This window comes from Corallococcus sp. EGB (assembly GCF_019968905.1).
Taxonomy (GTDB): Bacteria; Myxococcota; Myxococcia; order Myxococcales; family Myxococcaceae; genus Corallococcus.
Genome location: NZ_CP079946.1, coordinates 7667098 through 7724119, shown reverse-complemented (window position 1 = coordinate 7724119; position 57022 = coordinate 7667098). Strand labels below are relative to the sequence as shown.

Below are 57022 nucleotides of genomic sequence, written 5' to 3'. Positions count from 1 at the left end.
AGCAGTGGGACAAGAAGCTCGCGGAGGAGATTCCAGACGAGGGCGTGAAGCTCTTCCGGCTGGAGCAGACGCCGGAGGCGCAGAGCGCGCTGGTCTCCATCGACCCGCATCGTCAGTACCTCACCGCGATGGTGGGCGGTTACGACTTCGACGACAACGAGTTCAACCGCGCGTTCCAGGCGTGCCGTCAGCCGGGCTCGTCCTTCAAGCCGTTCGTGTACTCGGCGGCGCTGGAGCAGCTGGACTGGACGGAGGCCACCGTCATCGTGGACTCGCCCATCGTGGAGCACGACCCGGACAACAAGGTGTCGTGGAAGCCGGCCAACTACAGCGAGGAGTTCGTGGGTGACGTGCTCCTGCGCACGGCGCTGGTGAACTCCATGAACATCCCCGCGGTGAAGACGTTCGGCGCGGTGGGCGTCCACAACATGGCCGAGTGGGCGAAGAAGCTGGGCATGACCACGCCCATGAACATGGACTTCTCCGCGGCGCTGGGGTCGTCCTGCGTGTACCCGTACGACCTGGCCAGCGTGTACGCGACCTTCAACCGCTACGGCCGCAAGAAGCCCACGTACTTCATCCGCAAGGTGGAGGACCGCTTCGGCCGCACGCTGGAGGACCATACGGCATTCGACGACGCGTGGGCGCCGCTCCAGGACCGCGTGGCCGCGGGCTACGCGCGCCTCTTCGAGCCGGGCGAGCAGGTGATGAGCCCGGAGACGGGCTTCATCCTCACGCACCTGTTGCGCGGCGTGGTGCTCCAGGGCACCGGCGGCCCCGCGCAGAAGCTGGGCAAGCCGGCGGCGGGCAAGACGGGCACGACGAACGACTCCTTCGACGCGTGGTTCGCCGGCTACACCAAGGACCTGGTGACGGTGGCGTGGGTGGGCTACGACCTGAACCCGCACCCGCTGGGCCGCTACGAGACGGGCGGCCGCGCGGCGCTGCCCATCTGGCTCAACTACATGAAGCGCGCGCTGGAGGGCCGGCCGCAGCCGGAGTTCTACCCCTGGCAGTCCATGCAGCTGGCGCGGCTCTACATCGACAAGAAGACGGGCAAGGTGTCCAGCCCCGGAGCCAAGGGCGCGGAGCTGATGTTCTTCAAGAAGGGCACCGAGCCGAAGGAGGCCGTGCCCGACAAGAACCAGGTCGGCGTGGATCAGTTCATGATGGGCGCGCAGTAGCCCGCGCGCCGCATCTCAAGCAGCGCCCTTCAGGCGCCTTCGCGGAAACGACGCGAGGGCGCCTGATGTGCTTCCAGGGCCTTCTTCAGCGCGGCCACGTCCGGGCCCGCCTCCAGCACGGAGCGCGCGGCGGTGGGAATCACCTGCCGCTCGCGGCCGGAGAAGAGCTTGGGCAGGTCGCTGAAGCCCGCGCCCTGCGAGCCGATGCCCGGCGTGAGCAGGAGCGCGCCGCCCAGCCGCTCCACCACGTCGCGGTCCGCCGGGGGCAGCGTGGCGCCCATCACCGCACCCGCGGGCAGCACGCCGGGGCCGGCCTTCTCGTTGAGCTTGCGCAGGCCGTCCGCCACCGCCTGCGCCACGGTGCGGCCGTCGCCGCCCACCGCGTTCTGCACGGGCACGCCCTCCGGGTTGGACGAGCGCACCACGACGAAGGCGCAGGCGCCGTGCGAGCGCGCGCGCTCCACCGTCTTCGCGAGCGCGTCCAGGCCCAGGTACGCGGTGAAGGTGGCGGCGTCCACGTCGTATGCGCTGTCCCTGCCGAAGAGCGACTCGGCGTAGGCGTCCATGGTGGAGCCGATGTCGCCGCGCTTCACGTCCAGCAGCGTGAGGGTGCCCGCGGCGCGGAAGCGCTTCAGCACGCGCTGGAGGACGACGAGCCCTTCGGGGCCGTGGCGCTCGAAGAAGGCGCTCTGGGGCTTCACCACCGCGAGCGTCTCCGAGGCCGCGTCGGCCAGCCGCTCGCAGAAGTCGGACAGACCCTGCGGGGTGTCCGGCAGGTTCCAGCGGGCCAGCACGTCGCGCGAGGGGTCCAGGCCCAGGCAGAAGGGGGAGCGCTCGTCGGCGAGCTTCTGGAAGCGCTGTGCGAAGGACGGGGTCGTCATGGGCGGCGTCCTCTCACTTCAACCGGCGCGCGGTGGCGTCGAAGAGCGGGTTGGGCATGACCTTCAAGAGGCGCATGGGCGCGGACAGTTGCCAGGGGAAGCTCACCTCGTTGGCGCCGGCGAAGATGCCGCGGCCCATGCGCTCCACCGCGTCCTCGGTCTCCATGAGGAAGGGCATGGGGAAGTGGTTCTTCGCGGTGAGCTCGCTCTTCACGAAGCCCGGGTAGACGCACGTCACCTGGACGCCAGTGCCCTTCAGGTCCACGCGCAGGCTCTCCAGGAAGGTGGCGAGGAAGGCCTTGGACGCGGAGTAGGCCGCGTGGCCTGCGAGCCCCCGCATCCCCGCGAGGCTGGACACGCCGACGAGGTGGCCCCGGCGGCGCTCCACCATCTGGGGCAGCACCGCGCACAGCGTGGCGGCGGCGCCGGTGACGTTGGTGTCGATGATGGCGCGCGTGAGCTCCCAGTTCATGCGCTTGCCGTGCGTGGGCCCGCCGATGCCGGCGTTGGCCACCACCAGGTCCAGCCCGCCGCACTCCGCGTCGATGGCGCGGATGCGCTCCTGGGAGGCGTCCGCGTGGTTCACGTCCATCACGACGGGCTCCACGTTGGCGTTCGCGGCCTGGGCCTCCGCGGAGAGGGCCTGTAGCTGTGACAGCCGCCGTCCCGTCGCGAAGACGCGCATGCCGTGCTTCGCCAGCCACAGGGCCAGTCCACGTCCCAGGCCGCTCGAGGCGCCAGTCACCAGCGCCGTCCGGTAGGTCATCTCCGCCATGCCGTCCTCCGAAAGATGTCGCAGTGGCCCGCCTTGTCGCACGGTTGCGCGCCCGAGGGCACGCAAAACCCCTTCCCCCCGACGTCAGGACGAGGCGCCAACGCGGACGCGTTGACACCTGGAAGGAAGAAGGAGGGGCCGGCGCGTGCGCGGTGGCGGCGTACGCGGGGCCTACCGGAACGGCGGCGCCGGCTGGCCCTTGAACCAGTCCGTCGCGTTCAGCAGGTGCAGGTCGTGCTTGCCGGGCCGCAGCTCGATGCCGCCCGTCACCGCGCCCAGCGACGCCAGCAGGGCCCCCGTGATGTTGCCCTGCACGAGGTCCAGGTGGCCTTGCAGTGAGAAGCCATCGCCCTTCGCCCTCAGCTCGCGCAGCTGGAGCCCGCGCTCGTCGATCTGCACCTCTCCCGTCACCTCCACCTTGGGGATGTTGAGCAGCGACGTGAGGAAGCCGGGCAGCTTCTTGGATGACGTGATGAGTGCGACCAGGGGCTGCGTGTCGGTGAGCTGGCTCGTGAAGCGCGCCTTCAGCACGGTGGGGGACAGGGCGAGGCTGGCGCGCGGCAGGCTGAAGTTCCCGCTCCAGGCGCGGATGGGCACGTTGCCGTTGGAGGACACCTGGCTCAGCCGCAGCGTCGTTCCGCTCAGGCCCAGCTCCGTCATGCCCCACGACAGGTGCCGCGCATCCACCTCCACCTCCGCGCGCAGCAGGACCTTGTTCGGCCCCATGCGTCCGGACACGAGGTCCGTGTCCAAGCGCAGCTCCAGGGTGTTGCCCGACATCGCGCCCCGGGCCGGCTCCTCGCTGCGCACCGTCACGTGACCGGAGTCGATTTCCAGCGTCTGGCCCAGCCACGGGTTGAGCACGCGCAGGTCCAGAGGCTTGCTCCTCGCCACGCTCAGCTCGGGCTCCAGGTCCAGGCCCGGCCGACCTTCACGCCGCCGCCCCAGCACCTTGAGGACGACCTCGGGAATCTCCAGCGCGTGTCCCTCGGAGGCCGTCACTCGCACGGGCGCGAAGGCCAGCCGCAGCGAACCCGAGGGGCGTTCCCGGGGCTCATCGTCCATGGCGACCTGGAGGCTCCACGGGGCGCGGGCGCGCATGGGGCCCGCTCTCAAATCGAGTGTGTCACCGGTGGCCTTCAACTGGCTGCCGGGTTGCGGGGTGTTGCGCTCCAGGCGCACGTCCAGCTCCACCTGGCCGGCGCCGCCACGCAGGGACACGGGGGCGCTCGCGCCCAACTGGTCGTTGATCCAGTCCAACGGCAGCACGCCGATGCGCGCCTTCACCTGGCCGCTGATGGCCTGGGAGAGGTCGTAGCCCTGGCCTGTCTGGAAGGGCGCGTCGAGCCGGGCGTCCGAGTCGAGGGACTCGAGCTTCGCGACGCGCTTGTCGTCCACCTCGATGAAGCCCTCCGCCACGTGCACCGATGGCAGGTCCACCTGGAGCCGCTCCCGGGACTGGAGGTTCAGCGTGCCGGTGACGTCCAGCGCTCCCGCGAAGCGCACGCGGCTGAAGTCCAGCTCGCGCACGTCATGCAGCGTGACGTCCTTCAGGTGGATGACCCAGGGCTTGCTGTCCGGGTTGAAAGGCAGTTCGGGCGCGCCGGACGGCTCCAGGTGGAAGCTGGCGCCGTGCCCGTCGATGCCGTCCACGTCCACGCGCTTTCGCAAGAGGCCCGTGAGCGACATGCCCGCCTCCAGCGCGTCCACCTCCACCTTCCACCAGACGTTCGAGTCCTGCTGGGTGAGGGTGAAGCCCTTCAGGTGGAGCCTGCCCACGGGCCACAGCCACCACGCGCGCTGCCAGGTCAGCTGCGTGCGGTCCGTCGAGCGGCCGATGAGGGCCTGGGTGACGCCCGTGTTGAGCGCGACGTTGATGGCGACCTCCAGCACCGCCACCGCCACCACGGCCCCGATGGCGACGCGGCGCCACCGCTTCCTGCGAGGCGCTGCATCCGGGGCGGCGGGGGACGGAGTGTCGGTCATGTCGCGAGGTTCCAGTCGAAGGGCTCCCGGATGCCCTGGATTCTCCCCGGGCACAAGCCGCCTGTGCCCGCGGAGATGGATTCGAGACACCCTCAATGGACGGGTGCGGCGCCGTTCTCCATCTTCTCGATGACCTGGTCGATGGTGAAGCTGACGGGGGCGTCTGGGGGCAGGCCCCTGGCCGCGTCAGCGGACATCCCCGTGCGACCCACGTTCCGTGGCGACCCCCTCCACTTCCTCACCAGCTTCATCCCGGGCGCAGCGCAGGCAGGGAGGTCGCGATGGCGGGAGCCCGGACACGTTGCTGCCTGTCCGGACTCATAGGGGGCCTGTGCTGCGCCGCTTGCCCTCACGCCGTCATCGACCGGCGGCCGGGCACAGCCGGCCCTCCTCCCGCGCCTTCCTCTTCGCGTTGTGGCGGGGCCTCCGCGTTCCCAACCTCATGTCTGGGATTGCACCGGGACAGGAGGCGGCCGTGGCGCGACGCACGACGCAGCAACCAGCCTGGGGAGTCTGGGCGCTCGCGCTGCTGCTCGCCGTTCCCCTCCAGGCGCTGGCGGCGGACCCCCTGCCGTCCTGGAACGACGGCCCGGTGAAGCAATCCATCCTCGACTTCGTCACCCGCGCCACCACCGAGGGCAACAGCGGCTACATCCCTCCGGAAGAGCGCATCGCCACCTTCGACAACGACGGCACGCTCTGGCAGGAGAAGCCCGTCGTGCAGGGCGCCTTCTTGCTGGAGCAGATCAAGGCCCGCGTGAAGGAGGACCCGTCGCTCGCGAAGCGGCAGCCCTTCAAGGCCGTGCTGGAGGGCGACCTGGCCCTCCTGTCCTCCATGGACGAGCGGCAGTTGATGGAGTGGCTCATGTCCACCTACGCGGGCAGGACGCAGGAGGAGCTCGCCCGCGAGTCCCGCGCCTTCTTCCGGACCGCACGCCACCCCACGCTGGGCGTGCCGTACACGCAGCTCGCCTACCAGCCCATGCTGGAGCTGCTCCAGTACCTGCGCGCCCATGGCTTCCAGACGTGGATCTCCTCGGGCGGCGGCGTGGACTTCATGCGGGTCATCTCCGAGGACACCTACGGCATCCCGCCCCAGCAGGTCATCGGCAGCAGCCTGAAGGAGACGTTCGACGAGGACCACGGCCACCCGGTGCTGCGGCGCGAGGCGTGCGTGGACCACGTCAACGACAAGGCCGGCAAGCCGGTGGGCATCGAGCAGCACATCGGGCGGCGGCCGGTGTTCGCCGCGGGCAACGTCCGCTCGGGCGGCGACATCCAGATGCTGCGATACACGCACGAACAGCCGCGCCCGGGCTTCGCGCTGCTCATCCACCACGACGACGCCGCGCGCGAGTTCGCCTACGAAGAGAAGGACGACGCGTCGCTGAAGGCCGCGCGCGAGGGCGGCTGGACGGTGGTCAGCATGCGGAATGACTGGAAGCGCGTCTTCCCGGAGGGCCCGTGATGCATGTCCTTCAATCCCTCATCACCCTCATGGTCTCCACCTTCATCGTCGCGCTGGGCCTGTCTCAGGGCCTGTCGTGGCACCTGGGGAACCTGGGCCAGGGCGTGCGGCAGTTGGCGTTCGCGCGGGGGCTGGGCGTGTGCCTCGTCGGCGTGCCGCTTTTGGCCCTCATCGTGGTGAAGGTGCTGCCGGTCGGTCCCGTCGCGGCGGGCGTCATCGCGCTGATGGCGTTCTGCCCGGGACTGCCCATGGCGCTCAACGTCGTGTCCCAGCAGAAGGGCAACCTGCCGCTGACCCTGGCGCTGTCCATCACCCTGTCACTCGTCGCCATCGTGCTGATGCCGCTGTCGCTGAAGCTGCTGGAGCGGCTGTTCCCCATGGCCATCCACTCGCCACCGTACGGCGTTCTCCTGAAGAGGGTCATCCTCCCGTTCCTCGTGCCCTTCGCCCTGGGGCTCGGGCTCCAGAAGGTGGCGCCCGGCTGGGCGCACCGGCTGCACGGGCCGGTGAAGGTCTACTTCAACATCGCCCTGGCCGTGGCCGCGGCGGCGATGATCATCGCGGCCTTCCCGCTGCTGAAGGACCTCCACGTCTGGGCGTTCGTCGCGATGGGGGTGGTGACGCTGGGGTCCGCGGCCCTGGGGCACGTGGCGGGCCGGCCTCGGCCCGGGGACCGCACGGCGCTGGCCATCTCCGCCGTCTTCGGCAACCCCGCGTTCGCCTTCTGCCTGGGCAGCAGCACCTATCGCATGAGGACCCTGGTGGGCGTCATGGGCTTGTACCTGCTGCTGCGCACCCTGGCGCTGGTGCCGTACCTGGTCTGGAACCAGCGGCACCAGGCGTCCGAGCGCGGCGGCGGGCCTTCACAGCCGTCAGGCAGGCGGGCCTCGGCGGGCACGTGAGCCCCGTCCTGTCGTGAAGCCGATGCGCGCAACGCACCCGGGTGGGTGATGCCATGGCGCCCGGGCGCCTCCACCCTTCCTCCTCGCGTCCGCGGAGGCCGTGCACACGAGGGGAGGGCCATGAAGCGCACCGAGGCCACGGCCGCCCAGGTCCTGGGCCGCTTCCTTCCCGGCATCGAGCAGGCGCGGACCTATGAGCGGCGATGGCTGGGTTCGGACATCCTGGCCGCGCTCACCGTGGGCGCGATGCTCATCCCCCAGGGACTGGCCTACGCCCAGATCGTCGGCGTGCGCCCCGTGGCGGGGCTGTACGCGGGCACCTTCGCGATGCTGGCGTACGCGCTGGTCGGTCCGTCGCGTCACCTGCTGCTGGGGCCGGAGGCGGGATCGGCCATCCTCACCGCGACGGCGCTGGTCCCGATGGTGGGGGACGGAGGGCCCGCGCGGCTGGCCTCGCTCGCGGCCCTGCTGGCGGGGATGGTGGGGGTCGTGAGCCTGGTGGGAGGGCTGTGCAAGGCGGGGGCGCTGGCGGACTTCCTGTCGCGGCCCATCCTCGTCGGCTACGTCAACGGCGCGGCGCTCATCATCATTGGCAGCCAGCTGGCGCGGATGTTCGGGCTGGAGCGCAGGTCGAACAGATTCACGGGCCAGCTGCACGAGGTGGCCGCGAACCTGGGCCGCACGCATGTGCCCACGCTGCTGCTGGGGCTGGGCATCGTCGTGGCCCTGGTGGCCATGCGCCGCTTCCTGCCGCGCTGGCCCGCGCCGCTGGTGATGGTGGCGCTCACCACGCTGGTGACGTGGGCGTTCCAACTGGAGCATGGCGGCGTGAAGGTGGTGGGGCCCATCTCCGCCTCGGCGCCCACCTTCGGCCTGCCCTCGGTGGACTTCGAGGACGTGCGCACGCTCTTGCCAGCGGCCTTCAGCCTCGCGCTGGTGAACTACGCCAGCTCCGTGCTCACGGGCCGCGTCTACGCGGACCGCTTCGGCTACCGGCTGGACGCCCATCAGGAGTTCTTCGGCCAGGCCGCGGCCAACCTGCTCACCGGCCTCACGCAGGGCTTCCCGGTGACGGGCAGTGACTCGCGCACGGCGGTCAACGCCTCCATGCGGGGCCGCACGCAGCTGGTCGGCGTGGGCGCGGCGGTGGGGGTGCTGCTGTTCGCGCTGTTCCTCACGCCGCTCTTGTCGAAGCTGCCCCTGGTGACGCTGGGGGCCATCGTCATCGTCGCGGCGGTGTACCTGCTGGAGGTGCGGCCCGTCGTCTATCTGTGGCGCGTGCGCCCGGTGGAGGCGGTGCTGGCGGTGGTCACGACGCTGGGCGTGCTCTTCCTGGGCATCCTCCAGGGCATCCTCATCGCGGTGGTGCTGGCGCTGGTGGACCTCATCCGCCGCGCGGCGCACCCGCACGACGCCGTCCTGGGCGAGCGCGAGGGCGTGCCCGGCTGGCATGACGTGGAGGGCCACGCGGACGCGGAGACGGTGCCCGGCCTCATCGTCTACCGCTTCGACGCGCCCCTCTTCTTCGCCAACGCCCGCTTCCTGCGCGAACAGGTGCGCCGGCTGGTGGCGGAGCCGCGCCACCCGGTGCGCTGGTTCGTGCTGGATGCGTCCTCCGTGTTCGACCTGGACATCACCGCAGCGGAGAGCCTGGTGAAGGTGTGGCACGAGCTCGCGGAGGAGGGCATCGTCTTCGCCGTGGCCCAGGCCCGCGCGCCGATGCGCCGGATGCTGCGGCGCTCGGGGTTGCAGGCCCTGATCGGCGCGCGGCATCTCTTCCCCACGGTGGGCGCGGCCGTGCGCGCCTACCTCGACACGCGGGAGGGCGCGTGGGCCTCCCGGGGAGGCGAGCCCGTCCACTCGCCCCAGGTGCACTGACGCCATGCCGCCCATCGCATCCCGGGTCCCGTGGGGCGTGGTGCTGGGCCTGCTCGTGTCCGCGACGGCGCTGGCGCAGGACGCGCACTACACCACGCGCCAGTTCGGCAACCGGGCCTGGCTGCTGGGGGGCTCCTTCGTGGGCAACCCGAAGGACATCAGCGCCGTCTATTACAACCCCGGCGCGCTCGCGCTCCTGGGCGCGCCGGAGCTGGAGCTCACCGGCACCGTGTTCGAGTACGTGCGCCTGAACGTGAAGAACGGGCTGGGCGAGGGGAGGGGCCTGGCCGACTCGAACTTCGACGTGCTGCCGTCGTTGCTCGCGGGCTCGCTGCGCTTCGGGTTCCTGGGGAGGTCCCGGCTGGCCTATTCGCTGCTCACGCGCCAGGGCTTCTCCTACAACCTTCAGGCGCGCGGCACGCGGACGGGCACGGACCTGGCCGGCGTGCAGGGCCTGGACCTGCTGTCCACGGACGTGCGCCTGAATCAGTCCGTGACCGAGGTCTGGACGGGGCTCTCGTGGGCCCTGCCCGTCACCGAGCACCTGGGCCTGGGCGTGAGCCCGTTCGTCGCGATCCGGCACCACCAGCTGAACTTCCAGACGCTCGCCGAGGGCTCCGGTGTGGCCGGTCAGCGGCTGCTGGCGACGCTGGGCCGCGACCTGGAGCTCAACCACGTCCGCCTGTTGTTGAAGGTGGGCGCCAGCTACCAGCACGGCCCCTGGGCCCTGGGGGGCACCGTGACGACGCCGAGTCTGGCGGTCTGGGGCCGGGGCTCGGTGGGGTTCGAGCGCGCCGTGCAGTCCCAGGGCCTGGACACGAACGCGCCCGCGCCCGTGTTCAACTTCCAGGAGGGCCTGCCGGTGCACTTCCGCAACTCCTGGTCCGCGGCGCTCGGGGCCAGCCGGAGCTTCGGTCCGTCGACCACGGTGTACGCGTCCGCGGAGGGCTACGCGCGCGTCGCATCCCTCACCCTGGTGGCCACGGCGCCCATCGTGCCGCGCGGCTCCACGGAGTCCATCAACGGGGACTACGCCTTCGCGCTCAAGGCGGTGTTGAACGGAGCGCTGGGCGTCGAGCAGAAGCTGGGGGACCGGGTGCGGGTGTATCTGAGCGGGCACACGGACTTCAGCGCGTTGGCGGGGACGCCGGAGACGAACGCGCTGCTCGGGGGCTGGGACCTGTTCCACGTGGCCTCGGGCATCCACTTCCTCGTGGGCCGCTCGCGCTTCACGCTGGGCGGCAACGTGGCGTGGGGGAGCAAGCAGACCGAGCAGCTGTCGGACTCGCTCCAGCAGCTGGGCCTGTCCGCGCCCGCGCGCACCTATGACGTCCACTACCTGCAGGCCACCCTGCTCCTGGGCGCCAGCTTCTCCTTCGCGGACACGCGGACCTCCAGCGGCTCCTGCGAGGAACCCGCTGCCACCACGGAGTCTCCATGACGCGCGCTGAAGACACCGCGATGGACGAGGGGGAGGCCTCCGCCTTCCTGCTGGAGCTGGCGAAGGCGCTGCACCTGGCCTACCAGCCGTCGCTCCTGGTGGAGGAGCGCGTGCGGCGTGCGGCGAAGGCGTGGGGCCTGGACGTGGAGGTCTTCACGCTCCAGAGCCTGGCGATGACGGAGGTGGTGCTCCCGAAGCGCTCCCACGTGGTCTTCGCGCGGCTGCCGTTCAATCCCCACTGGAACCTGGGCCGGGCCTCGGCGCTGCTGCGGCTGGCGGACGCCATCCCGGAGGGCCGCCTGCGCCTGCCCGAAGCCCGCGCGGAGTTGGACCGCATCGAGGCCTCGCGCGCGCCCTACCCGGAGTGGCTCGTGTATGCGGCCTATGGGGTGTACGGCGCGGCGGTGACGGCGCGGGTGGGCGGGGCGTGGCTGGAGATGCTCGTGGCGTTCTTCGTGGGCGTCGTCGCGGGCGCCATCCACTTCGGCACGATGCACTCGCAGCGGGTGGACCTGCAGAAGAGCTTCCTCGCCGCGTTCCTCGGGTCGCTGGTGGCGTTCGGGTTCACGCTCTTCCTTCCGCCGTTCAACGCGGTGCGGGCGCTTTTCGGGGGGGCGACGTTGTTGGTGCCCGCGATGGTGGTGACGCTGGGCTCGCTGGAGCTGGCCCTGGAGTCGGTGGAGGCGGGCGTGCCCCGGCTGATGTACGGCCTCTTGCGCTTCGTGATGCTGGGCGTGGGCATCGCGGCGGCGGGGACGCTGTGGAGCCTCTTCTGGCCGCTGCCGCCGCATGCGGCGCCGCATGCGTTGCCGCCGCTCGTGACGTTCCTCCTGGTGGCGGTGGGGGGCGTGGCGCTGTCGGTGTGCATGGCGGGGCGGACGCGCGACGTGGGGTGGATCGTCGGCGGGGTGCTGCTCGCCTACGAGACGCAGGCGGTGACCAAGGCGCTCCTGGGGGAGCGGGGCAGCCCGATGGTGGCGGCGTTCGTGCTGGGAGTGGCGGGGCTGCTCTACGGGCGCGGGAAGGGCCGGATGCCGATGACGGTCATCATGCCCGGGATGTTGCAGCTGGCGCCGGGCTTCATCGGCACGGAGGCCATCGTCGCGCTGCTGGGCGTGGGGGGCGCGAACAACGCCCGGCTGTTCAACGTGCTGCTGGTGGCGCTCCAGCTGATGCTGGGGGTGGTGTTCGCCACGGTGGTGGTGCCGCCGCGCGTCCCCGTGGAGCGCGGTGCGTCCGCTCCTCCCGGATGAGCGTCAGCCTCGTCTCTTCGGGGCGCGGCCCGGCTCCTCCAGGACCATGACCCGTCTGCGGCGGAAGACCCGGCGCTCGAGCAGCCCCACCAGATGGCTGGTGAGGGCGATGGTCGGCGCGACCCAGGCGGCGCGCAGGGGGGCGCCCAGCGCGGCCTCGCATCCCACCGCCGCGGCGGTCCAGATGGATGCGGCCGTGGTGATGCCGAAGATGGCGCTCCCCTTCTTGAGGACGCTCGCGGCCCCGACGAAGCCGATGCCGGACGCGACCCCCTGGATGATGCGCAGCATCTCCGCGGGGGCGGCCAGCAGGTTCGCGGCGGAGGTGCAGAAGAGCGCGGCGCCCAGCGTCACCAGGTAGTGCGTCCGCACGCCACCTGGCCGCTTGCGATAGGGGAGGCCCAGGACCATGCCGGAGACCCCTGCCACCAGCAGCCGAACGAGCACGTCCCCCTCTCCGAGCGCCGCTGCCATCTCAGGCTCCTCGCCCGTACCCACGCCTCGAAGGTGTTCCTCCGTCCCTGCGGCCGCAATGCACCTTCAGGCAGGGACGCGAGAAGGTCAGAAGCCAATCGCCGGGAGCGGCGGCCAGGGCCCGCCGTCGAGCGCCTGCTCCAGTGCCTCCGCGTGGCGGCGAAGCAGGGAGTCCCCGGCAGCCTCCGGCCGCGCTGGCTCCGCCACGGCCAGGATGCGGCGGAGCCACCCGCGCGCCGCGTGCCGGTCCTCCGCCTCCCTCGCGCGCAGCGCCACGGCGGCGGCCAGGCGCAGGAGGCGGAGCACCACGGCGGGTTCGGCGGCGCCATAGCGGAGGATCTGGTCCGTGGCCAACGTCAGGAGGTCCCGCGGCGCGGGACCGCGCAGGAACACGCGCGGGGTCCCGGCGTCATCCGCGAGCACGCGAGGGCCCAGCTGCATCCGGCTCAGCTCGCACAGCAGGAAGGTCAGCTGGTCCACCGCCTCCACCGCGGTGTACGGGTCATTGATTCCCGGAGAGAGCGCCTTGATGGCCACGTCCACCAGCTGGCGCACCCCCAGGGCGATGTCCCGGTCCGCGTCCCGCCAGTGGTCCAGGTGGATGGTCTGCCACACGGGCCCGTCATGCGCTTCGCGCGTCTCCGCCTCCACCCAGCCCACGTCCTCTCCTTGAACGACCGGTTCACCCACGGCCCGCTCCAGGTGGACGACGAACCGGTTCGCTGTCGCCACCTCCAGCAGGGCCTTCGCGTCGACGCAGACGATGAAGCCGCTCCCTGGGGCACGCAGCGGGCGGGCCTGTCCCGCGTCGCGAGCATGGGAGGGAGGAGGGCCCCTGCTGTCTTCCGACCGGAGTCGCTCGAGCGTCCGCGCGGTGTCCAGCGTGTCCTGACGCACCTTCCGGATCAGGTTCTCCACCCGCATCAACTGGAGGGTCTGGAGCACCTGGAAGATGAGCGCGCCTTCACAGAGGACGAGCAGCAGCATGGCCAGCCCCAGCGCCGGGCGCGGTGCGCGCTCGACATCCGGGACGAAGCCGAAGGCCTGGGTCGCCACCAGGCAGAAGACGCTGGTGGCGACGAACACCGGGAGGACGATGCGGATGCCCGCGCTGTGGAGATACAGACGCAGCAGGCGCGGCGAATACTGCCCCGCCGCGCTCTGCACCACGAGCATGGACAGCGACAGCACGATGCTCAGCGACGTCAGCGCGACGCCCAGCACCGCCGACAGCATCGTCCGGGCCTCGGCGGCCGTGGCGTTCCAGCCCACCCCTCTCAGCACCCGGACCTCGAGCGGGGAGGGCATCACGAAGAGGAGGCCGAGGGCTGCTCCCAGGACGGCCCCCATGACGGGCGGAATCCACAGCCGGTGCCGCAGCCACCAACGGAGCGAGGGGCGATCCCGAGCTCTCATCCGCGTCACCCCCTCCCGCCTCCGTTCCCTCGCGCGTGCGGCTGCTCTCCAACGGCGCTACGGGCGCACGATGCAGCGGAAGCCGATGTGGCTGGCGCCGCTGTCCACGGCCTGGGGTGAGCGCGCCGCGGGCCGGTAGCGGCGGCAGTAGTTGGGCGCGCACAGGTGGCTGCCGCCCTTGAGGACGCGGCGCGGGATGGAGACGGCGGGAGTGGCGGGGTCCTGGCTGCCCTGCGCGGTGGCGGGGCCGCGCGGGTTGACGGGGATGCAGCAGGTCTTGCCGTGATGGCCCGGGTGGCGGTCCTGATACCAGTCGGTGGTCCATTCCCAGACGTTGCCGGCCATCTCGTGGAGGCCGTAGCCATTGGGAGGGAAGGTGCCGACAGGGCAGGTGCCCTCGTGGCCGTCCTCGCGCAGGTTCTGCCAGGGAAAGTAGCCCTGCCAGGTATTGGCCTGGTGTTCGCCGTTCGGCGTGAAGTCATTGCCCCAGCAGAACTCGTTGCGGTCCAGGCCTCCGCGCGCGGCGCGCTCCCATTCAGCCTCGGTGGGGAGCGTCTTCCCGGACCAGGTGGCGTAGGCCTCCGCGTCCTCGAAGGCGACGTGGACGACGGGGTGGTCCAGCCGGTGCTTCACGGAGGAGCGGCGGCCCTCCGGGTGCTTCCAGCAGGCGTCGGGGACATAGCCCCACCAGTGGGCCACGTTGCCCAGGTCCACGGGCCCCTGGGGCTTCTGGAAGACGAGCGAGCCGGGAACGAGCGACTCCGGCGTGGCGCCGGGGTAGTCCGAGGGATTGAGGGGACGCTGGGCGACGGTGACGTAGCCGGTGGCCTCGACGAAGCGGGCGAACTGTTCGTTCGTCACGGTGAAGCGGTCCATCCAGAAGCCGGAGACGGTGACCTGATGCGCGGGCGCCTCTTCGGGATAGTGATGGTCGGAGCCCATCCAGTACGTGCCACCGGGGATCCACACCATGTCTGGAAAGGGAGCGCGTCCGGGACGCGCGGCGGTTTCGGTGGGCCCCGCGTCAGGAGTGGCGTCGTGGCTGTCGTTCCGGTGCATGGCGTGATGCCTCCGGTGGAGAACATCCGGCCCGGCGCGGGGAATGACACTCGCACCTGGGACCGGGGTGGGTGTCGGGCAGTGGAGAGATGGCGGCTCCACCGCCCGGCGGAGCCGGCAGCTACTGATGGGACTGCTGGAAGCGGTGGATGAACTGCTCCACCTCGTTGGCCAGGGACATGACCTGGTCGCCGACGCTGGGCTCCTGCTTCTGCTTTCGCGCCTCCGCCATCTTCTGTTTCACGCGCTCCTTCAGCGGCCCGATGCTCAGGCTGCCCGGGGCCTGGCTGGGCGGGTAGTCGATGAGGCTCTCCGCGAACTGCTTCACCAGCATCTGCGCCGGGACGAACGTGAACATGCGCTCGCCGTACCAGGACGTGTACAGGCCGGAGTGGGGCCCATACTCGAACGGGTCCGAGCGCAGGTTGATGAGGTACGGCCACGCCGGGTTGAAGCGCTTGCCGCTGAACCACATGTCCGGGCCCTCGCCGTCCTGGTAGCTGAAGATGATCTTCCAGTTGTTGTAGCGGACCGCCGCGAGGTCGCCGCTGTCGAGCACGTAGACGAACTCGTGCCGGCGGCCCTCCTCCCTGCCCGACAGCAGCCCCCGTTGGTCATACCCGTCCAGGTAGACCCGGAAGGTCTTGCTCCCGACCTTGTAGCCGCGCTTGCACTTGTCCACCAGGTCCGTGGGGCCGCCCGCCGCCGCCACCAGCGTGGGCATCCAGTCCTCGTGCGCGAAGATGTCGTTGATGACGCGTCCAGGCTCCACCACGCCTGGCCAGCGCACCACGCACGGCACCCGCACGCCGCCCTCCCACGTGGAGCCCTTCTCCCCGCGGAACGGGCTGTTGCCGCCGTCCGGCCACCCCATCTTCTCCACGCCGTTGTCGGTGGAGAACACCACCACCGTGTTCTCCGCGATGCCCAGTTCATCCAGCTTCGCGAGCAGCACGCCGACGATGTCGTCCAGCTCCCGCATCGCGTCCGCATAGAGGCCGTAGCCCGTGGCGTTCTGGTACTTCTTCTGGAGGAACGTCCAGACGTGCGTGCGCGTGGTGTTGTGCCAGAGGAAGAACGGCTTGCCCTCGTTCACCGCGCGCTCCATGAAGTCCAGTGAGCCCTGGAGGAACTCGCCGTCCACCGTCTCCATGCGCTTCGTGGTGAGGGGGCCGGTGTCCTCGATGCGCTGCTTGCCCACCACGCCCCAGCGCTCGTCCTCGGTGGGGTCGTTGCGCGCGGTGGCCCAGCTGTGCAGCACGCCGCGCGGACCGAAGCGTTCCTTGAAGGCCGGGTCCTTGGGGTAGTCCGGGCACTCCGGCTCGTTCTCCGCGTTCAGGTGATAGAGGTTGCCGAAGAACTCGTCGAAGCCGTGCACGGTGGGCAGATAGGGATTCGAGTCGCCCAGGTGGTTCTTGCCGAACTGGCCACAGGTGTAGCCCAGCGGCTTGAGCATCTCCGCGATGGTGGGGTCGGAGTCCTGCAGGCCGTACTTCGCCCCGGGCATTCCGATGGTGGTGAGCCCCGTGCGAAGCGGGTTCATGCCGGTGATGAACGCCGCGCGGCCCGCGGTGCAGCTCTGCTGGCCGTAGCAGTCCGTCATCATCGCGCCTTCCTTCGCGATGCGGTCGATGTTGGGCGTGCGGTAGCCCATCATCCCCTGGTTGTAGGCGCTGATGTTCCAGAAGCCGATGTCATCTCCCCAGATGACCAGGATGTTGGGCTGCTGCTTCGCCTGCTTGCCGTGACCGTTGCCCGAGGGCTTCGCCTTGCTTGCCATTCGCAACCTCCTGGACACGAGGTGCGTCCAGGAGGAGGTACGGGCATCGTCCCGGAGGCGGGGAGGGACGGGCACTCATGGGGAAGCGCGTCCCCCAATCACGGGGAAGCGCTCGTAGGCCCGCCGGAGCGCTTCGATGTGCTCGGGGTTGTCGTAGTCGAGCGGGGCCTCCGTGAGCGGGACCACCCATCCGCCAGACGGGGTGCGCCGCGAGCGCGACAGCAGCGCCGCGTCGCGAGCCGGATCCGGGAACCCGATGACCCGTGCGGCGGCGTCCGACCAGTAGTTCAGCCACCCGAGGTGCTGGGGAATCTCTGGAGAAAGGAGGTGCTCCGTGAGCTTGAGTGCTGGCAGTCCACGCGGGGGGGAACCCGGCTTGCGTACCGGGTCCCGGACCTGCCGGGAGATTTCGACGGCCGCGTCGAATGGCGTCGCATGCCCCCAGTATCCGTTGGCCGCTTCCGCGATGTTCTCCATCAGGTCCAGAGCCACACCGGATGCCACCAGCGGAAGTTCAGCGTGGACTTCGAGCAACGCATGCCCCCCGGGCCCCAGGCTTCCAGGTGCGGCTACTCCGAAGAGCGTCACGGGGCGGCTCTCATCGTTGTTGCAGACAAGCTGAAAGCCACCCCCGCTCCGGGCCATGCCGAGCCATGTGTCTCGTTGGGCAATCCGAACGAGCTGCTGGGCATCGGAAACCGTCCACTCCAGGCGTGTGCCGGAAAGCGCACGTTCCACGCCAAGAACCATCTTCAGGGGGCGGCTGTCGGCACCTGTCATGGCAGGCGCATGGATGCGCACGGTCAGTGGGGTGTGCATGAAGGCCATTTCAGCACCACGTCATGAGAACGATGTTGAAGTCAGGCAGCAGTATCTCGAGGAGCTTCTTGTGGGCCTCGGTGCGGACACCTATCGCAAACTGGTAGCCGCAAGCTTCCGCGAGAGCGCGCTCACGTTTCGCCTCTTCGACCTGCTTCTGAAGCTCGGCTCGGCGAACGAACGGGCTGTAGCTCTCGATGTCGTTGGTCTTGACCTCCCACAGCGTGCGCGTCGCGCCTTGAAGCCCATCGAAGTTCTTGCCATCGACGAGTGCATCCCACCCGGAAAAGGTGTTCCGAGGAATCCGGTCGGCACATTGGTTATGCAGGGTGTTACCACCAAGATGTGGGACCCGGCGGGCCTTGCACTCCGGCCTCCGCCCACTCTCGGCGGGCTCGCCAGGCACGGGGGGAAACAAGTCCAGGCCTGACGGTTCCGGCTGGGGCTTTCGTTTCGCCATCGTCTCCCGAGGCGCTGTCCGCGTCCCAACCGTCGACGTCACCTCCCCTGGATACAGCTGGCGGAACTCATATGCGTCCAGCGCCTCCTTGATGGCAAAGCCGACCACCACCACGCCGACGACGATCACCGCGCCCACGGCGATTTCGGGCGCCGCCAGGATGCAGACGCCCAGCCCCAGGGCCGCCGCGTCCGCGGAGGCCACCGTGCACCGTCCCGAGGTGTCGTGAAACCGGACCCGGTCGGTATCCAGCGCCGGAAAGCAGCGCTCCACCACCACGGCCCAGGGTTCGGAAGCCTCCCGGACGACACACCGCCCTTCATCCGTCCAGGGCAGCTTCGCGGCCCGCTGGAGGTTGGCGATGCGTTGGGCCCTGCCCGACGAACTCGGCACCTGCGTCGAACCGGCACAAGCGGAGAGAAGGAGCAGAAGCGCGAGGGCGACTCGACGCTGCATGGCCACGGTCTTTCGAGGAAGGAAACCCTCGGACCATATCCGCCGTGGCACTCAATTCACGGGCCCCCGCGGGTCGTCCCCGGTCACTGGATGTGGCAGGTGCCGCGGCAGTTCACGCATCCGTGCGTCCGGGGCATCAGTCGGGGACGAACACGAACGTCTGCCCGCTCCATCCCTCCAGGCGAAGCCCGGCGCTCCGAGGTCGACATGCGTCATGGATGACGCTGGTCATGCGTGCTGCCGGCGCGGGAGGCTGCCGCGCATGATCACCATCAGTGCTTTCAAGTGGGTACCGCCGTTCGCGCAGGGCGTGGTCCGAGACCTCCGGGTGCGGTGGGCGCTGGAGGAGGCAGGCCTGCCCTACGAGGTGCGGCTCATCGGCCCGCAGGTTCAGAAGTCCGCGGAGTACCGCGCGCAGCAGCCCTTCGGGCAGGTGCCGGTGTACCAGGAGGAGGGCCTGACGCTCTTCGAGTCGGGCGCCATCGTGTTCCACATCGCATCGAAGAGCGAAGCGCTGCTGCCCCCGGACGATGCGGGCCGTGCGCGTGCGCTCACGTGGACGTTCGCGGCGCTGAACTCCATTGAAATCTACCTCCAGCAGCTCGCGGAAATCGACCTGTTCGTCCCGGAGGCCGAGTGGGCGAAGCTCCACCGGCCGGACGTGGTGGCGCGCATCCACCACCGCCTGGGGGAGCTGGCCACCTGGCTGGGCAACCGCGAGTTCCTGGAGGACCGCTTCACCGTGGGCGACCTGATGATGACCACGGTGCTGCGCCTCCTGCGGCACACGGATGTGCTCGACGCGCACCCCGCGCTCAAGGCCTACAAGGAACGCTGTGAGGCGCGGCCCGCGTTCCAGCGCGCACTGGCCGCGCAGATGGCTGCGTTCCAGCAGCACGAGCGGCGCGAGGCCTGAAACTCAACATTGCTTTAGCTGTATTCCATGTCAGACCGGCATTCTAGGGTGAGTGTGCAGCGGAGGCCTGGCGCCTCCGTCGCGCAGGTTTCCTTCCACACCGAGAGAACCGGATGACCTCTTCGCACTTCGCCTCCCGCCTGACGGGCGCGCTCGCCGGGCTGACCTTGTGCACCACCGCCTTCGCCGCGTCTCAGGCGCCGCTGCCCCGGGTCGCCGCCGACAAGCGGCTCCAGAGGGCGCTGCCGTCGGGCACGCCCGTGGAGCGCCTGGTGGTGAAGTTCCAGGAAGGCAGCCGCGTGCGCCTGCGCGGCGACACGCTGCGCCCGCTCGCGGCGGAGCGCTCCGAGTCCGAGCGCTCGCGGCTCGCCGGACAGGGCCTCTCCGAGGCCCGCCTCGCCAGTGACGTGAAGGCCGCGCAGGCCCTGCTGGAGCGCGCGCCCCGCGCCGCCGCGCTCCGCCGTCTCTTCACGGAGGACGAGTCCGCGCTGGCGCTCCGCAAGACCCTGGGCGAATCCGGGAGTGGCCGCCAGTTGGCGGACCTCGACCTCTACTACGAAGTCCCGCTCGTGCCCGGGACCACCGCGGAGCGCGTGGCGGAGGTCATCGCCTCGCTCAACGCGCTGGACAGCGTGGAGATCGCCTACGCGGAGCCTCCCGCCGAACCGGCGATGGTGAACTTCGGCATGGATGCCGCGCTGCGGAGCCTGCTCGCCGCCGCGGACATCGCGCCCACGACGCCGCTGTACGAAGGCAACCAGGGCTACCTCAACGCGGCTCCCAGCGGCGTGGACGCGCGCTATGCGTGGGGCGTGGCCGGCGGCAACGGCGCGGGCATCCGCTTCGTCGACATCGAGGGTGGCTGGCGCACCACCCACGAGGACATGCCGGACCTCTTCACGCAGCTGGGCGCGCAGTACAACGACTTGAGCTGGCGCAACCACGGCACCGCGGTGCTGGGCGAAATCGTGGGCACGGCCAACGGCTACGGCGTGACGGGCATCGCGCACGGCGCGACGGTGGGCGTGTCCGCGGCCTCGCAGGGCACCGCCGCGGCCATCGCCAACGCGGCGGCGGCCGTGGGGCGGGGCGGCGTCATCCTCATCGAGCTGCACGCCCAGGGCCCCGCGGACAGCACGCCCTGTACCTGCAACCAGAGCCAGTGCAACTACATCGCGATGGAGTACTGGCAGGCCAACTACGACGCCATCGCCACGGCCACCGCCAACGGCGTCACCGTGGTGGAGGCGGCGGGCAACGGCAGCGCCAACCTGGACGAGGCCGCGTACGGCGGCGCCTTCAACCGCAACGTGCGCGACTCGGGCGCCATCGTGGTGGGCGCCAGCACCGCCACCACGCGCGTGCCCATGTGCTGGACGAACTTCGGCTCGCGCGTGGACGTGCACGGCTGGGGTGAGAGCGTGGCGTCCATGGGCTACGGCGACCTCTTCGGCTTCGCGTACGGCGAGGACCAGTACTACACGGGCACCTTCAGCGGCACCTCTAGCGCGTCGCCCATCGTCACCGGCTCGGCGCTGAGCCTCCAGGGCGTGGCGCGTGCTCGCGGCTCGGGCGCGCTCGACCCCCGCTACGTGCGCGGCCTGCTGGCGTCCACGGGCACCGCGCAGGCGGCGGATGCGCGCAACATCGGCCGGTTGCCCAACCTGCGCCAGGCCATCCAGATGATGCCGGACATCGCCTGGTCCTCGTCCGGCCCCATGGCCGGCCGGTACTGCACCCAGGTGCACGAGGCGGCGGACCCCGACACCTGGAACGACAACTTCCTGTGCTCCACGGTGAACTACGGCTTCCAGTGGAGCAGCGCGGGCCCCATCGCGGGCATGAACTGCACGCGGATCTACGAAGACGCCGAGCCCGCCGAGCACACGTGGAATGACAACTACCTCTGCGTGCCCACCAACAGCCCGCTGCAGCTGTCGTGGTCGCAGTCCGGCCCCATCGCCGGAAAGCTCTGCACGCTCATCCACGAGGCCGCGGATCCCCACGCCTGGAACGACAACTACCTCTGCTACTGATGGAGGGGTGAAACCCGGACACGCCGTGGATGGCGCGGCGTGTCCGGTGGGGCTGCTGCCGCGCCCTCCTGGGAGTCCCTCCCAGGAGGGATGGAGCGCGCTGAGTACAACGGCATCCAGAACAAGGGCGGGTCCAAGGAGATGGACCGGTTCGGCAAGTGGCTGGAGGGCAAGGACCCGAAGACGCGCAAGAGCCACTCGGACGTCTACCGCGCGCAGTTCGACAACATCCATGCCACCGCATAGAAGGCCGCGGCTGAGATGAAGGCGAAGCAGGGCATCAAGTAGGCCCCTGGCCCCGCGCGCTGCTTCGCGCTAGGGAGGGTGGCTATGTCCACCGCCCTCCAGACCCGTCCCCGGAGTGAGCTGGCCTCCGGTCGCTTTGGCCAGACCCGCTACATGATCCGCCGCAAGTTCTTCAAGCTGTTCGGCGGCGCGTTCCACATCTACGACGAGGCAGGCAACGTCGCCTTCTACTCGAAGATGAAGGCCTTCAAGTTGAAGGAGGACCTGCGCATCTACAGCGGCGAGGACATGCAGGAGGAGCTGATCACCATCCAGGCGCGCAACATCCTGGACTTCGGCGCCACCTACGACGTCACCGACGCGGCCACGGGGGAGCGGGTGGGCGCGCTGCGCCGCAAGGCCCTGAGCTCCATCCTGCGCGACACCTGGCTCATCCTGGACGTGGACGGGCAGGAGGTGGGGAAGGTGGAGGAGGACAGCATGCTGCTGGCGCTCGTGCGGCGCTTCCTCACCAACCTCCTCCCGCAGACCTTCACCGGCACGCTGGGCAGCGAGCAGGTCTTCAGCTTCCGGCAGCACTTCAACCCGTTCATCCAGAAGATCGACCTGGACTTCTCCGTGGACACGCAGCGCCGGCTGGACCGGCGTCTGGGCATCGCCGCCGCGGTGCTCCTGTGCGCCATCGAGGGCCGCCAGTCCGGCGGGTAGGGTCGCGCACGTCACCCGGAGTGGCGCGCGCGGTACTCGCGGGGGACGCAGCCGAAGCGTGCGCGGAAGGCCCGGGCGAAGCGGCCCGGGTCCGTGAAGCCGCACTCGAGCGCGGTCTCCAGCACGGACGCGGCCTTGCCTCCGCGCAACTGCTCCGCCGCGCGCTCCAGCCGGTAGCCCTGGAGATACTGATAGGGGCTCTCGCCCATGCTGGCGCGGAAGGCGCGCAGGAAGGAGTAGCGGCACATGCCCGCGGCCTTCGCCAGGTCCTCGACGCGCAAGGCGTCCGCGTAGTCCACCGCGATGCGCTCCAGGGCCCGCTGGATCCGTGCATCCCTCTGCCGGTGCACAACCTCCGGCGAGTTCCCGCGCACGAGCCCGTAGAGCAGTGAGTCCACCAGCGCGCCCATGCCCGGGTCGCTGGCGGGCACTCCGCTTTCAAGCTCCTCCATCACCAGCCGGAGGTGCGCGGTGATGCGTGAAGCCGTGGGATGGACGGCGGAGCGCGCGGGTACGCTCGCTCGGGGCCCGAGTGCTCCGGCTGCTTCCTCCAACCACATCCCGGGCAACCAGAGTTGATGGAGGACCGCCGCTCGGGCCACCTGTTACGCCGAGACCGTGCCGCGGCCTGGCTCTATGTTCCAGGGCATGCAAGCCCCTTCCTCGCAGGCGCTCCAGGTTCCCGTGCTCATCATCGGCGGCGGCCTCGTCGGGTTGTCGACCGCGCTGTTCCTCGCCCACCAGGGCGTGCGGGCGCTGGTCATCGAGAAGCATCCGGGCACGTCACTCCATCCCCGCGCCCGGGGCTTTCATGTGCGCACCGTGGAGCTGTTGCGGTCCACCTGCGCGAGGGAGGAGGTGGAGCGGGCCGGGGCCGTTCCCGAGGGCACGGTCATCGGGCACCTGGTGGCCGTCACGCTCGCGGGGCCGGTGCACTCGTGGAGGACGCAGGCGGTGTCCTCGCAGCGGACGGACCTCAGCCCGTGCCCGTTCGTCTTCCTGGGGCAGGACCGGCTGGAGCCCATCCTCCTGGAGGCCGTGAGGCGCCAGGGCGTGGAGGTGCGCTTCCGGCATGAGCTCCAGGACTTCACCCAGGACGCGGAGGGCGTGCGGGCCACGGTGCTCGACCGCGAGACGGGGGCGGTGTCCACCGTGCAGGCGGCGTATCTCATTGGCGCGGACGGCGTGCGCAGCCCGGTGCGCGAGGCGCTGGGCATCGCCCGGCGCGGACGGGGCTCCTTCGGCCACAACATCTCCACGCTCTTCGAGGCCGACCTCTCACCGGTGCAGCGGGAGGTGCCGCTGGGCTTCGCGGTGATCACGCATCCGGAGGTGGGCGGCGTCATCGTGGCGTCGGACGTGAAGGACCGGTGGATCCACGCGACGCGGCTCGATGTATCCCGGGAGACGGCCGCGGACTTCACGGAGGCGCGCTGGACGCAGCGGCTGCGCACCGTCACGGGCATCCCCGACCTGAGGCCTACGCTCCATGGAACGTTCGTCTGGGAGGCGGCGGAGCGCGTCGCGGAGCGTTTCGGTGCAGGGCGTGTCTTCCTCGTGGGAGACGCCGCGCACCAGATGCCGCCCACGGGAGGTTTTGGCGCCAACACCGGCATCCACGACGCGGCGAACCTGGCCTGGAAGCTGGCCGCGGTGTTGAACGGCCACGCGGGCCCCGGCCTGCTCGAGACATACGATGCGGAGAGGAGGCCCGTGGCCGCCGCCACCGCGAACCAGGCCGCGTTGCTCGCTTTGAAGATGGAGGGGAAGGAACTTCCACCGGACGCGGAGTTCGTCGAGGACGACGCCATCACCCTCGGATATCGCTACGGGGACGGGCCGCCGTTGCCGAAGACCTTCGTGCCCACGGGCGAACCCGGCACGCGCGCGCCCCATGTGTGGTTGGAGAATCGCACGTCGACGCTGGACCTCTTCGGCAACGGTTTCGTCCTGCTCGCGGGAAGTGACGCGTGGAGCGCTGCGGGCCGGAGACTCACGGGGCGCATGCCGCTGCGGGTCCACGAGGTCCACGGCTGGCAGCACGCGTATGGAGTCGGGGACGTGGGCGCCTGTCTCGTGCGCCCGGACGGCATGGTGGCGGCGCGGTGGAGTGAACCTGTCGTGAACGCGGAGAGCGCCCTCAATGCCGAGCTGGAGAGCCTGCTGTCTCGGCTCCCCTGAGCCGCCATCAGCGCACGCTGGCCCAGTACGGCTTGAGCGCCTCGCGGCTCGTGGCCAGCGCCGCCCTCGCGTCCGCGTTCACGGTACCGGGCGCGAAGCTGTCGTCGCGTCCCGCGAGCACCTCGATGCACGCGTGCACGGAGTTCGACAGCCCCTCCAGCGAGTAGCCACCCTCCAGCACCAGCGCCAGCTTCCCGCCGGAGACCTCCTCCGCCAGCTTGCGCACCGCCGTGCACATCGCCGCGAAGCCGCGCTCGGTGACGTCCATGCCGCCAATCGGATCCGCGCGGTGCGGGTCGAACCCCGCGGACACCAGCACCAGGTCCGGCCGGTACGCCTGCGCCACCGGGAGCAGCAGCTCCTCGAAGATCATCCCGTAGTCCGCGTCCGTGTTGCCGCCGGGCAGGCCGCAGTTCACCGTGTAGCCCTGGCCCTCTCCGCGCCCCACCTCCGGCGCCGCGCCGCTGCCCGGGTAGTAGGGGAACTGGTGCACGGACTGGTAGAGCACGTCCCTGCGCCCCCAGAACGCCGCCTGCGTGCCGTTGCCGTGATGCACGTCCCAGTCGAGCACCAGCACGCGCTCGGCCCCCAGCCGCCGGCCGGCCTCCGCCGCGATGGCGACGTTGTTGTAGAGGCAGAAGCCCATGGCCCGGCCCGGCTCCGCGTGATGGCCCGGCGGACGCACCAGCGCGAACGCGTTCTTCGCCTGCCCCGCCATCACCGCCTCCACGGCCTGGACCGCCGCCCCCGCCGCCAGCCGTGCCGCGTCGATGCTGTCCGGCGACACCGCCGTGTCTTCGTCGATGCGCTCGAAGCGGCCGCCCAGTTGCTCCATCGCGTCCAGGTGCTCCCGGGTGTGCACCGCCAGGAGCTCCGCGTCCGTGGCCGAGCGCGGGTGGGTCATCACCGTGCCCGCGACGGGGTTTCGCGCCAGCACCTGGAGGATGCGCCGCAGCCGGGCGGGCGACTCCGGGTGGCCCTCACCGGCGTCATGCTGGAGGAAGAGCGGGTCGGTGAGCAGCAGCGTCGCGGTCATCCCCTGGACCTTACGCATCCAGCCCGCGGGAACCCAGCGTCCGTCCCTGGCGGGCGGAGAGGTCCGTTCCTTGCCCTGGACGGGCCACCCTCCCTACAGTGCGCGGGCCTTGCCATATCGCCTCAAGAAACCCGGTCTCCGGGGCATCCTCCTGGGTTCGTTCGGACTCGCGCTGGCCGTCATCCTGGGGACGCTCTACTTCGTCGTCCCCCGCCAGGTGGGCAACCACCTGAGGGAGCGCATGGCCCTGCACGCCCACGGCAAGGCCCAGGAGGTGAAGGCCCTGGTCGAAAAGCAGGCGAACACCCAGCCGGTCCCCAACCTGGACGGGCTCTACCTGCAGGATGACGACTTCAGCGTCGTGGCGGTGCTGGACGCCCAGGGGGTGCCCCGCGCCACCTTCCCCGCCCCCCCGCCCGCCTGGTTCCGCAAGGGCCTGGAGGAGCGCCTCCAGCAGCGGCCCCTCCCGCAGCTGGAAGAAATGGTTTTCGAGGATCGCGGCTGGGCGGTCTCCGAACCGGTTTCGCTCGCGGGCGGTGTGCCCGGCGAGGTCGTGGTGGTGGTGGACGGAGCCAGGCTGGAGGGCGTGCTCCAGGCGCTGCGCCAGACGGTGCTGCTGGCGTTCCTCGTGGGCCTGGTGCTCTTCCTCCTGGTGGCGTTCCTCATCTCGCGCGCGTTCATCCTCCATCCGCTGGACGCGATGATGTCCATGGCGCGCAAGCTGGCGGAGGCCGACCTCACCGGCCGCGTGGAGGTGCGCAACAACAAGGACGAGCTGGGGCAGCTGGCGGAGGCCCTGAACCGCATGGGGCAGTCCTGGCGCGACACGCTGGGCCGCGTGCGCGGCGTGTCCGACGTGGTGGCCGGCGTCATCGAGCAGATCCACCGCACCGGCACCACCGTGTCCTCCGGCGCGGGCACCGTGCAGGCCCGCGTGGAGGAGACGTCCTCCTCCATGGTGCAGATGATGGCCAGCCTGCGCGGCATCGCGGAGAACGTGGAGGTCCTCTACCAGAGCGCGGAGGAGAGCAGCTCCTCCATCATGGAGATGGCCGCCACCAACGACGAGGTGGCGGAGAACGTCCAGGCCATGGCCGCCAGCGTGGAGGAGACCACCAGCGCCATCGAGGAGATGACGTACTCCATCAAGGAGGTGGCCAAGAACATCGAGGACCTCTCCGCGTCCACGGAGGACACGTCCTCGGCCATCAGCCAGATGGACGCCGCCATCGGCCAGGTCGACGCCAACGCCAACGAGACGGCCCGCCTGTCCGAGCAGGTCTTCGAGGACGCGCAGACCGGCGTGGAGGCCCTGCGCAAGACGCTCTCCGGCATCGACCGCATCAAGGAGACCAGCCGCACCGCCGCGGGCGTCATCGACAGCCTGGGCCGGCGCATCAGCGAGATTGGCAACATCCTCAACGTCATCGACGACGTGGCGGAGCAGACGAACCTCCTGGCCCTCAACGCCGCCATCATCGCGGCGCAGGCGGGCGAGCACGGCAAGGGCTTCGCGGTGGTGGCGGAGGAGATCAAGGACCTGGCCGAGCGCACCGGCGCGTCCACCAAGGAGATCGCCGAGCTCATCCGCGGCGTGCAGGAGGAGAGCCGCAACGCCGTGGTGGTGATGAACCAGGGCGTCAAGAGCGTGGAGGAGGGCGTGCAGCTGGGCCGCGAGGCGGAAGGCGCCCTGCGGAAGATCAACGACAGCACCCAGAAGTCCACGCAGATGGTGAAGGCCATTGCCCGCGCCACCGTGGAGCAGGCGCGCGGCAGCAAGCAGGTGACGGCCGCCATCCACCGCATCTCCGCCACCGTGTCGATGATCTCCCAGGCCTCCAATGAACAGGCCCGGGGCGGCGAGCAGATCATGAAGAGCGCGGAGCGGATGAAGACGCTCACCCAGCACGTGCAGCGCTCCAGCCAGGAGCAGGCGCACGGCAGCAAGCAGATCACCCGCTCCATCGAAAGCATCAACGAGATGGTCACCCACCTGAACCGCGCCCAGAAGGAACAGACCAAGGGCAGCGAGCAGGTGCTCAAGGCGGTGGAGACCATCAAGGGCGTGTCCGAGCACCAGACGCGCTCGGTGCGCCAGTTGGAAGAGGCCATCGACAACCTCACGCGCCAGGCGGAGATCCTCCGGGCGGAGGTCCGCCGCTTCCGCGTCTGACGCCCAAGCCGTCCCCCGAAGGCCTCCATGCCCGAGTCGCCCGAATCCGCCGCCGCCTCCTCCCGTCCCGTCTCCGAGCGCGCCGTGGTGCTGCTCATCGGCGCGGTGCAGTTCGTCAACATCCTCGACTTCGTGATGGTGATGCCGCTGGGCCCGGACTTCGCGAAGGGGCTGGGCATCGAGTCCTCGCACATCGGGACCATTGGCGGCAGCTACACCGCCGCCGCGAGCGTGGCGGGGCTCCTGGGCGGCTACTTCCTGGACCGCTTCGACCGGCGCAAGGCGCTGGCCGTGTGCATGCTGGGGCTCGTCGCGGCCACCGCGGCGGGGGGCCTGGCGCTGGGGCTGTCCACGCTGCTGCTCGCGCGGGTGTGCGCGGGCATCTTCGGCGGGCCGGCGACGGCGCTGTCCCTGTCCATCATCGCGGACCTCATCCCGGTGGCGCGCCGGGGCCGGGCGCTGGGCGCGGTGATGGCGGCCTTCTCCGTGGCCTCCGTGGTGGGCGTGCCCCTGGCGCTGAAGGTGGCGGAGGCCGGCGGCTGGCGGCTGCCCTTCTTCGTGGTGGCGGCGCTGGGCCTGATGGTGGTGGGGGCCGCGCTGGGGTTCCTGCCGCCGGTGCGCGGGCACCTGAAGCCCGGGGGCGGCGCGGCGAAGGCCCCGGGCATGGGGGCGCTGCTCTCCCACCCCGACGTGCGGCTGTCCTACCTGATGACGGCGCTGGTGATGATGAGCAGCTTCATCGTCATCCCCAACATCTCCGCCTACCTCCAGCAGAACCTGGGCTACCCGCGCGACCGGCTGTGGATCATCTACTTCGCGGGCGGCCTCGTGAGCTTCGTCACCCTGCGGCTGACGGGGCCGCTGGTGGACCGCTTCGGCTCCTTCCGCGTGGGCACGGTGGGCGTGGTGCTGGCGGCCGTCACCACCTACGTGGGCTTCGTGGCGTACCCCGCGTGGCTGCCCATCCCCGCGCTGTTCATGGTCTTCATGCTGGCCATGGGCGTGCGCAACGTGGCGTACAACACGCTCACCTCGCGCGTGCCGGACAACCCGGTGCGCGCGCGCTTCATGTCGCTGCAGTCCGCCACCCAGCACATGGCCTCCGCGCTGGGGGCCTTCCTGTCGTCGCGCCTGCTGGTGGACCTGCCGGACGGGACGCTGGGCGGTATGGACACCATCGCCTGGGTGTCCATCGGGCTGGCGGCGGGGGTGCCCGTCATGTTGCGGGTGGTGGAGGGGCGGGTGCGCTCGCGTGAGCAGGCCCGGGCCCTGGCGGTCCCCCCGGCCCAGGGGCTGGCGGCGCCGCTGTCTGCGGAGGCCCAGCCCCACGGCTGATGGGGCAATGTGCCCCAGGCACGGCCGCCCGCCTCCCGGACGCATGGCCGGACGGACGCTGGATGGTCGCTGACGGTTGCGCGGGCCGCCGGTGGGCGCGATAACGCCGGGGCATTCCCTCCAAGGGGAAGAAGACCACCCATGTTCAACATCGGCGCAGGCGAAATGGTGTTCATCCTGGTGGCCGCGCTGATCGTGCTCGGCCCCCAGCGGCTGCCTGAGCTGGCGCGGGCCATTGGCAAGTTCATGCGCGAGTTCCGCCGGCAGACGGACGACGTCCGCAACGTGGTGGAGCGCGAGTTCTACGCCATGGACCAGGAGTTCGAGCGCGAACCCCCGCCGCGTCCGGGCACGCGCGTGCCGTCCCCGCCGCCGGAGCTGGCCCCGTCCACCCTCCCGGACGCTGCCCCGGCCAACGTGCTCGCCGAGCCCGCGCCCGCGCTCATCGCGACGGTGGACCCGGCGAACGTTCCCGCGCCCTCCGAGGCCGCCGCGGAGGCCCCTGTCGCCGGTCCGCCGCAGGCTTCGGCGGAGACGGGGGCCGCGCCGGCGCAGGACGAGAACGGGATTCCGCAACTCGCCCCCATCCCGGGCACGGTGGCGCGCAACGCGCCGAAACGGAGCTGAGCCCTGAACCGCCAAGGGGTTGACCTGTCGGATTTGCGCATGAGCCTGTCGGAGCACCTCACGGAGCTCCGCTCGCGGCTCATCAAGTGTTCGCTCGCGGTGCTCGTGCTGGGCGCCGTGTCGCTGGTGTTCGCCAAGCCCATCTTCGGCGTGTTGATGCGGCCGGTGCTGGACGCGCTGCCCCCGGACGGGCGGTCGCTCGTCTACACATCCGGCATCGAAGAAATCAACGTGCTGATGAAGGTGGGCGTGTACTGCGGCATCTTCCTCACCACGCCCGTCATCCTCTGGCAGATCTGGGGCTTCGTGTCGCCGGGGCTCTACCCGGAGGAGCGCAAGTACGCCTCGCCCTTCGTGGTGCTGGGCTCCGTCGCGTTCATCGTGGGCGCGCTGTTCTGCTACTTCCTGGTGCTGCCCAACATGTTCAAGTTCCTCCTCAACGAGGAGGAGACCATCGCCCTGGAGCAGCGCGTGGAGGCGGCGCGCCTGGGCGCCGAGGACGCGCTGCGCTTCCTGCGCATTGGCGAAGTGGAGCGCGCCGGCCACCTGGCCAAGGAGACCAGCGCCGCGCTCACCGCCGCGGGTGACGGTCAGGTGCTGGACCCGCAGGTGGCCTCCGCGAAGAGCGTGGAGCTGACGGCCCGGCTCAAGGGCCTGGGCGACCTCCTGGACGCGGCGTCGGACGGGCTGGGCGTGCCCGCGCGCGGCGTGCTGCGCCAGGCGGTGGAGAAGCGCGTGGAGGCGGTGACGGCCTTCGGCAAGCAGGACTACGTCGCGTCGGAGACCGCCATGGACCAGGCGGCGAGCCTGCTCGCGGGGGTGGCGCCCACGCGCGCGGAGGAGATGGCCAACATGTGGCGGCTCCAGAAGGAGCTGGCCCGGGGCCACGCGGAGTCCGAGGCCGCGCGCTGGACGCGGCCCATGCTGACCATGGACGAGCAGCTGTCGCTGGTGCTGCTGCTCATCCTCGCCTTCGGCGTCATCTTCGAGTTGCCGCTGGTGATGGCGCTGCTGGGCATCGTCGGGGTGGTGCAGTCGCGGTGGCTCTTCCGCTACCAGCGCCACGCGTTCGTGGTGTGCCTCATCGCGGCGGCGGTGCTGACGCCCACGGGTGACGTGGTGAACCTGTCGCTCATGGCCGGCCCCATGCTGCTCTGCTACGAGCTGGGCGTGCTGGCGGTGTGGCTCATCGAGAAGCGCCGTGGGAAGGCGGAGGCCTCCACGGACATCACCCCGGCGGCGTAGACTCCGGCGCGCATGAAGAGCCCTGCCGCGCGCTTTCTGATGGACCTGCGCTACCTGCGCGCGCTGTCGCGCAGGTTCCGCAGCACGTTGCTGCTGGCGGTGGCCATCTTCGGCCTGGGGCCGGCCGCGTACCACTGGCGCTACGTGGGGGCGAGCGGCGAGCACGTCTCCTATGGCGAGGCGCTGCACCACGTCTACTTCCTGCTCTTCGGCCAGCCCTCGCTGCCCTACGTGAGCGACTGGCTGGTGGAGAGCCTGAACATCCTCATCCCGCCCATCAGCATCGCGCTGGTGGTGGATGGCGTGGTGCGCTTCGCGTACCTCTTCTTCGCGCGGCACAAGAACGACAAGGAGTGGGTCTCCGTGGTGTCTGAAACGATGAAGGGCCACGTCGTGGTGTGCGGCGCGGGACGCGTGGGCTACCGCGTGGTGACGCAGCTCCTGGAGATGGGCAAGGACGTCATCGTCGTGGAGAAGCGCGAGGACGCGACGTTCGTCTCCGCGCTGCGCGACGAGAACGTGCCGCTGCTCATCGACGACACGCGCAGCCCGCTGTGCCTGCCGCGCACGAACGTGAAGAAGGCCTCCGCCATCGTGTGCGCCACGGACGACGACCTGGCGAACCTGAACATCGCGCTGGACGCTCGGCGGCAGAACCCCGGCATCCGCGTGGTCATCCGCCTGTTCGACGACGACCTGGGCGCGAAGGTGCGTGACACGTTCAAGGCGGAGGCCCTGTCCAGCTCCTCGCTGGCCGCACCCGCCATGGCGATGGCGGCGCTGGACCCGCGGCTCATCCACTCCTTCCGGATTGGCAAGCACCTGATGGTGGTGTCGCTGTTCGAGGTGCGGGAAGGGCTGCCAGGGATGAACATCTCCCAGGTCCGAGACCGCTTCGGCGGGCTGGCCCTGTCGCTCATCCGCGGGGACGAGGAGACGCTGCACCCGAACGGAGACGTGGTGCTCCAGGTGGGGGACCAGCTCACGGTCCAGGCGTCCTATCCGGAGTACTGCGCTCTGCGCGCCTTCACCGGCGAGGCGGACGCGCCGGCGTACGCGGACCACGACAACTTCCTCATGCCGGGCTACCGCCCCACGGGGTGAGCGGCCCGCGCCGGCGCGCGGCCTGCGGCGACTCGCCGCACGCGGGGGGCTCCTGCTTCGCCACCACACGCCGCCACCAGCAGGGTTTCCGAGCACGGCTGGCCCGTCAGACGAGGGCGCATCGTTTCCTCTCGGGTTTGTAGAACCAGCGCAGGCAGACAGGGGCGTCTATGTCGACGGGTCGGACAGCGGAGGGTGGATATCAGGCTGGGGCGCGGCGCTCGTTCGCGGTGGGCTCGGAGATGGCGTGGGCCGCCTGGGGCGAAGCCACGGGGCTGGTGCGGTGGTTGGGGGCGTGCTCCCAGGCGCTGACGGAAGGTGCGCAGGCCGAGCTCGCGGACGGGACGCGCGTCCAGGTGGTGCGTCAGGTTCCGCCCAAGCAGCTCCGCCTGCGCCTGGAGCGTGACGAGTGGCCCCGCGCGCGCACCGTGCAGCTGCGGGTGTTGCCGTCGGTGCATGGCGTCACCGTGGCGCTGCACGCGGAGGGGCTGCCTGATGCGGGCGTGCGTGAGGAGCTGCTGTCGCGCTGGACGCGGGCGCTGGAGAGCTGGAATGCGTTCTCCGGGAGGACCGTGGAGGTGAATCGCGAAGGAGCTCCGACGCGCGAGCCCGCGGGCAAGAAGGGCGCGCGGAAGCCTCCCGCGTTGGAGAAGGGCCTCGCGGAGCAGACCGCGGCCTCGCTGAAGAAGCAGGGGCCCTCGAAGCGCATGAAGAAGGCCGTGGCCGCGAAGCAGCCCCGGGCCGAGAAGAAGGCCGCGCCGGTGAAGAAGGCCGTTGCCAAGAAGGCCCGGGCCGCGAAGAAGGCCGCGACGCCCTCGCGGGCCGGACGCCGAAAGACGACGTCCCGCCGCTCGAAGTAGGGCGCAGCGCGGCTGGTGACCGCTGTTCGCGAGCGGTGACTCCAGTCACCAGGGACGGGGCCCGGTCCGTCCCTCCGCGCCTGGCGCTTCTCCAAGGACATCAAGCACTTGGGTTCAAGCGGGGGCAGTCCGTGGGCTGGCATGGCCCCTGCTGTAGGGGGTCCTCGTCAGACGCACTCCCGCTCTCGAGGAAATCCCCATGGCCATCTCGCCCACGTCCGCCCGCTCCGCTTCCTTCCGCGTCCCCTCCCAGGACTTCGCTTCCCGCCCGGATGCCGTGTCCGGCGCCCGCGTGCAGGGCGGCCACTGCCCGAAGCCGGGCTCGGGCCGGGTGTCCCCGTTCCAGCAGGACGGCTTCAGCGCGGGCCCCTCGAAGGGCGCGCAGTGGAAGCAGTTCGCGGAGGGGCTGGAGGACGTGGTGAAGCAGATGCAGCAGCTCGTCCAGCTGCTCCAGGGCCAGATGGCTGGCGCCGCCTCCGCGGGCGGCGCGGCTGGCGCCGATGCGGTGTCGGGCGTGTCCAGCGCGGGCGATGCGGCGGGCGTGGAGGGTTCGTCGAGCGCGGGTGGCTCGTTCGACGCGGGTGACTCGTTCGACGCGGGTGACGCGTCCCAGGCCGGCGGCGCTCAGTCGGCCGACTCGGTGGGGGGCGAGGTCCCGCAGGGCCAGGTGGGTGACTGGATCAAGCAGGCCATGGAGATCCTCAAGGCCAACGGCGTCCCGACGGACAAGATGAACCCGCAGGACATCGCGAAGATCATCGAGCACGAGTCCAGCGGCAACCCCAACGCCATCAACCTCACGGACCAGAACGCCAAGGATGGCCACCCCTCCATCGGCCTGATGCAGACCATCCAGTCGACCTTCGATGCGTTCAAGGTCCCGGGCCACGACAACATCCGCAACCCGGTGGACAACATCGTCGCGGCCGTGCGCTACGCGGTGGACCGCTACGGCTCCGTGTCCAACACGCCGGGCATCCAGGCGATGAACGGCGGCAGCGGCTACGTCGGCTACTGAGCCGCTGGCCAGGCGCGGGGGCTCACCGCCCCCGCAGGTTCTGGGCAATCTTCAGGATGTCCGCGAGCACGCCGGCCGCCGTGACAGGCCCGCCCGCGCCCGCGCCCTGCACCAGCAGCGGGTAGTCCGCGTAGCGCTCCGTGGAGAAGGCCACGAACGCCTCCGAGCCGCGCAGCCGCGTCGCCGGATGCTCCTTCGCCACGGCCACCGGGCCCACGCGCAGCACGCGCCCGTCCTTCGCCGCCGGGTCGATGCGCGCCAGGTAGCGCAGCACCTTGCCCTCCGCGCGCAGCCCCTCGATGCGCGAGGTGAACGTCCGGTCCAGCTTCTCCAGCCCCGTGAGGAAGCGCTCCACGTCCGCCTCCTCCAGGGACTCGTGCGGGACGAAGGGCTCCACCTCCACGTCCTCCAGGGACAGCTCCAGTCCCAGCTCCCGCGCGAGGATGAGCGCCTTGCGCGCCGCGTCCGTGCCGGCCAGGTCCTCGCGAGGATGTGGCTCCGTGAAGCCCTTCTCGCGCGCGGTGCGCACCGCCTTCGACAGCGGCACCCCGTCCATCAGCTGCTGACTCAGGTACCCGAGCGTCCCGGAGAACGAACCCTCCACGCCGTGCACCCGGTCCCCGGTGCGCACCAGGTCCTTCAGCGTCTGGATGACCGGGAGCCCCGCGCCCACCGTCGTCTCGTAGTGGTACGCGCGGTGGTTCAGGTGCGCCGTGCTCCGCAGCCGTTCCCACACGTCGAGCGGCTGCGTCAGCGGCTTCTTGTTCGCCGCCACCACGTGGATGCCGCTGCGGAGCGCCTCCAGGTACAGCGCCTCCATGCCCTCCGCCGCCGTGCAGTCCACCAGCACCGGCACCGGCAGCCGGCGCAGCGGCTCCAGCAGCGCGCGCACCACGGGCGGCGACGCGCCCTCGGGCACGGACTGGATGCGCTCGCGCCACTGCTTCAGCGGGATGCCCTCCGGTGAGAAGAGCACCCGCCGGCTGTCCGCCAGGCCCACCAGGTTGAGCTGGATGCCGTGCCCTTGCGCCAGCGTCTCCTGGAGCGTGCGCAGTTGTTCCAGCAGCTGGCTGCCCACCACGCCATGGCCCAGCACCAGCAGGCTCACCTCTTCGTGCGCGAAGTGGAAGGCCGCGTGCACCGTACGCACCGTCAGCGCCGTCTCCGCCCCGTCCACGATGAACGAGATGGAGCGAGCGCTCGCCGTCTGCGCGATGGCGCGCACGTTGATGCCCAGCGCGCCCAGCGGCTGGAACAGCCGTCCCGCTACGTTCGCGCCCTGGCCCATGGCCTCCGCCACCAGCGCCACCTGGGTCACCGGCGCGCGCACCTGGGGCGGCTGCAAGGCGCCGCGCTCCAGCTCCGGGGCCAGCTCGCGCCGCAGCACCTCCTCCGCCCGGGCCGCGTGCGCCCTGCGCAGCACCACCGCCACCGAGCGCCCCGGAGACGACTGCGCCGCCATCCACGCGTCGATGCCCGCGGCCTCCAGGGCCTGCAACGCGCGAGGCCCTACCGGCCGCGCCGCCTCCTCCGTGCCGCCCTCCAGCCCCAGCAGCGCCAGGTCCTCCAGGGACACCACGCACGTGGGCACGCTGCCGTTGCCCGCGCCGCGCACGTCGATGAGCGTGCCGGGTTCATCCGGCTGTTGCAGGTGGCGCACGCGCAGCGGGATGTCGGCGTCGCGCAGCGTGGACAGCGCGCGCGGGTGCAGCGTGGGCAGGCCCAGGTACACCAGCTCCAGCGCCTCCGTGTAGCTCAGGTGCGGCACCGGCCGGGCGTCCGCCACGTGCAGCGGATCCGCCGTCATCACCCCGGGCACGTCCGTCCACAGCGTCAGCGGCGTACCCAGCAGCACGGCCAGCACCGCCGCGGTCTCGTCCGCGCCCTCCACGCCCAGCGTCGTGGAGCGCCCATCCCGCGACGTGCCCCGGCCACCCGCGTGCAACGTGAGCCGTCCCTCCCACGCTGGCCGCAGCGTCGCCACCCGGGAGCGGGTGTGCTCGCGGTTCACGCGCGCGTGCCCGGGCTCTCCGTCCGTCACCGTCCAGTCCGCCGCGTCCACCTCCAGCGACGGTACGCCGCGCGCACCCAAGAGCTTCGCCAGCAGCGCCGCCGTCAGCCGCTCGCCGGTGCCGCGCACCACGTCCTCCAGCGCGGGCCGCCGTTCACGCACCAGGCTGGCGCCATCCAGTGCTCGGCGCGCGGGCTCCAGCAGCGATGCCAGCGTGCGAGTGCCGTCCGCCTCCACCGACGTGGAGCCCGGGGGCGCGCCCAGCCGGCGCTCCGCCTCCTCCAGCATCAGCAGGCCCCGCGCGAGCAGGCCATCCAGCTCCTGCCGGGCCAGGGAGGAGTTGCCCTTCAACGCGATGGACAGCGCGGACTCCAGCCCCGTGACGAGCCAGGGCGGTGACGACACGATGGCGGCGCGCGTGGTGCCCGCGTCGCGGCGAGACAGGTGCGTGGCCACGGACGCGAGTCCCTGGGCGGTGTCGAGGAGGAACGGTGCGTAGCGGGTGATGCTCACTGGGGCGGTCATGAAGTCTTCCGGGCGCGGACGCCGGCAAGGGAGGAAAGGCGGGCATCGCGGCCCACGCCCGGAGGCAGGGCCAGCGCGCGGACCAACAGGGGCGCGAGCGCGTCCCATTCGATGAGGAAGCCGTCGTGGCCGTGCGCGCTGCACAGGGCCGCGTACTCGGCATGCAGTCCCTGCGCGCGCAGGCGCCGGGAGAGGTTCTTCATGTGCTCGGGCGGGAAGAGCACGTCCCGGTCGATGCCGATGGCGAGCGTGCTCGCGCGAATGCGGTCCACGCCGGGACCTCCCTTGGGCGTGGGCACGCGCGAGAGGTCGTGGTGATCCATGGCGCCCAGCAGCGCCAGGTAGGACCGCGCGTCGAAGCGCGCCTCCAGCTTCCGGCCCTGGTGTTCCAGGTAGCTCTCCACCGGATACAGCGCGCGCGATGACCAGGCCTGGGGCCTCGGCTGGAGCGCCTCCAGTCCGGCCTCCGCGCGATAGGTGAGCGTCGCCAACTGGCGCGCCAGCTCCAGGCCGCGCCTCGGGGACTCGGGATACTCGGGGTCGAGCAGGATGGCCTGCCGGGCCACGTGGTTCCAACCCACCACCCACGCGGACGCGGCCTCCGCCGTCGCGATGGGCACCATGCGCTGGAAGCGCTCCGGCGCGAGCGCCGACAGGCACAGCACCACCATGCCGCCCAGCGAACCGCCGATGACGAGCGCCACCTCGTCCACGCCCAGCGCGTCCAGCGCCGTGAGGATGGAGCGCGCCTGGTCCCAAGGCGTAATGGTCGCGGGCAGGCTGCGCTCATCCAGGCGCAGGTCGCCCTTGGGCAGCACCGGCGCCGGGCCGAAGCGCGTGTCGTCGGTGCGCAGCGGGAAGCCCTCGTCCGCGGGGCCGGAGGTGCCGTAGCAGGAGCCCAGGTTGTTGAAGCACAGCAGCCGCACGCGCGTCGGATCCAACGGCCTTCCACGCCCGATGACGGGCGCCCACCAGCCGCCTTCACCTCCGGCGTTCATGTCCCCGGTGAGTGCGTGCACCAGCAGCACGGTGGGCACCGCGTCCGGTGCGCGTCGGGGGCCGGTGCGGCGCGCGTCGGTGGCGGCGTCGCGCAGCTCGGAGGCGGACCTCCGGACCACGCGCAGCCGGCCTTCGCGCGTCGCCTCGTCGGAATGCACGCGCGCGCGGGACTGCAACCACGCGAGGTCCTCCGGGGGCCCCCACCACCAGCCGCGCACGAGGTGGGGCGCCACGCGGGCGCCGGCCTCCAGCGGCAGGTCCGGCAGCGACAGGTCGAAGACGCGCGGGGTCTCCGCGCGCGGGGGCACTTCCTGGCCAGGCCTCACGGGTCGCATGGCGTCAGACCGCGCTCAGGGCCTGATCGAGGTCGGCCACGATGTCGTCCAGGTGCTCCAGGCCCACGGACAGGCGCACCAGGTCGTCGGTGACGCCCGTGCTGGCGCGCTCCTCCGGGGTGAGCTGTTCGTGCGTGGTGGACGCGGGGTGGATGATGAGCGAGCGCGTGTCGCCGATGTTCGCGAGCAGGCTCCACAGCTTCACGCCATCAATCACCTTGCGCCCCGCGGACAGGCCGCCCTTCACGCCGAAGGTGACGAGCCCGCCGAAGCCGCCCTGGAGGTACTTCTTCGCGTTGAGGAACGAGGGGTCGTCCTCCAGCCCCGGGTAGCGCACCCACTCCACCTTCTTGTGCTGCTTCAGCCACTTCGCCACCGCGAGCGCGTTCTGCGAGTGACGCTCCAGCCGCAGCCGCAGCGTCTCCAGGCCCAGGATGAACGCGTGCGCGTTGAAGGGGCTGAGCGCGGGGCCGATGTCGCGCAGGCCCTCCAGCCGGGCCTTGAGGATGTAGGCCGCGGGCCCGAAGGCCTCGCGCAGGCGCAGGCCGTGGTAGCCGGGGTTGGGCTCGGTCAGCTCCGGGAACCGGCCGTTCTCCCAGGGGAAGTTGCCGCCGTCCACGATGACGCCGCCAATGGAGGTGCCGTGCCCGCCGATGTACTTCGTCGCGCTGTGCAGCACGATGTGCGCGCCGTGCTTCAGCGGGTTGAAGAGGGCAGGAGACAGCGCGGTGTTGTCCACGAAGAGGGGCAGGCCCGCTTCGCGCGCCACGGCGCCAATGGCGTCGAAGTCCGGCACGTCCAGGCGCGGGTTGCCCAGCGACTCCAGGTAGAGCGCCTTCGTCTTCGGGCCAATGGCCTGGCGGAACGCGTCCGGGTTGCCCGCGTCCACGAACTTCGTGGTGATGCCCAGCCGAGGGAGCGTCACCTTGAAGAGGTTGTACGTGCCGCCGTAGAGGCTGGCGCCGGAGACGATTTCATCCCCTGTCTTGAGGATGTTGAGGATGCCCAGCGTCTGCGCGGCCTGTCCGGACGCGACCGCGAGCGCGCCCACGCCCCCTTCGAGCGCGGCGATGCGCTTCTCGAAGACATCCGTCGTGGGGTTCATGATGCGCGTGTAGATGTTGCCGAACTCCTTCAGGCCGAAGAGCGCGGCGGCGTGGTCCGCGTCGCGGAAGCGGTAGCTGGTGGTCTGGTAGATGGGCACCGCGCGCGAGCCCGTGGTGGGGTCGGGCGAATAGCCGGCGTGCAGCGCGAGCGTGTCAGGGTGCAGCGGACGTTCGTTGGGCGTGCTCATGGCAAGGGACTCCTGTTCGCGTCGCTCCGGAGGGAACGCGCGTGCGTGAAGGCAGACGGGTGGTGGGGACGTCAGGGCACTGCGGGCGGCGGGGAGGACTTCAGGACTTCAGTGGGCGCTGCGACGCTCCTCGGCAGGGATGCGAGAGCGGAGGCCCGGAACGACGAAGCCCACCGACCCTCGCGGGTGGGTGGGCTCCGGTTGGCTCGCCAGGGGCAGGCTGTGCGTCAGCCTACCGCGGCGGGCAAGGGCCCACCCGGAACAGGCATCGAACACATGCACATGGCGGAGGTGACGAACATTCTGCGAGAAGAAGTAGACGCGATGCCACGAGCTGTCAAGCCACCCTCCGGAAGCAGCGTGCGCATGTCGCGGGCCCGTGACACGGATTCCCTGCGTATCCCCAGAATGAAGTCCTCCTCCCGCCATGCCCTGCTGGCCAGTCTCTTTCTCGCCGCGTGCTCCAAGCCCGCGCCGCCCACGTCCGTGAACCTGCGAAAAGGCTTCCAAACCCAGTTGAAGGTAGAGCCCGCGCGGCGTGCTCCCGCGCCCACGCCGCCGAAGGAGCTCTTCGAGTTGGTGCGCTATCCCGCGCCGCTGGGCAGCAACGCGGCCTACGTCACGCCGGTGCGCGAGGGCGCGAAGCGGCCGGCGGTGGTGTGGCTCCACGGTGGCATGGACTTCGGGATCGACGGCCTCGCGTGGGCTCCGTCGCCCCGGAGCAATGATCAGAGCGCGCGGGCCTTCCGCGAGGCGGGGCTCGTGTTGATGCTGCCGTCGCTGCGCGGGTCCAACGACAACCCGGGCGCGTGCGAATACTTCCTGGGCGAGGTGGACGACGTGGTCGCCGCCATCGACTTCGTGGCGCAGCGCCCGGACGTGGACCCGGCGCGCGTCTACGTGGCGGGGCACAGCACGGGCGGGACGATGGCGCTGATGGCGGCGGTGCTGTCACCGCGCCTGAAGGGTGCCTACGTGTTCGGCCCGGTGCATGACGTGTCGGAGTACGCGCCCTATGTGCCGCTGCTGGGGCGGGCTCGGGGCACGGAGCTGTGGCTGCGCAACCCGGTGAGCTACGTGGAGCACCTGCGCGTGCCCACGCAGGTCATCGAGGGCTCGGACCACGGAAACATGGACGCGTTCGAACCGCTGCGCGTGGCGGCGAAGGGCGCGCCGCTGTCGTTCCTCGCGGTGCCGGGCGCCACGCATTTCAGCGTGCTCGCGCCGGTGACGGAGGTGCTGGCGAAGCGGCTGATGGAGGCGAAGGCGGAGGCGCCCGCGGTGCGGCTCACGGACGCGGAGGTCCGCGCGGCCGTCGCCGCGGAACATGAGTAGACCGCGTCAGCGCACGTGCGCATTCGCGGAGTAGGGCGGCACGGGGCCCAGGAAGCCGGGCTGGGCCTTCACGCGCTCCAGCCATGCACGCACGGACGGGTAGGGCGCCAGGTCCACACCCGCCTCCGGCGCCAGGTGCGTGTACGCGAAGAGGCAGAGGTCCGCGACGGTGTAGCGCTCGTCCACCAGGAACGTGTGCTTGCCCAGGTGACGCTCCAGCGCACCCAGCGCGCGCTCACCGTTCTGCACGCGATTGCGGAGCACCTCCGACTGTGGCGATTGCCGGCCGGTGAGGAGCCAGAAGCGCGCGGTGCCGAGGTTCGGCTCCACGGTGTTCTGCTCGAAGAACATCCACTGGTGCACCTGCGCGCGAGCGAAGCGGTCCTCGGGCAGCAAGCGCGTGCCCTCCGCCAGGAACAACAGGATGGCGTTGGACTCCGCGAGGAACCGTCCCGGCTCCGGCTCCAGCACCGGGATGCGGCCGTCCGGGTTCTTGTTCGCGTGGAAGTCCGCCGTGTGGCTCTCTCCCGCGAAGATGTCCACCGGCACCAGCTCGTATGCGATTCCAAGCTGAGCGAGCAGCGTGCGGATCTTGTAGCCGTTCGCGGAAGGCAGATAGTCGTAGAGGCGCATCCGGACTCCGGAAAAGAGGATGCACCTCACGCTAGGGGCTTAATGGGTCCCGCGCACTCCGCTTCTTGCGATGGAATCACCGCGAGAAGCGGAGCGGGGGAGGCCGCCGTTACTGCGCGGTGGCCTCGTTCCACACTTCCGTGACGCGGCCCACCTGGTCGAACGCGCAGTGCGCCGCGCCGGGGATGACCTTGTCGCTCACCGGGAACTGGAGCCCGCCGAAGTACGCCTTCGCGTCCTGGATGTCGTTGTAGAGGAAGTCCTGGTCGCCGTAGGTGAAGTAGAACCTCGTGCCGCCGCGCAGCGTCGCGTTCGACGCGTCCCAGTCCATGTTGCCCGTCCACGGCTTCTCACCGCCGCAGCTCAGCGCGTAGATGCCCGGGTAGCGGTCGCCGTAGCGGGGCAGGAAGCTGGCCGTCAGCTCGATGGAGCCGCCCGACGAACCGCCGAAGAGGATGGGGCCGTCCTGGATGTCCCAGCCCTTGCGCAGCGCCTCGATGAGCGACACCAGCTCCGCCGCGTTCCGCCCCTCCAGGTCGCGCGCCTCCACCGGCGCGTCCGTGGTGCAGTCCGTGCGCTCCGGCACCGTCCACCACGCGCACTTGTTGGGCGCGAGCGCCGTCACGTAGAGCGTGTTGTGCCCGTAGGTCCAGCCGCCGTGCGTGAACAGCGAGCGAGGGCTTCCGCCATTGGAGCCGGTGTATGTGAGCGCGCCGTCACCGTGCAGGTAGATGGCCAGCCGCATGGGCCCGGGCGTGATGCCCTGCTTCGGCTCGATGTACTTCACCTCCGTCGCGCCCACCTGGGACACGCAGTACGTCAGCGTGCCCGCGTCCGTGTTCACCGTGCCGGTCTTGCGGCACGCGAGCTTCCCGGAGCCGTGCGAGCTGCCCGTGCCTGCGTCCGTCCCGGCATCCGTCCCGGCGTCCGTCCCCGCGTCCATCCCGGCATCCGTGCCCGCGTCCGTGCCCGCATCCACCTCAGTCCCAGCGTCCGTGCCGGCGTCCACGTCCGAGCCCGCGTCGTGGCCCGCGTCGGTGGTGGGGTGGGTGCCGGAGTCAGGCGTGACTTCATCGGGGTCGTCGGAACACGCGGACAAGCCCAGGGCGAGGACGGCGGCGAGGACGAAGCGGGACATGGTGACTCGAAGGAGGGGAGGCGGCGCCTCTGTTCAGCAGCGAGTATAGCGGGTATAGATTTCCAATCAGGAAAGGAAATTCTTCCATGACTGAACGCGTGAACCTGATGGCGCCGGAAGTCCGGGCCAATCCCTACCCCGTCTACGCGGAGCTGCGGCGCAACGCGCCCGTGTGTCAGGTGGAGCCCGGAGGCCTGTGGGCCATCACGCGCTTCGAGGACGTGGCGGCGGCCTTCAAGAACCCGCAGGTCTTCTCCTCCGCCGGAGTGCGCACCACCACCGCGCCGCCGTGGCTGGGCCACAACCCCTTCTCCGAGTCGATGATCGTCATGGACCCGCCGCACCACATGCGGCTGCGCACGCTGGTGAGCCGCGCGTGGACGCCCGCGGCGGTGAACCGCCTGGAGCCGCGCATCCGCGGCTTCGCGCAATCATTGGCGGAGCGGCTGACGCCGGAGCGCGAGGTGGACTTCGTGGACGCCTTCGCCATGCCGCTGCCCGCGAGCGTGATTGGCGAGCTGTTCGCCTTGGACCCCACCATGACGGCCCGCTACAAGCGCTGGTCGGTGGACCTGTCCAGCGTGTCCGGCACGACGGAGAAGGACACCCACCGGCACGACTCCATCCGCGCCACGGTGCGAGAGATGGAGGACTACCTGTCCGACGTCGTCGCCGAGCGCCGCCGCCACCCGCAGGACGACATGGTGTCCGACCTGGTGAAGTCGCGCGTGGACGGCGAGGCGCTCTCCGACGCGGAGGTGATGAGCTTCCTCTTCCTCCTGGTGGTGGCGGGGCTGGAGACCACCGTGCAGCTCGTCAGCCACAGCGTGCGCCTGTTGATGGAGCAGCCGCACCTGGTGACCCGCCTGCGTGAGAACCCGTCCCATGTGGGCCGCTTCGTGGAGGAGGTGCTTCGCTACGAGCCCTCCGTGCATGGACTCGTGCGCGTCACCACGAAGGAGACGCAGGTCGCGGGCGTGGTGATTCCCGAGGGCGCGCGCGTGGCGCTGATGGTCGGCTCCGCGTGCCGCGACGGCGAGCGCTTCAAGGACCCGGACACCTTCGACATGGACCGCGAGGGCGTGAACAACATGCCCTTCGGCCACGGCATCCACTTCTGCCTGGGCGCGCCGCTGGCCCGGCTGGAGGCGCGCGTGGGCCTGGAGGTCCTGCTGTCCCGCTTCACGCGCTTCACGCCCACGGGCCCGGTGAAGTGGAACACCTCCCTCACCGTGCGCGGCCCGCTGACGATGCCCCTCATCCCGCACGCCTGAGGCGCGCGGGGCCAGACCCTGAGCAAGCAGGGTGCCAGTCCATGGCTTCAGGCCATGGGCGCACGCTCCGGCAGCCTCGGGGCCGCCGACGGTCGCCGACAGCCGCCGACCGTCCGGCGGCCGGGGGCTCTTCTCGTCCCTTCGGTGCGGGCGCCATACTCCGCCGCCAGCCGGGTCCCCAACGCCCGCCGCCCCCCATGGAACACGACTTCGAATCGGAACTCTGGCTGGCCATCGATGAAGGACTGGTGAGCCGGGAGGAGGCGCGGGTCCTGCGGGAGGAGGCGCTGCGGCTGGGAAGGCGGCCGCTGGAACTGCTCCGGGAGCGGGGCGCGCTGTCCGAGCAGACCCTGGCCTCGCTGCTGGACGCGCCCCCCGTGGTGCGGGCGCCGCCCCCCGTGGTGGGAATCGGCGCCGAGGAGACCCACACCGTCGATCCGGCGGCTGGAAGGACGTCGCGGGCCCCGAGGTCGCCAGAGATCCAGGCCTTCCCCCTGCCTGGCTGGGAGCGCTACCAGCCCCTGCGCTTCTTGGGGCAGGGCGGAATGGGGCGCGTGTTCCTCGCGTGGGACCCGCGGCTGCACCGCCAGGTGGCCCTCAAGTTCGTGCGCGACGAGGACGCCGCGCTCACCCACCGCTTCGTCTCCGAGGCCCGCGCCCAGGCCCGGGTGAAGCACGAGCGCGTGTGCCAGGTGTACGAGGTCGGCCACGTCGAGGGCCGGGTCTTCATCGCCATGCAGTACATCGACGGCGAGCCGCTGGGCGCGCTGGTGAACGCGCTCAGCGTGGAGCAGAAGGCCCTGGTGCTGCGTGAGGCCGCGCTGGGGCTTCACGAAGCGCACCGCGTGGGGCTCATCCACCGGGACGTGAAGCCCTCCAACATCCTGGTGGAGCGCGCCGAGGACGGGGCCCTGCGCCCCTACGTGATGGACTTCGGGCTGGCGCGCGAACTCCAGGCCTCCGTCACCGCCTCCGGGACGGTGCTGGGCACGCCCCACTTCATGGCCCCGGAGCAGGCGCGCGGCGAGGTGAGCGGGCTGGACCGGCGCGCGGACGTCTACAGCCTGGGCGCCACGCTCTACTTCCTCCTCACCGGCCAGTTCCCCGTTCCCGGCGACAACGGCCTGGAGGTGCTCGGCCACATCGCCACCTGGGAGCCCGTCTCGCCCCGGCGCATCGTGCCCGGGCTGCCAGTGGACCTGGAGGCCATCACCCTCAAGTGCCTGGAAAAGGACCGCGACGCCCGCTACGACTCGGCGCGCGCCCTGGCGGAGGACCTGGAGCGCTTCCTCGCGGGCGAGCCGGTGCGGGCGCGCACCGCCTTTGGCCATGCGCTGCGCAAGCGGCTGCGCAAGCACCGGGTGCTGGCCTCCGTGGGCGGGGCGGGGCTGCTCGCCGTGACGGTGGCGCTGGGCTGGGGCGCCTGGGGACGCCGGGAGGCCGCCCGGCGTGAGCAATGGGTCCAGCGCTTCACGGAGAAGGTGGAGGCCCTCGAATCCCTGGCCCGCTACTCCGCGCTCTCGCGCCTGCACGACGTCCGCCAGGACCGCCGGGAGCTCCAGGAGCAGCTGCTGGAGCTGGAGGCCGAGGTCGAGCGAGCGGGCCCGGCGGCGCTTGGCCCCGGGCGGTACGCGCTGGGGCGGGGGCACCTCGCGCTCGGGGACGAGGTGCGGGCGCTCGAGCGGCTCCAGGCCGCGTGGGACGGGGGCTTCCAGCAGCCCCGGGTGGCATACGCCCTGGCGTTGGCCCATGGGCAGCGCTACCAGCGGCTGCTGGTGGAGTCGCAACGGCTGCGCACCCCGGAGCAGCGGCAGGCCGCCACGCGCGACGCGGAGCTTCAGCACCGCGCTCCGGCGCTCGCGTGGCTCCAGCGCAGCGCCGGCGCCCGGATGGAGTCCGCGGAGTACGGGGCGGCGCGGGTCGCCTTCTACGACGGGCGCTTCGAGGAGGCCCTGCGCCTGCTCGAGGGCGTCGTGCGCGCACGGCCCTGGCTCTACGAGGCCCCTCTGCTGCGCGGGGACATCCTGGAGGCCCGCGCCTTCCAGCGCTGGAATGGGGGGAACCTGGAGGGCGCGCGCGAGGACTTCGAGGCGGGGCGCAAGGCCTACGCCGCCGCCGCCGACACCGCGCAGAGCGAGCCCGCCGTGTACCGCGCCCTGGCGGAGCTGGAGAACGCCGCGATGGTGATGGAGCTGTACGGCAAGGGCGACGTGGTGCCCGCGTACCAGCGCGCGCGGGAGGCCCTCTCGCGCTGCCTCGCCGTGCTGCCGGACGACGCCGCGTGCCTCACCCGCCTGGCGCGCGTGAATCACCGCCTGGCCGAGCACCAGCTCCCCCAGGGGGACGTGGGCCTGGAGCCCCTGGGCCAGGCGCTCGATGCCGCCCGCCGCGCCCTGGCGGTGGCGCCCGGGGACGCGGAGGCCCTGCTCAACCTGGCGCGCACCACCTGGCTCCAGGCGCGCTACCGCGTCGAGCGGGGCGAGGACCCGCGCGAGCTGCTGGGCCAGGCCGCCGCGCTCTTCGAGCGCATCCCCGAGCCCCAGCGGGACCGCGCCTACCACGGCGACCTGGGGCTCGTGTTCAAGACGTGGGCGGACCACGAGGACTCGCTGGGTGTGGACTCCCAGGAGCACCGGGGCCAGGCCATCCGCGCCTATCAGGCGGCCATCGCGCGCGACCCGCGCGTCCCGGAGGACTGGATCAACCTGGGTGGCGCGCTCTTCGCCCGGGCCTCGCTGCCGCGAAATCCCCGGGCGGAGGAGGACCTGGGGGAGGCCGCGCGCGTGCTCGAGCAGGCCCGGACGCTCAACCCCCAGCACGTGGTGCCGTACTTCTACGCGGGGCAGGTCCACGAACAGCTGGCCCGCCGCAAGCGCAACCGCGGCGAGCCCATGGGGCCCGACCTGGAGGCGGCCCTGGAGCAATACCGGCAGGGGCTGGCCATCAACCCCCGCATCCCCAACCTCCACAACGCCCGGGGCGTGGTGCTTCTCCTGCGGGCCGAGCAGCGCTGGGACGAGGGCCAGGACCCGTTCCCCATGCTGGAAGAGGCCCGGGCCTCGTTCGAGCAGGCCATCGCGGTCGCGCCGGCCCAGGGCTTCGCCTGGTCCAACCTGGGCGCGCTGTTCATCCGCCGGGGCCAGTACCTCCTCGCGCGCGGAGAGGACCCCCGCCCGGCGGTGCGCGAGGCAGTGAAGGCCGTGGGCCAGGCCCTGGAGCGGATGCCGGGCGCCACCTGGCTGCGGGGGGTGCTGGGCACCGCGCACGTCCTCCAGGCGCGCTTCGAATTGGAGCAGGGAACGGACCCCGGTGGCGAGCTCGCGCGGGCCCGGCAGGAGATCGAGGCCGCGCTGGAGAAGAACCCCGAGGACGCGGAACTGTGGCTTCAGTCCGGTAACCTCCGGGAGCTCCAGGTGCGCTGGAGCACGCGGCGCGGCGCGCGTCCGGAGGGCGCATGGGAGGAGGCGGTGCGCTGCTTCGAGAAGGCCCTCGCGCTGGCGCCAGAGGAGTCGGACTACCGCCTGGAGGCCGGGCTCTTCTACCTGCGCGCTCTGGAGCCGCGAAGGCGGGCCGGAGACCCGGTGGGCGCGTGGCTCCAGCAGGGGCAGCGGCTCGCGGAAGAGGCCCTGAGGGCCCGCCCCGACCTGGCCGCGGCTCACGCGCTGCGGGCCACGCTTCAATGGAGCGCGGGGGCGGCCGCCGAAAGGACCGGGGCCCTCCAGGAGCTGGAAGAGGCGCTCGCGCGCAATCCCAACCTCACGCGCGAGTGGAGCGGGCCGCTCGCCACCGCACGGCGCCCCTGAGTGTCCAGCAGGTGGCATGTCGACTGCATTGCTCTCCAGCACGCGCAACGAGGCCGCGTGAAACGCAAACCCAGCCTCCTTGGAAGAGCACCATGGCGACCAATGAATTGGCGGTAGCGCAGCACCTGGGGACGAGTGCGCAGTACGTGATGGATGAAAGCGAGAACAAGAGCTCGCTCGCGCTGACCAAGTCGGGCAACGTCGGCATCGGGACCGACAACCCGTATGCCATGCTCCACGTGGTCAGCACATCCCCCGACCTCGGCGAGCAGGGCCAGCCCACGCAGCTCCTGCTGCAGAACCTGCACGGAGGGGAGACCTGCAAGGTCAACCTGCAGTTCCAGACCTACGCCGCCCAGAATGGGAAGGTCTCCCCCACCGGCGGCATCACCGCCGAGGACGATGGCTCCTACTCGTCGCACCTGATCTTCAGCACGAAGAATCCCGGCCTCGACACGAACGCCTTGATGGAGCGCCTGCGCATCACCAGTGGGGGCCTGGTGGGAATCGGGACGAACCTCCCTCAGGTGGCGCTGGACGTCAACGGGACCGTCCGCGCCACCGGCCTGTCCGTGAACGGCGCGGTCTCCATCCAAGGCGGTTCGCTCACCATCAAGGGCATCCCCTCGGCTCGCAACGCCCCGGGCAACGCGAACCTGCAGACGCTGTTCGTGGATGCGAGCACGGGGATCCTGTACGCCCTGTAAGGCGGCCGTGAGCGAGGGCCGGGGCATGCGTCCCGGGTGCCCGGGCCCTCACGTCCCCTGCTTCATTCCGCCCCCTGCCTCCCGAGGCCGCCATGTCTGAACATCCCCGTCCCGCGCCCGCCCCGAACCCTTCACCGAACGCTTCCTTGTCGGGATGGCTGGAGGAGCGGTTGAAGGGGCTCCACGCAGAACTCTCCCGAGGCGAGCAGATGCTGCGGGCCCTGGATGCACAGCGGCAGGAAATCAGGGGCTCCATGCTGCGCATCGAAGGCGCCATCCAAGCGCTTCAGGAGGCGCGGGTGGCAGGTGCCCATGCGCCGGCGGGAGCGCCGCCAGCGCATGGCATCCCGCCTTCAGTCACCGCTCCGGGGGCTCCTCATCCGTGAGGCCTCCGGAGACCTCGATCGTCCCGGTGCCGAGCCGGGGCTGATCACCCAGAGGGCCCGACGAGGCCTGCGAGGCTTCGAAGCCACTCCCGCCATTGCGGGCCGGAGTGACGTGGAACGTGTACGTGTATTTCTTCGGCGTCCTGCTGTCTCCGGAAAGAGTGCCCCGCTCAAATTGATACAAGCGTTGCCCGTCGGGCAGCTGTAAGGGGCGCGGGGTCGGGAGAGGAGGCAGGTCCATGCCGGAGATCTGGAGGTGAACAGAAGGTGCCGAGAGTTCCGGTGCCACCGTCACGATGAACTGGAACAGCGCCGTCCCGCCCGTGGTGGCCGAGAGTTTCTCTTCGAAGAGTGGTTCTTTCCAGTCGTTGTTCGTCAAGTTCACGGAGATGATTTTCACCGAGGGGTCTGGCATGCGGGTCTCCAAGCGGTCCGGAGAAGCTTCCGGAAGCGTGCCCACTTGATTCAAGAGCAATGCCAGCCCATACAGCGGCTCACTCCACCAGTCCCAGCTCCCGCAGGCGCCGGCGCAGGGCCCTCCCGGAGACCTCCAATCGCTTGACCATTTCGTCCAGGTCCCCCTGGCACGCGTGGAAGCAGCGGGTGAGTTCCTCCTCGCTCAGGTCTCCCGCCAGGCGGAGGCTGGGGCTGCGCTCGATGAGGTCGTAGAGCGAGGAGCGCGCGATGCCCAGGTGCTGGGCGGCCCTCCGGACGTCCCACGCATTCGCGCGCAGGGCCGCGAGCATCTCCTGCTCACCCACGTCCGTGGACTTGCGGCGTGAGACACCTTCCTGTTCCAGCGGAGGCGCAGGGACCGGGGCCACCACGGGACGCGGAGGCTCCTGGGGCAGCAGGACGTCAGGGTCCAGACAGCGCTGGCCCCGCGCGCCAATGACAAGCTGCCGGGCCACGTTGCGCAGCTGGCGGATGTTCCCCGGCCACGGATGCAACACCAGACGCACCGCCAGCGCCGCGGGCAGCCACGGCGGAGCAAACGGATCCTCCGGCGCCAGGTGCCGGGCCTCCCCCAATGCCTCCAATTCCTGCCGGGCGAAGTGGAAGAACAGCGGCCCGATGTCCTCCCGGCGCTCGCGCAGCGGCGGCAATCGCAGCTCATAGCCCGCCAGCCGGTGGAGCAGGGGCGCCCGAAAGCGACCGTCGGCGATCTGCGCCTCCAGGTCCGCGTCCGTGGCGGCGACCAGGCGGACCTGTGTGGCCACGGGCCGGCTGGCTCCCACCGGATACATCTCCCCCGTCTCCAGCACGCGCAAGAGCAGCACCTGCACCTCGGGGGATGCCTCGCCCACCTCGTCGAGGAAGAGCGTGCCGCCCCGGGCCGCCTGGAAGAACCCCTCGCGGTCGCGCTGGGCTCCGGTGAAGGCGCCCCGGACGCTGCCGAAGAGCTCCGACGCGGCCAGCTCCTTGGGGAGGGCGCCCAGGTTGACGCTGACGAAGGGGCCCTTGCGCCGGCCCTGCGCATGGAGCGCCTGGGCCACCAGCTCCTTGCCCGTGCCCGTCTCGCCCCGGATGAGCACGGGCACATCCAGGTCCGCCACGCGCTCGATGCCCTGGCGCACGGCCTGGAGCAAGGCGCTCCCGCCCACCATGCCCAGCGAGGCCGATGTCTGGCTTTCGGTGGAGGGCACCTGATGCAGGAGCACCACCACCCGGCCCGCGAACTCCAGCGGCACACCGCGCGCCAGCGCGTCGGGGCCGAACTCGCGGCCGTCCTGGAGTGGCTCGCCCGCGCAGGTGCAGAGCCCCGCCCCGTCGACGATGACGCGGACGCCCCCGCCCGAGGGGAGGAAGCGCACGGGCTTGCGGCTCAGGAACGGGTCACCCAGGGGGAGCCCCAGCGGCTCTCCGGGGCGGGTGAAGTCCGGCGCGTTGCGCGACACGGCGACCTCCCGACCCGCGAGCAGCCCGTGGAGCAGCAGCCGCTCCCCGGCGCGGCGGGCCGTGGGATGCGACACCAGGGTCAGCGCCGGAATGGAGCGCGATGCGGGGCGCGGCCCCTGGGGCCGTGACACATCGGCCGTGGACAGGTCCGCGGTCGCGACGGGGCGAGGGAGGTCGCCGGTGCCTGGAGGGGCCATTCCCCCAAGCCTAGCGCTTCCACCCGCGTCCCCGCTTACGCCTCGAAGCCCTACGCCTCGATGTCGAACGCCAGCGACACGCGCTCACCGGGGGCCACGTGCAACAGGCCCTCGCCGGTGGCCAGCGCCCCGGCGGCGGCCGTCCACGGCTCCACGCAGACGAAGTCCTTGCCCTGCAGCGTCCACACGACGAGCAGGCGGAACTCCTGGCTCCACGACAGCTTCACGGGAGTCAGGCCCGGCCCGCGCTCCAGCACCGTGCCCGGCGCCGAGTGGTCGCGCAGGTGCATGTCCACCTCCTGCGCCGTGAGGTCCAGCCCGGTGAAGGGCACCTCGTGCTTCGCGCGGTTGTCCCACGCGTGCGTGGCGTCCGTCTCCACGCGCGCCTTTGCCTTGTTGCCCTGCGGCACGCGGAAGTACGGGTGATAGCCCAGGTGCAGCGGCAGCGGCCGCGTGTCCCGGTTCTCCACGTCGAAGTCCAGCGTCAGCCGCCGGCCCGTGAGCGAGAACGCCAGCTGCGCGTCGAACTCCCACGGGTACTGGCGCAGCGTCTCCTCCGACGACGTGAGCCCCAGCACCAGCAGCGACCTTTCCGCCTGGCGCACCGTCCACGGCAGCTTCCGGGCGAAGCCGTGCTGCGGCAGCGTGTACGCCTTGCGGTCCGCCGGATACGTGTCCCCGGGCAGGGGGCCGGCGATGGGGAAGAGCACGGGGATGCCCCCGCGCACGTTCTTCGTGAGGTCTGCGACGGTGCCCTCGTCCAGATAGAGCACGTCCTCGCCATCCACCACCATGCGCGTGACGAGCGCGCCGCGCGTGGGAATCACCTCCACGCGGCAGCCGCCGTCCTCCAGCGCATACGTCTGAAGCCCCGCGATGCCCGGGAACGGTCCGCTCATGGGACTAGAGGGCCCCTTCCTTCGGGTCGCTGTCCATGAACGGGTAGGGGACCTTCACCGGCGGCGCGAAGTTCTCCTTGATGGTGCGCGGGCTGGACCAGCGGAACAGGTTGATCATCGACCCGGACTTGTCGTTGGTGCCGGACGCGCGGCTGCCGCCGAACGGCTGCTGGCCCACCACCGCGCCCGTGGGCTTGTCGTTGATGTAGAAGTTGCCCGCCGCGTTGCGCAGGCCGCTCATCATCTGCTCGATGGCCTTGCGGTCGCGCGCGAAGATGGCGCCGGTGAGCGCGTAGCTCGCGGACTGGTCGCACTCCTTCAGCGCCTCCTCGAGCTTCGCGTCCGGGTAGACGTACACGCCCACCAGCGGCGCGAAGATCTCCTCTGTCATGATGCGGTGGCGCGGGCTGTTGCACTGCACCAGCGTGGGCTGCACGAACCAGCCCTCGCTCTTGTCCGTGCCGCCGCCCGCGACGATGCTCGCGTCGTTGCCGGACTTCGCCAGCTCGATGTAGCTGGACACCTTCTTGAATGAGCGCTCGTCGATGACCGCGCCCATGAAGTTCCGGAAGTCCGCCACGTCGCCCATCTTGATTTCACCGATGAGCGCCTGGAGCCGCGACTTCAGCTTGGGCCACAGGGACTCCGGCACGTAGACGCGGCTGGCCGCGCTGCACTTCTGGCCCTGGTACTCGTAGCCGCCGCGCACGATGGCGACGGCGAGCGCCTCCAGGTCGTCCGCCGCGGACGGGTGCGCGAAGATGAAGTCCTTGCCGCCCGTCTCACCCACCAGCCGCGGGTACTGCTTGTAGCGGCCGATGTTCTCTCCCACCGTCTTCCACAGGTGATTGAACGTGGGCGTGGAGCCGGTGAAGTGGATGCCGCCCAGGTGGGGGCTCGCCAGCACCGGGTTGCCCACCGTGGGGCCGTCGCCGGGCAGCATGTTGATGACGCCGTCGGGCAGGCCCGCCTCGCGCATCAGCTCCAGGCTGTACCACGCGCTCAGGGCCTGCGTGGAGGACGGCTTCCACAGCACCACGTTGCCCATCAGCGCGGGCGACACGCAGAGGTTCAGCGCGATGGAGGTGAAGTTGAACGGCGCGATGGCGAAGACGAACCCGTCCAGCGGCCGGTAGTCCGTCATGTTCCACGTCTGCGCGGAGTTCTCCGGCTGGAGGGCCAGGATCTGACTCGCGAAGTGGACGTTGTAGCGCAGGAAGTCGATGAGCTCGCACGCCGCGTCGATCTCCGCCTGGTGCGCCGTCTTGGACTGGCCCAGCATGGACGAGCCGTTGAGCAGCGGGCGGTAGCGCGTGGCGAGCAGCTCCGCGGCGCGCAGGAAGATGGCCGCCCGCGCGTGGAAGGGCATCCGCGCCCAGTCCTCCTTCACGCTCATGGCGTTCTGGATGGCCTGCTCCACGTGGCCCGCGTCGGCCTCGTGCAGGGTGGCCAGCACGTGCTGGTGCCGGTGCGGCATGCGCACGGTGTCCGTCTTGCCGGACTTCACGTGCTTGCCCCCGATGACGACGGGGATGTCGATGCGCTCCCCGCTCATGCGCTTGAGCGTGGACTGGAGCTCCGCGCGCTCCGGGGTGCCGGGGGCGTAGGAGAGGACGGGCTCGTTCTTGGGAGCCGGGACGCGGGGGAAGGCGTTGAGCACGCGAGGACCTCGGGTCGAGAGGAAGAGAAGTTCGGGCAAGGTATAGCCCTCCCCGTGGCCCAGGTCAGTGACAGAAGCATGCCGCGTCTTCGCCGAGACAACAGGCCCCGCGCCTTGAGCGGCGCCTGTCCGGCGGGCGTCCGGCCCGGCGCTCGCCCGCGGGCCTAGGCGGTGGCGCCCCTCGCGCGCTGCAGCACGGCGTGCAGCTGCGCGATGAGGTACGGCGGCTTCACCGGCTTGACCAGGTACGCGTCCGGCTGCGGCTGCCCGGGCTCCAGGTCCGAGCGCGGCGGGTAGCCGCTGACGAACACCACGGGCAGGTGCGCCAGCGAGGGCTCCGCGCGCACGCGGCGGCACAGCTCGTAGCCGTCGATGCCCTCCATGTTCACGTCCGACAGGAGCACGTCCGGCGGCTGCGCAATCGCATGCGCGAGCCCCGTCTCCCCATCCGCCGCCACCGTGCAGTCGAACTCACCCGACAAGAGCAGCCGCAGCGTCTCGCGCATGGTCCAGGAGTTCTCCACGATGAGGACCTTGGGCTTCACGGTGAATCGACTCCCGGGGAGACAACCACGGACGGCTGGGGGAACGGCGGGGCACAGCATCCCCCCGCCGTGCGCACCGGGCAAGAGGTCGCCCTTCACCCGTGGGAATTCACGAAGGCCACCCCCTCACGGGTTCGTCGCCAGCGCCCTAATCCTCGGGAGGTGGGTTCACGAGCCCCCTGCGGGAAACCTCGGAGTCCGGCTCCTCGTCGCCCCGCGCCTCGCGCTCGGGCACCTCCTGGTCCAGCCACTCCGAGCCGCGCTCCACCTCCGCCTCCCAGCGCGTCTCCTTCAGCGGGCTGGGGTTTTCGTCCTCCCGGGCCGCCTCGCGGGAGCGCTCGCGGGCCAGCTGGGCGGCGTCGCGGTCCTGCGCGTCCTCCAGCTGTCCCCGGTTGCGCGGCTGGAAGTTCTTGGAGTCCTTGTCCGAAGCCATGGTGTCACCTCCGACAGGAAGGTGGGATGCGCTGGCGCACCCGGGCAATGACGGCGCGTGCGGGGGCCGCCTGCCCGGCCGTCCGGGGGCGAGCAGGGCGATGTGCGCCGTCCGGCCGCGTCAGTGCGGCGCGAAAGCCGGCCGGCGGGCCAGCGGCTGCGCATCCTCCTGCGCCAGGCGTTGGACCTCCGGCGCCATGTCCCCGGTGGGCGCGGCGATGCTGCACCGCGCGCCGCCGTGGACCAGTCCCACCACGCGCAGCCGGTCGTCCACCAGCGGCGCACCGGAATCCCCCGGGGCGCCGTGCATCGTGGTGAAGAGCGCGTTGGGCACGCCCGGCAGCGACGGGCAGCGGCCCCAGCGCTCCACCATCACCCGCTGCGGTTCGCCGGGCCGGTCGTGCCGTCCGGTGAAGACGAGCATGGCGCCGGGGATGGGCAGCCCCTCGGCCACCTCCAGCGGGGCCACCGGCGCCCTCGCCTCCAGCTCCAGCACCGCCATGTCCCGGCCGCGATCCACGAACACGAAGCGGCCGCGCAGCTGACGGCCGTCCTCGAAGTTCGTCCGCTCCTCGCCCGCGTCCGGCGCGACGCAGTGGGCCGCCGTGAGGACGTGGCGGCCCTGGCCCACCACCACGCCCGCGCAGTGTCCTTCGCCCAGCGTCACCGTCGCTGCCGCCGCCTTCGCCAGGCCCTCGGCTTCTCCCCTCCCGGACTGACCGCAGGCCATCCAGGCGGTCACGGCCGTGAGCGCCACCGTGGCACCGCCCCACTTCCATGCACGCATGCCGCTTCCTCCTCCTTCGCCGGGCGACGGGCCCGGGGCCCGAGGCAACGGTGTGCATGCGCGCGGATGTGTCGGGGGGGCGGGCGGGGAAGTGGCTCCCCAGCAGGCATCCAGGCGACCCGTGGCGTTTGTTCCAGCGAGGCGGTGAAACAGAGAATAGGACTAGAGCGTGCACCTGCTCGGATGTCCCGGAGGCGGTGTCGCTGAAACGTGCTATTCCTCGCGATGTCTGGATTCTGGAATCTGGATCCTGGCCTTGAGATGGCCAGCCCCTTTGGCGTGTGAGCGACGACGAAAAGACAACGGTGTTGGATGAGCGCACCCGCCCCCCGAGCACGTGGGGGGAGCGGATGCGTACGCCCATCACGTTGCCGGGCTCGAGCGTGGACTCGCGGCGCTCGCTGGTGCCGGGCGTCGTCGTCACCGGGCGCTACCGCGTGGACTCGCTGCTGGGCGAAGGCGGCATGGGCCGCATCTGGCTGGCGGACGACCTGCAGGAGCGCCGGCGCGTGGCGCTCAAGGAGATGCACGTCCCCGCGGAGCTGTCCGCGGCGAAGGTGGAGGAGCTGGTGCTGCTGTTCCGGCACGAGTTCTTCGCCATGAAGAAGCTGCAGCACCCGTCCACGCTCAAGGTCTTCGACTGGGGCATGACGGAGGCCGGCAACCGCTTCATCACCATGGAGGTGGTGGGCGGCAAGGACCTGAGCACGCTGGTGCGCGACGCGCCGCTGGACACGCGCACGCTGTATCGCGTGCTGATCCAGATGGCGCAGGTGCTGGCGTTCATCCACTCGCGCCTGTACGTGCACTGCGACATCAAGGCCAGCAACGTGCGCATCACCGAGTCCGGCGCGGTGAAGCTGATGGACTTCGGCGTGATGCACCAGCTGGGCACGCCCAGCCCCGGCAAGCTCAAGGGCACGCTGGAGTACCTGGCGCCGGAGTGGCAGCGCGGCGCGAGCATCGACGGAAGAGCGGACCTGTACTCGCTGGGCGTGATGGCCTGGTACCTGGCCACCCGCAAGCTGCCCTTCAAGCGAAACAGCCCCGCGGTGCTGCTCGCGGATCACCTGACCCGCCCGCCGCCGCGCCCGTCCACGCTGTGCCCGGTGGATCCGCAGCTGGAGGAGATCATCCTCCTGCTCATGGCCAAGGACCCGCGCGAGCGCTTCCAGGACGCGGGGGAGCTGCTGGAGGCGCTCTGCCAGGCCAGCGGCGAGCCCGTGCCGGAGGAGTCGCTGTCCGCGCGCGCCAGCTACCTGCACGTGCCGGAGGTGGTGGGGCGCGAGGCGGAGCTGGAGGGGCTGATGAACGGCCTCGCGGAAGCCGACTGGGGCCAGTCGCGCGCGATGCTGGTGGGCGGCCCCGCGGGCGTGGGCAAGACGCGGCTGCTCCAGGAGTTCGAGCTCCAGGCGAAGCTGGCGGAGCTGCCCTTCGGCCGGGGCCAGTGCCGCGCGGAGGGACTGGCCCCGCTGGCCCCCGTGGCGCAGGCCCTGCGCTGCCTGGTGCCGCACACGCCGGCGGAGTTGATGGAGCGGGTGAAGGCCCCGCTCGCGCGCCTGCTGTCGCCGGAGCCGCTGGAGGGCGACCAGCACGAACAGCTGCCGCGCGACGGCTCCGAGGAGAAGGCCGCCTTCTTCCAATCGCTGTCGGAGTGGACGCACACGCTCGGCGGGCGGCAGTCCTTCGTGCTGTGCTTCGAGGACCTCCAGTGGGCGGACAGCGCGTCGCTGGAGGCGCTCAACGTCGTCATCCGCGCGCTGCACGGCACGCGCGGCATGGTGGTGGGCACGTTCCGCTCGCAGGAGCTGTCGCGGCTGAGCCTCGCGTTCCAGACGGTGGACGAGAAGCTCACGTCGCGCATGGACCTGGAGCCGCTGTCCGCCGAGCACGTGGCCACGCTGGTGGAGCTGGTGCTGCCAGGCCTGGACGTGCCAGAGGGCTTCGTGCAGCGGCTGCACGAGACCACCGGCGGCAACGCCTTCTTCGCCACCGAATGCCTGCGCATGCTGGTGGAGGCGGGCGCGCTCAAGCGCGTGGGCGGGCGCTGGGAGGCGGAGGAGGGGCTGGGCACGCGGCGGCTTCCGGTGAGCATCCAGGAGGCGGTGTTGATGCGCCTGGCCAACGCGCCGCCGGAGCAGGTGGCGCTGTTGCGCAAGCTGGCGCCCGCGGGGCGGATGCTGGACCTGCCGCTGTTGCGCGCGCTGTCCGGACTGCCGGAGGCGGAGCTGTTCGCCGTGCTGGACGGCATCGTGGAGCGGCAGTTCCTCCAGGACGTGGAGGGCCGCTACGTCTTCACGCACGACACCGTGCACCAGGCCGTCTACGACAGCACGCCGGAGGCGGAGCGCCGCCTGTACCACGGCCAGGTGGCGCGGGTGCTCCAGGCGCTGCCCTCGGGGCGCTCGGGCGTGGTGCGCGCGGTGGGCTGGCACTTCGCGCGCTC

At 70.9% G+C, this 57022-nt stretch carries 46 protein-coding genes (2 of these 46 running past the window's edge); 23 read left to right on the top strand and 23 right to left on the bottom strand.

From position 1 onward, the window contains the following. On the top strand, window positions 1–1184 hold the 3' portion of the coding sequence (locus KYK13_RS31320) for a penicillin-binding protein 1A (RefSeq protein WP_223637237.1). Its footprint begins 1390 nt before the window's first position; the window shows 1184 of its 2574 coding nt (coding positions 1391–2574); its start codon lies off the left edge, out of view; its stop codon occupies window positions 1182–1184. A 29-nt stretch (window positions 1185–1213) separates the two neighbouring features. On the opposite strand, the gene pyrF is transcribed toward KYK13_RS31320, so the two are convergent. From pyrF to KYK13_RS31305, 3 genes are all read right to left on the bottom strand, one after another. Continuing rightward, window positions 1214–2065, bottom strand: coding sequence for an orotidine-5'-phosphate decarboxylase (pyrF, locus tag KYK13_RS31315; protein WP_223637234.1), 852 nt, complete (start codon window positions 2063–2065; stop codon window positions 1214–1216). A 13-nt stretch (window positions 2066–2078) separates the two neighbouring features. Continuing rightward, a complete protein-coding gene (locus KYK13_RS31310; protein ID WP_223637231.1) occupies window positions 2079–2840 on the bottom strand; it encodes an SDR family oxidoreductase in 762 nt (253 codons plus the stop codon). Window positions 2841–3011: 171 nt separating this feature from the next. After that, entirely contained in the window at window positions 3012–4826 is a 1815-nt protein-coding gene (locus KYK13_RS31305) for a hypothetical protein (protein ID WP_223637229.1), read from the bottom strand. A gap of 475 nt (window positions 4827–5301) precedes the next feature. On the opposite strand from KYK13_RS31305, the gene KYK13_RS31300 reads away from it, so the two are divergent. From KYK13_RS31300 to KYK13_RS31280, 5 genes are all read left to right on the top strand, one after another. Further along, window positions 5302–6294: an HAD family phosphatase gene (locus KYK13_RS31300; RefSeq protein WP_223637227.1), complete on the top strand. Its 993-nt coding sequence runs from the start codon at window positions 5302–5304 to the stop codon at window positions 6292–6294. Next, a complete protein-coding gene (locus tag KYK13_RS31295) occupies window positions 6294–7196 on the top strand; it encodes a bile acid:sodium symporter (protein ID WP_223637225.1) in 903 nt (300 codons plus the stop codon). The genes KYK13_RS31300 and KYK13_RS31295 overlap by 1 nt, the downstream gene beginning before the upstream one ends. A 120-nt stretch (window positions 7197–7316) precedes the next feature. Continuing rightward, a complete protein-coding gene (locus KYK13_RS31290) occupies window positions 7317–9074 on the top strand; it encodes a SulP family inorganic anion transporter (protein ID WP_223637223.1) in 1758 nt (585 codons plus the stop codon). Between the two features lie 4 nt (window positions 9075–9078). Further along, the gene (locus KYK13_RS31285; protein WP_223637221.1) at window positions 9079–10515 is read left to right on the top strand and encodes a hypothetical protein; all 1437 of its coding nucleotides are present in this window, start codon (window positions 9079–9081) and stop codon (window positions 10513–10515) included. Next, a complete protein-coding gene (locus tag KYK13_RS31280) occupies window positions 10512–11768 on the top strand; it encodes a threonine/serine exporter ThrE family protein (RefSeq protein WP_223637219.1) in 1257 nt (418 codons plus the stop codon). The genes KYK13_RS31285 and KYK13_RS31280 overlap by 4 nt, the downstream gene beginning before the upstream one ends. Before the next feature lie 3 nt (window positions 11769–11771). On the opposite strand, the gene KYK13_RS31275 is transcribed toward KYK13_RS31280, so the two are convergent. The 6 genes from KYK13_RS31275 to KYK13_RS31250 form a co-directional block, all read right to left on the bottom strand. Continuing rightward, window positions 11772–12242, bottom strand: coding sequence for an MgtC/SapB family protein (locus tag KYK13_RS31275; RefSeq protein ID WP_223637217.1), 471 nt, complete (start codon window positions 12240–12242; stop codon window positions 11772–11774). Between the two features lie 87 nt (window positions 12243–12329). After that, on the bottom strand, window positions 12330–13658 hold the full coding sequence (locus KYK13_RS31270) for a DUF2254 domain-containing protein (protein WP_223637215.1): 1329 nt from the start codon (window positions 13656–13658) through the stop codon (window positions 12330–12332). Between the two features lie 57 nt (window positions 13659–13715). Beyond that, a complete protein-coding gene (locus tag KYK13_RS31265) occupies window positions 13716–14717 on the bottom strand; it encodes a formylglycine-generating enzyme family protein (protein WP_223637213.1) in 1002 nt (333 codons plus the stop codon). A 121-nt stretch (window positions 14718–14838) separates the two neighbouring features. Beyond that, window positions 14839–16497, bottom strand: a complete 1659-nt coding sequence (locus tag KYK13_RS31260) for an arylsulfatase (protein ID WP_223637210.1) — start codon at window positions 16495–16497, stop codon at window positions 14839–14841. A 75-nt stretch (window positions 16498–16572) separates the two neighbouring features. After that, a complete protein-coding gene (locus KYK13_RS31255) occupies window positions 16573–17325 on the bottom strand; it encodes a DUF5953 family protein (protein ID WP_370645196.1) in 753 nt (250 codons plus the stop codon). 1 nt (window position 17326) lies between these two features. Then, the gene (locus KYK13_RS31250; RefSeq protein WP_223637207.1) at window positions 17327–18232 is read right to left on the bottom strand and encodes a DUF6310 domain-containing protein; all 906 of its coding nucleotides are present in this window, start codon (window positions 18230–18232) and stop codon (window positions 17327–17329) included. A 262-nt stretch (window positions 18233–18494) separates the two neighbouring features. On the opposite strand from KYK13_RS31250, the gene KYK13_RS31245 reads away from it, so the two are divergent. The 4 genes from KYK13_RS31245 (at window position 18495) to KYK13_RS31230 (ending at window position 22138) form a co-directional block, all read left to right on the top strand. Beyond that, window positions 18495–19148, top strand: coding sequence for a glutathione S-transferase family protein (locus KYK13_RS31245; protein WP_223637204.1), 654 nt, complete (start codon window positions 18495–18497; stop codon window positions 19146–19148). Between the two features lie 113 nt (window positions 19149–19261). Next, window positions 19262–21184 (top strand): S8 family peptidase, encoded by a 1923-nt coding sequence (locus tag KYK13_RS31240; RefSeq protein ID WP_223637201.1) that lies wholly within the window; start codon window positions 19262–19264, stop codon window positions 21182–21184. Window positions 21185–21274: 90 nt separating this feature from the next. Next, entirely contained in the window at window positions 21275–21430 is a 156-nt protein-coding gene (locus KYK13_RS31235; RefSeq protein ID WP_223637198.1) for a hypothetical protein, read from the top strand. Between the two features lie 84 nt (window positions 21431–21514). Next, window positions 21515–22138, top strand: a complete 624-nt coding sequence (locus KYK13_RS31230) for a hypothetical protein (RefSeq protein ID WP_223637187.1) — start codon at window positions 21515–21517, stop codon at window positions 22136–22138. Window positions 22139–22149: 11 nt separating this feature from the next. Here the strand turns inward: KYK13_RS31230 and KYK13_RS31225 are convergent, their stop codons facing one another. Next, the gene (locus tag KYK13_RS31225; RefSeq protein WP_223637185.1) at window positions 22150–22569 is read right to left on the bottom strand and encodes a helix-turn-helix domain-containing protein; all 420 of its coding nucleotides are present in this window, start codon (window positions 22567–22569) and stop codon (window positions 22150–22152) included. Between the two features lie 217 nt (window positions 22570–22786). Here KYK13_RS31225 and KYK13_RS31220 point away from each other — a divergent pair, with 217 nt between their 5' ends. Beyond that, window positions 22787–24319, top strand: a complete 1533-nt coding sequence (locus tag KYK13_RS31220; RefSeq protein ID WP_223637183.1) for an FAD-dependent oxidoreductase — start codon at window positions 22787–22789, stop codon at window positions 24317–24319. A 7-nt stretch (window positions 24320–24326) separates the two neighbouring features. On the opposite strand, the gene KYK13_RS31215 is transcribed toward KYK13_RS31220, so the two are convergent. Then, window positions 24327–25373: a histone deacetylase gene (locus KYK13_RS31215; protein ID WP_223637181.1), complete on the bottom strand. Its 1047-nt coding sequence runs from the start codon at window positions 25371–25373 to the stop codon at window positions 24327–24329. Window positions 25374–25464: 91 nt separating this feature from the next. Between KYK13_RS31215 and KYK13_RS31210 the strand changes: the two genes are divergently transcribed. The 7 genes from KYK13_RS31210 (at window position 25465) to KYK13_RS31180 (ending at window position 33717) form a co-directional block, all read left to right on the top strand. Further along, window positions 25465–27528, top strand: coding sequence for a methyl-accepting chemotaxis protein (locus tag KYK13_RS31210; protein WP_223637178.1), 2064 nt, complete (start codon window positions 25465–25467; stop codon window positions 27526–27528). A gap of 27 nt (window positions 27529–27555) precedes the next feature. Continuing rightward, window positions 27556–28863 (top strand): MFS transporter, encoded by a 1308-nt coding sequence (locus KYK13_RS31205; RefSeq protein WP_223637176.1) that lies wholly within the window; start codon window positions 27556–27558, stop codon window positions 28861–28863. Window positions 28864–29004: 141 nt separating this feature from the next. Next, complete coding sequence (gene tatB / locus KYK13_RS31200; RefSeq protein WP_223637174.1) at window positions 29005–29490, top strand: Sec-independent protein translocase protein TatB; 486 nt, start codon at window positions 29005–29007, stop codon at window positions 29488–29490. Between the two features lie 39 nt (window positions 29491–29529). After that, on the top strand, window positions 29530–30735 hold the full coding sequence (locus KYK13_RS31195) for a twin-arginine translocase subunit TatC (RefSeq protein ID WP_223637171.1): 1206 nt from the start codon (window positions 29530–29532) through the stop codon (window positions 30733–30735). 12 nt (window positions 30736–30747) lie between these two features. Further along, window positions 30748–31839 carry a TrkA family potassium uptake protein gene (locus KYK13_RS31190; protein ID WP_223637169.1) on the top strand — a complete coding sequence of 364 codons (1092 nt, stop codon included), beginning with the start codon at window positions 30748–30750 and terminating at the stop codon, window positions 31837–31839. Window positions 31840–32009: 170 nt separating this feature from the next. Then, window positions 32010–32699 (top strand): hypothetical protein, encoded by a 690-nt coding sequence (locus KYK13_RS31185; protein ID WP_223637166.1) that lies wholly within the window; start codon window positions 32010–32012, stop codon window positions 32697–32699. Window positions 32700–32898: 199 nt separating this feature from the next. After that, on the top strand, window positions 32899–33717 hold the full coding sequence (locus KYK13_RS31180; protein ID WP_223637164.1) for a transglycosylase SLT domain-containing protein: 819 nt from the start codon (window positions 32899–32901) through the stop codon (window positions 33715–33717). Window positions 33718–33739: 22 nt separating this feature from the next. Here the strand turns inward: KYK13_RS31180 and KYK13_RS31175 are convergent, their stop codons facing one another. The 3 genes from KYK13_RS31175 to KYK13_RS31165 are packed head-to-tail and all read right to left on the bottom strand — an operon-like array spanning window position 33740 to window position 38881. Beyond that, window positions 33740–36253 carry a bifunctional aspartate kinase/homoserine dehydrogenase I gene (locus KYK13_RS31175; protein WP_223637162.1) on the bottom strand — a complete coding sequence of 838 codons (2514 nt, stop codon included), beginning with the start codon at window positions 36251–36253 and terminating at the stop codon, window positions 33740–33742. Then, on the bottom strand, window positions 36250–37587 hold the full coding sequence (locus KYK13_RS31170) for an alpha/beta fold hydrolase (protein ID WP_223637159.1): 1338 nt from the start codon (window positions 37585–37587) through the stop codon (window positions 36250–36252). The genes KYK13_RS31175 and KYK13_RS31170 overlap by 4 nt, the downstream gene beginning before the upstream one ends. A gap of 4 nt (window positions 37588–37591) precedes the next feature. Then, on the bottom strand, window positions 37592–38881 hold the full coding sequence (locus KYK13_RS31165; RefSeq protein WP_223637156.1) for an O-acetylhomoserine aminocarboxypropyltransferase/cysteine synthase family protein: 1290 nt from the start codon (window positions 38879–38881) through the stop codon (window positions 37592–37594). Window positions 38882–39289: 408 nt separating this feature from the next. On the opposite strand from KYK13_RS31165, the gene KYK13_RS31160 reads away from it, so the two are divergent. Next, window positions 39290–40216 (top strand): S9 family peptidase, encoded by a 927-nt coding sequence (locus KYK13_RS31160; RefSeq protein WP_223637153.1) that lies wholly within the window; start codon window positions 39290–39292, stop codon window positions 40214–40216. A gap of 6 nt (window positions 40217–40222) precedes the next feature. On the opposite strand, the gene KYK13_RS31155 is transcribed toward KYK13_RS31160, so the two are convergent. Both KYK13_RS31155 and KYK13_RS39135 read right to left on the bottom strand, forming a co-directional pair. Next, window positions 40223–40849, bottom strand: coding sequence for a glutathione S-transferase family protein (locus tag KYK13_RS31155; RefSeq protein WP_223637150.1), 627 nt, complete (start codon window positions 40847–40849; stop codon window positions 40223–40225). Between the two features lie 109 nt (window positions 40850–40958). Further along, the gene (locus KYK13_RS39135) at window positions 40959–41987 is read right to left on the bottom strand and encodes a hypothetical protein (protein ID WP_304504066.1); all 1029 of its coding nucleotides are present in this window, start codon (window positions 41985–41987) and stop codon (window positions 40959–40961) included. Window positions 41988–42073: 86 nt separating this feature from the next. Here KYK13_RS39135 and KYK13_RS31145 point away from each other — a divergent pair, with 86 nt between their 5' ends. The 3 genes from KYK13_RS31145 (at window position 42074) to KYK13_RS31135 (ending at window position 47771) form a co-directional block, all read left to right on the top strand. Continuing rightward, entirely contained in the window at window positions 42074–43261 is a 1188-nt protein-coding gene (locus KYK13_RS31145; RefSeq protein ID WP_223637147.1) for a cytochrome P450, read from the top strand. A 197-nt stretch (window positions 43262–43458) separates the two neighbouring features. Next, window positions 43459–47064 (top strand): serine/threonine-protein kinase, encoded by a 3606-nt coding sequence (locus KYK13_RS31140; protein WP_223637144.1) that lies wholly within the window; start codon window positions 43459–43461, stop codon window positions 47062–47064. Between the two features lie 92 nt (window positions 47065–47156). After that, window positions 47157–47771 (top strand): hypothetical protein, encoded by a 615-nt coding sequence (locus KYK13_RS31135; RefSeq protein WP_223637142.1) that lies wholly within the window; start codon window positions 47157–47159, stop codon window positions 47769–47771. Between the two features lie 357 nt (window positions 47772–48128). Here KYK13_RS31135 and KYK13_RS31130 read toward each other — a convergent pair whose 3' ends face one another. The 7 genes from KYK13_RS31130 to KYK13_RS31100 form a co-directional block, all read right to left on the bottom strand. After that, window positions 48129–48572: a hypothetical protein gene (locus tag KYK13_RS31130; RefSeq protein WP_223637140.1), complete on the bottom strand. Its 444-nt coding sequence runs from the start codon at window positions 48570–48572 to the stop codon at window positions 48129–48131. Between the two features lie 79 nt (window positions 48573–48651). Beyond that, window positions 48652–50253, bottom strand: a complete 1602-nt coding sequence (locus KYK13_RS31125) for a sigma 54-interacting transcriptional regulator (RefSeq protein ID WP_223637138.1) — start codon at window positions 50251–50253, stop codon at window positions 48652–48654. Between the two features lie 50 nt (window positions 50254–50303). Next, window positions 50304–51152, bottom strand: a complete 849-nt coding sequence (locus KYK13_RS31120; RefSeq protein WP_223637136.1) for an aldose epimerase — start codon at window positions 51150–51152, stop codon at window positions 50304–50306. Between the two features lie 4 nt (window positions 51153–51156). Continuing rightward, a complete protein-coding gene (gene pruA / locus KYK13_RS31115; RefSeq protein ID WP_223646850.1) occupies window positions 51157–52812 on the bottom strand; it encodes an L-glutamate gamma-semialdehyde dehydrogenase in 1656 nt (551 codons plus the stop codon). 164 nt (window positions 52813–52976) lie between these two features. Beyond that, window positions 52977–53357 carry a response regulator gene (locus KYK13_RS31110; protein WP_223637134.1) on the bottom strand — a complete coding sequence of 127 codons (381 nt, stop codon included), beginning with the start codon at window positions 53355–53357 and terminating at the stop codon, window positions 52977–52979. A gap of 148 nt (window positions 53358–53505) precedes the next feature. Continuing rightward, window positions 53506–53790: a hypothetical protein gene (locus tag KYK13_RS31105; protein WP_223637132.1), complete on the bottom strand. Its 285-nt coding sequence runs from the start codon at window positions 53788–53790 to the stop codon at window positions 53506–53508. Window positions 53791–53910: 120 nt separating this feature from the next. Then, on the bottom strand, window positions 53911–54576 hold the full coding sequence (locus tag KYK13_RS31100) for a serine protease (protein WP_223637130.1): 666 nt from the start codon (window positions 54574–54576) through the stop codon (window positions 53911–53913). 350 nt (window positions 54577–54926) lie between these two features. Between KYK13_RS31100 and KYK13_RS31095 the strand changes: the two genes are divergently transcribed. Continuing rightward, window positions 54927–57022, top strand: the 5' portion of a protein-coding gene (locus KYK13_RS31095) for a serine/threonine-protein kinase (RefSeq protein WP_223637128.1). The gene runs 1555 nt beyond the window's last position; the window shows 2096 of its 3651 coding nt (coding positions 1–2096); it begins with the start codon at window positions 54927–54929; the stop codon falls past the right edge of the window.

Bases quoted from the DNA above. Each gene is read 5' to 3' on its own strand.
- pyrF (WP_223637234.1), bottom strand. From the start codon at position 2,065: ATGACGACCCCGTCCTTCGCACAGCGCTTCCAGAAGCTCGCCGACGAG.
- KYK13_RS31310 (WP_223637231.1), bottom strand. From the start codon at position 2,840: ATGGCGGAGATGACCTACCGGACGGCGCTGGTGACTGGCGCCTCGAGC.
- KYK13_RS31305 (WP_223637229.1), bottom strand. From the start codon at position 4,826: ATGACCGACACTCCGTCCCCCGCCGCCCCGGATGCAGCGCCTCGCAGG.
- KYK13_RS31295 (WP_223637225.1), top strand. From the start codon at position 6,294: ATGCATGTCCTTCAATCCCTCATCACCCTCATGGTCTCCACCTTCATC.
- KYK13_RS31290 (WP_223637223.1), top strand. From the start codon at position 7,317: ATGAAGCGCACCGAGGCCACGGCCGCCCAGGTCCTGGGCCGCTTCCTT.
- KYK13_RS31285 (WP_223637221.1), top strand. From the start codon at position 9,079: ATGCCGCCCATCGCATCCCGGGTCCCGTGGGGCGTGGTGCTGGGCCTG.
- KYK13_RS31280 (WP_223637219.1), top strand. From the start codon at position 10,512: ATGACGCGCGCTGAAGACACCGCGATGGACGAGGGGGAGGCCTCCGCC.
- KYK13_RS31275 (WP_223637217.1), bottom strand. From the start codon at position 12,242: ATGGCAGCGGCGCTCGGAGAGGGGGACGTGCTCGTTCGGCTGCTGGTG.
- KYK13_RS31270 (WP_223637215.1), bottom strand. From the start codon at position 13,658: ATGAGAGCTCGGGATCGCCCCTCGCTCCGTTGGTGGCTGCGGCACCGG.
- KYK13_RS31265 (WP_223637213.1), bottom strand. From the start codon at position 14,717: ATGCACCGGAACGACAGCCACGACGCCACTCCTGACGCGGGGCCCACC.
- KYK13_RS31260 (WP_223637210.1), bottom strand. From the start codon at position 16,497: ATGGCAAGCAAGGCGAAGCCCTCGGGCAACGGTCACGGCAAGCAGGCG.
- KYK13_RS31255 (WP_370645196.1), bottom strand. From the start codon at position 17,325: ATGGCCTTCATGCACACCCCACTGACCGTGCGCATCCATGCGCCTGCC.
- KYK13_RS31250 (WP_223637207.1), bottom strand. From the start codon at position 18,232: ATGCAGCGTCGAGTCGCCCTCGCGCTTCTGCTCCTTCTCTCCGCTTGT.
- KYK13_RS31245 (WP_223637204.1), top strand. From the start codon at position 18,495: ATGATCACCATCAGTGCTTTCAAGTGGGTACCGCCGTTCGCGCAGGGC.
- KYK13_RS31240 (WP_223637201.1), top strand. From the start codon at position 19,262: ATGACCTCTTCGCACTTCGCCTCCCGCCTGACGGGCGCGCTCGCCGGG.
- KYK13_RS31235 (WP_223637198.1), top strand. From the start codon at position 21,275: ATGGAGCGCGCTGAGTACAACGGCATCCAGAACAAGGGCGGGTCCAAG.
- KYK13_RS31230 (WP_223637187.1), top strand. From the start codon at position 21,515: ATGTCCACCGCCCTCCAGACCCGTCCCCGGAGTGAGCTGGCCTCCGGT.
- KYK13_RS31220 (WP_223637183.1), top strand. From the start codon at position 22,787: ATGCAAGCCCCTTCCTCGCAGGCGCTCCAGGTTCCCGTGCTCATCATC.
- KYK13_RS31215 (WP_223637181.1), bottom strand. From the start codon at position 25,373: ATGCGTAAGGTCCAGGGGATGACCGCGACGCTGCTGCTCACCGACCCG.
- KYK13_RS31205 (WP_223637176.1), top strand. From the start codon at position 27,556: ATGCCCGAGTCGCCCGAATCCGCCGCCGCCTCCTCCCGTCCCGTCTCC.
- tatB (WP_223637174.1), top strand. From the start codon at position 29,005: ATGTTCAACATCGGCGCAGGCGAAATGGTGTTCATCCTGGTGGCCGCG.
- KYK13_RS31195 (WP_223637171.1), top strand. From the start codon at position 29,530: ATGAGCCTGTCGGAGCACCTCACGGAGCTCCGCTCGCGGCTCATCAAG.
- KYK13_RS31190 (WP_223637169.1), top strand. From the start codon at position 30,748: ATGAAGAGCCCTGCCGCGCGCTTTCTGATGGACCTGCGCTACCTGCGC.
- KYK13_RS31185 (WP_223637166.1), top strand. From the start codon at position 32,010: ATGTCGACGGGTCGGACAGCGGAGGGTGGATATCAGGCTGGGGCGCGG.
- KYK13_RS31180 (WP_223637164.1), top strand. From the start codon at position 32,899: ATGGCCATCTCGCCCACGTCCGCCCGCTCCGCTTCCTTCCGCGTCCCC.
- KYK13_RS31175 (WP_223637162.1), bottom strand. From the start codon at position 36,253: ATGACCGCCCCAGTGAGCATCACCCGCTACGCACCGTTCCTCCTCGAC.
- KYK13_RS31170 (WP_223637159.1), bottom strand. From the start codon at position 37,587: ATGCGACCCGTGAGGCCTGGCCAGGAAGTGCCCCCGCGCGCGGAGACC.
- KYK13_RS31165 (WP_223637156.1), bottom strand. From the start codon at position 38,881: ATGAGCACGCCCAACGAACGTCCGCTGCACCCTGACACGCTCGCGCTG.
- KYK13_RS31160 (WP_223637153.1), top strand. From the start codon at position 39,290: ATGAAGTCCTCCTCCCGCCATGCCCTGCTGGCCAGTCTCTTTCTCGCC.
- KYK13_RS31155 (WP_223637150.1), bottom strand. From the start codon at position 40,849: ATGCGCCTCTACGACTATCTGCCTTCCGCGAACGGCTACAAGATCCGC.
- KYK13_RS39135 (WP_304504066.1), bottom strand. From the start codon at position 41,987: ATGTCCCGCTTCGTCCTCGCCGCCGTCCTCGCCCTGGGCTTGTCCGCG.
- KYK13_RS31145 (WP_223637147.1), top strand. From the start codon at position 42,074: ATGACTGAACGCGTGAACCTGATGGCGCCGGAAGTCCGGGCCAATCCC.
- KYK13_RS31140 (WP_223637144.1), top strand. From the start codon at position 43,459: ATGGAACACGACTTCGAATCGGAACTCTGGCTGGCCATCGATGAAGGA.
- KYK13_RS31135 (WP_223637142.1), top strand. From the start codon at position 47,157: ATGGCGACCAATGAATTGGCGGTAGCGCAGCACCTGGGGACGAGTGCG.
- KYK13_RS31130 (WP_223637140.1), bottom strand. From the start codon at position 48,572: ATGCCAGACCCCTCGGTGAAAATCATCTCCGTGAACTTGACGAACAAC.
- KYK13_RS31125 (WP_223637138.1), bottom strand. From the start codon at position 50,253: ATGGCCCCTCCAGGCACCGGCGACCTCCCTCGCCCCGTCGCGACCGCG.
- KYK13_RS31120 (WP_223637136.1), bottom strand. From the start codon at position 51,152: ATGAGCGGACCGTTCCCGGGCATCGCGGGGCTTCAGACGTATGCGCTG.
- KYK13_RS31105 (WP_223637132.1), bottom strand. From the start codon at position 53,790: ATGGCTTCGGACAAGGACTCCAAGAACTTCCAGCCGCGCAACCGGGGA.
- KYK13_RS31100 (WP_223637130.1), bottom strand. From the start codon at position 54,576: ATGCGTGCATGGAAGTGGGGCGGTGCCACGGTGGCGCTCACGGCCGTG.